Origin of the sequence: Paraburkholderia sp. XV (assembly GCF_020177535.1) — a bacterium.
In the GTDB taxonomy this organism is placed as follows: Bacteria; Pseudomonadota; Gammaproteobacteria; order Burkholderiales; family Burkholderiaceae; genus Paraburkholderia; species Paraburkholderia caribensis.
In genome coordinates this window covers 1-52,178 of sequence record NZ_JAGUUD010000058.1, presented here as the reverse complement: position 1 = coordinate 52,178, position 52,178 = coordinate 1, and the positions used below count along the sequence as shown (strand labels likewise).

Here is a 52,178-nt window from a genome sequence, read left to right as displayed (position 1 = left end):
CAAAGAAAAGTAGGTGCCGCCCCGCACAGGGGCGACGCCTGAAGCGAGCTAACGTCACGCGGATGCCAGCGCAAAGGCCAAAAACACCGAACAACGGCACGAGAACAGCCACACCCAACCAACCCCACCCCCGCGCGCGCAGCGCAAAAAACAACCTCAACCCCGGGTTAATCCCAGCCCAAACCCACATCCACGCCAACCACTTGGCGTTAGACTTCCCGTGCAACATGCAAAAAAAACCACCGCGCGCGGCCAGCGCGATCGCGGCAGCACAACAACGAGGTGACAGTATGAGCATCAGCGTCAAACTTCCCGCGATTTCTGTTGTAGCTTCCATCGCATGCGCAACGCTTGCGCTCGCCGCCGCATTGCCGGCACCCGCGCACGCAGCGACACCCATCACCGTCACTTCGCAGGCGGCCACGGACGGCCCCATCCGCTATACGGTCAAGGTCACGTCGAAGCAGTTCGGCAACTCGCAGGAAACCCGCACCATCCGTTCCGGAGAATCGGACGACTTCACCTGGAAAACCGTGCCGCCCGGCGGCCCCGTCGCAGCCGATAGCGACTGCCCAGGTCTGTCGTCGCTACCGCTCGACACGAACGGCGCCATGATCCGTCAGACGCAGATTCGCTTCGCACCCGTCGTCGCCAGGGACGGCACCGCAACCGTGCAGATGAACTTCCAGGCGCAAACGCCGAAAGGCACGAAGGCCGTGTCGAACAATGGCAAGTCGCTCAAGTGCCCGAACTACGCAAGCGTCAGCCAGGTGCTGCGCTTCACCATGCCGACCAACGGCAGCACGAAGACGCTGACACTCAGCGACGGCTCGCAGGTGAGCGTGTCGGCCAAACGGTGACGTAAGCGTCCTGGTATCCAATCCGGTATCGCAAGCCATGCACATCGGCTGAATTGCATGCGGTGTGCATGCATCGATCACCACGCTCGCCTCGCACACACGTCAGCGCTTCGAGCGCCGCTCGACAAGCCGCGACGCCAGAAACCGGTGCTCCGGCGAAAACAGCCGCCGATACGTAAGCAGCACAGCACCCACCGTCCCCAGCGCCGACGACGCCGCGATCAGGAACATGATCACGATCTGATAGCGCACGGCCTGCAGCGGCGATTGCCCGGCCAGCACCTGGCCCGTCATCATCCCCGGCAGACTCACCACGCCCACCACGGCCATCTGGTTGAGCGTCGGAATCATGCCGGCGCGCACCGCCTGGCGCGCCGGTCCCTGCGCGGCTTCCCAGCGCGTCGCGCCGAGGGCGAGCGCCATGTCGACGCGGTCGCGGCGCGCGGTCAGCTCCTCCGTCATCCGTTCAATGCCCAGCGACACCCCCGTCAGCGTATTGCCGAGAATCATCCCGAGGATCGGAATCGCATATTGCGGTTCGTACCACGGTCGAATGCGGATCACGGCAAAGAGTCCAACGGCCGCGACTAGCCACGCGCTCGCCCAGATCGACAGGATGCTGTCGACGCGCTGCCCGGCATACGTGCGCGAGCCGCGTCCCGCGCCCGCGAAGCCCGCGATCAGCGTCATCGCGATCATCAGCGGCAGCACCACGTACCAGCGCGCGTACGCAAATACCCACGCGAGCACATAGCCGATCGCGAGCAGCTGGACGACGGTGCGCACGGCCGCCCACGCGAGCTTGCGTTCGAGATCGAGCTTGAGCAGAACGGAGACCGCACCGTTCACCACGATCAGCAGCGCTGCCAGCGCGACGTCCCAGAGGCTGAGGTTCTGCAAGGTCATCGCGGCGGCTCCCCGGTGTGCGTGGACGTATCGGGCATAGTGCGCTGCGCATCGTCGAGCACGCCGGCGCGCATCGTCAGATGACGGTTGCTCACGCGGGCCGCTTGCGCCGGATCGTGCGACACCCACAGCCACGCGCGCACCTGCGGCGCGGCATCGAACCACGCGCGCACCAGGCCTTCGATCGCCAGCGCCGATTCGGGATCGAGCGATGCCGTCGGTTCGTCGAGCAGCAGCACGTCCGGCGCGAGCTGCAGCACGCGGATCAACGCGGCGATCTGCGCCTCGCCGCCCGACAGCTCGCTAGCAAAGCGTTCGAGAAAATCGCCTGCACGTCCGGCCTGCGAAGCAAGCGCGGCCGCCTGCCCGCGGTCGAAGCGGACATCGCGATACGCGCGCAGCGTGTACGGATAACGCAGATTGTCTTCGACCGTGCCGTCGAGCAGCGCGGGCCGCTGGCGAATGTAGGCGACGTGGCGCCGGTAAAGCGGAATCGTCGCCCGTGCGATGCGCTTGCCGCGCCACCGCACCTCGCCGCTATCGAGTGGATCGAGCAGCGCAAGGGCACGCATGAACACGCTTTTGCCCGACCCGGACGGGCCCGTGATCGCAATTCGCTCGCCCGCATGAATGGCGATGCTGGTCGCATGCAGTAGCGTCTGGCCGCGCGCCGCGTCGCGCCGAACGAGGCTTTGCGCCTGGACGAGGGGCGCGTCCGTCAGGTTGGTGGGGTGGGGCATGGCATATTGGAATGTGTCGCAGCGCATCATCATAACGAAGCGCGCGCGGGCACAGCACGTGCTGTGCAGACGAATGACGCAAGTATTTTTTCGGAGCGCTCATGGCTGTGCTGCATTCGTCTGGCATGTCCGTCGGCAAGACAATCGGCAAAACCCTCGCGTGGCTGTTCGCGGTGCTGGTGATCCTGATCGTTGCGGTGGCGGTTTTCATTCTGACGTTCGACTGGAATCGCGCGCGTCCCTATGTGAACGACAAGGTCAGCGAAGCCATCGGCAGGCCGTTTGCAATCGAAGGCGATCTGAAGGTGGGGTGGCGGCATCCCGTCGGCGAGGCGGGCTGGCGTTCGTGGGTGCTGTGGCCGCGCTTCTCGGCGCAGAACATCACGATCGCCAATCCCGACTGGGCGAAACAGAAGCACTTCGCGACGCTCGACGAAATCAACTTCCAGGTGAAAGTGCTGCCGCTGCTCGCGCACGACATCGTGATCCCGGCAATCAATGTCGTGAATCCATCCGTCGATCTCGAACGGCTCCTCGACGGACGCAACAACTGGACGTTCAAGCTGAAATCGTCGGCGGGACCGTCGGAATGGAAACTCGATCTGCACGACATCCAGCTGAATAAAGGCAATATCGCGCTGTCGGACGAGCAGAAAAAGATCGACATGCAGGCGGTGGTCGATACGCTCGGCCAGCCGATCCCCATCGGCGAAGCGATGAAGCAACAGGAAGAGGCGTCGCGCAGGTCGTCGGCGGAGGTCGTCGGCAAGCAGGGTGCGAAGCAGCTCGCTGCGCAGGCGAAGGCAGCCGCCGCATCCGAGGCGTCAGGCGCGTCCGCTGCGGCGCCTGGCGTGCCTGTTGCGTCGGGCGCGTCCGTGCCGGCTGGCGTGGGCGCATCGACGGCCGTGGCCGCATCGGGCGCCACGGCGAGCGCGCCAGGCACAGCCGTCGCGCAGAGTGCGAACTCGCCGCAATATGGAATCGGCTGGACGGTGAAGGGCACTTACAACCGCTCGCCGATATCGGGCAGCGGCAAGCTCGGCGGCGTGCTCGCGTTGCAGGACACGTCCCGGCCGTTCCCCGTGCAGGCCGACGTGAAGGCGGGCGATCTGCGCATCGCACTGGTCGGCACCGTCACCGATCCCGCGCATCTCGCCGCCGTCGATCTGCGCCTGTGGCTGCAGGGCTCGAGCCTCGATCATCTGTATGACCTGACGGGCATCACGCTGCCCGAGACGCCGCCCTATGCGACGGAGGGTCATCTGATCGGTAACTTCAGGCAGGGCGGCAGCGTGTTCCGGTATGAAAATTTTACAGGCCGCGTCGGCGGCAGCGATCTGAACGGAACGGTCGTCTATACGCAGCGCGCGACACGTCCGCTGCTCGAAGGCACCCTTGTCTCGAATCTGTTGCAGTTCAAGGACCTCGCGCCGATCATCGGCGCGGATAGCAACGCCAGCAAGGCGAAGCGCGGCGACACCGCACGCCAGCCGTCGAACAAGGCGCTGCCCGCCGAGGAGTTCAAAACCGACCGCTGGAAAGCGATCGACGCGAACGTGAAGTTCACGGGCCGCCGCATTATCAAGGACCCGGCGCTGCCCATCACCGATCTCTACACCCATGTCGTGATGACGGACGGCGTGCTGTCGCTGGCGCCGCTGAAGTTCGGCGTCGCAGGCGGGTCGCTCGCGTCGAACATTCATCTCGACGGCAGCGCGTCGCCGCTCAAGGGCCGTTTCTCGACGGAAGCCCGTCACCTGAAGCTCAAGCAGTTGCTGCCGACCGCGAAGACCATGCAGAACGCGCTCGGCGAGATCAACGGCGACGCCGCGCTGTCGGCGACGGGCAATTCGCCCGCGGCGCTCGCGGCTTCGTCGAACGGCGAGGTCAAACTGCTCGTCACCGATGGCGCGGTGAGCCGTTTGCTGATGGAAGCGGCCGGGTTGAACGTGGCGAATGTGGTCTACGAAAAACTGTTCGGCAATCGCGACGTGCAGATCAATTGCGCGGCAGGCGATTTCGTCGTGACGGACGGCGTGCTCGATTCACGCGTGTTCGCACTCGATACGCAGGACGCCGTGATCAACGTCGACGGCACGGTGAACCTGAAGAACGAGTCGATGGACCTCGGCGTGCATCCGCACACGAAGGGCTTCCGGATCTTTTCGTTGCGCTCGCCGCTCTATGTGAAGGGCACGTTCAAGGACCCTCACGTCGGCGTGAACGCGGCGGCGCTCGCCGTGCGTGGCGGCGCGATGGTCGGCCTCGGTCTGATCAATCCGTTCGCCGCGCTGATCCCGCTGATCGCGCCGAGCAACAACAAGCCCTTGCCGTGTCAGCAACTGATGGCGGCCATGGAGGCGCAGCATCCGAGCGCGCCGCCGCCGGGACAGCGCGAGAAGGCCAAGGCTCTGCCGCTGCCGCCGGGGACGCCGGGCGCGTCGGCCGTCGCGCCGTCGACCGCACCGTCGAAGCAGCCAGCAAAGCCGAACAACGGCGCGGCATTGCCGGGACCGTCGAACGCGGCGGATTACAAGGGAAGCTGAGCGCGGGGCAAGGATGCATCGCCCGCAATGATCGACTCGCAAAAACGCCACGGCCGCGAATCTCGCGGCCGTGTTTTCGTGTGAGTGGCTACGCCTGATCTTCGGGATTCAACGCAGCGAACGCGGTGTCGCGTCGCCCGCCGCATCCTGACGCCGCACGCCGCGCCGCGTACTGGCAGCCGTGCGCGTCGCGCCGAACTCCGGCAGGATGCGCGCTCTCGCGCGGCTCGCGAACACGAGGAAGCCGAAACCATCGGCCTCGTACCAGTAGCCGCCGTTCTCCAGTCCGTCGAGCGGCTGTTCAAGCGCGTTCGCAATGGATTCGATGCAGCGCCGGCGCGATTCGGCGACGGCGGGATACGGTGGATGCGCGCCGCGCACGCTGCAGAGCAGGACATCGAGTCCTGGCAGCACATGCGCGTACAACACCGGCTCATCTTGCGAGCGGGCGCGCGCAATCTTGGTGTCGAGCTGACCGAAGGGCTTGAAGTGTCGCAGCACAGCGAGGAACGACTCGTCGCCGTCCACCTTCGCGCGCCTGCGCTTTTTCGGGAAGGACATAAAAACTCGCCTGAAAAAGAATTGCAAGAAACGCAGCGTCCTCATGCGACCACTCCCGGCTTCGCGCGCCGCACGTCGATCTTTTATAGCATACGAAAATGCCGGATACACGGTGATTCGTCTGTCTCACTCCATCGTTCCGTGCGAACCAGGCCGAATCGCGTCGCCGTGCGCTTTCGCATCCCCTGTGCATCTGGTCTCAATAATAGACTCACCCGCGCTGCGCGTGTTTCCGGCACCGTAAAAAAAGACATTTTTATGTGTGCCAAGCCCTCTTCGGCGCGCATTGAAATATGCGTTGGGCCCGCCCATAATGGCCGCGTCCCAGTTGCGGCGCGGTTTTCACGCCCATTGCACCGGTTCGGCGAGTCGACGGGCGCGGCGCATGAGTGAAAATATCGATAGCGTTCGTCGCGCAGCGACGTTAAGGCCGCGGCGCACAGCCATGATGCATGCGCCCCGCTCATGATTACGCGCGGCGGTTCCACATGCCAGGACGCGGTTGCCTCGCACGTTCATGCCGTATTGCGCCAGCCATCCATGAAACTGTTCACCAAAGGCTTATTGCTGATCGCGTTGCCGAGCGCCATCGAACTGGCGCTGCTCGGCGTCGTCTTCGACATGCAGGCGCAAACCACACGGGCCGTCGAACGCTCGTCGGACAGCAAGCAGATCCTGTATCAGGCGGCCGCGCTCGAAAACCCCGTGCTCCGGCAAGTCGCGCGCGTGCGCACGGGCATCGTCGCGGGCGACCCGTCTTTCATGGACCGCCATGCGGCGTGGGTCGACATCGGCGACCGGCTCGCGCGGCTCGAAACCGCTGTCGCCGATACGCCCGCGCAGGCCGCGCGCGTGCAGCGCATGCGCGACGAAGTGGACAGCTACCGGCAGCAGGCGCTGTCTGTCGCGCAGTCGCTGCGCACGGGCGCGACGATGAAACCCTTCGTCACGCTCGAAGGCGGCGAGTTGCCTGCGCAGGTGATGCGCTTTCGTGCGCAGTTGAAAGAATTCATCGACGAAGCATCGCGGCTCGAAGTCGAGCGCAACGCGACGCTCGCGAAAACGCGCCAGCGCCAGCAATGGACGCTGGTGGGCGCCGTGATCGGCTCGATGCTGCTGTGGGCGGGCACGGCATTGGGATTCGCGCGCAGCATCGGCCGGCGGCTGGACGTGCTCGCGGCAAACGCGCAGCGGCTCGCCGGCGGGCAGCCGCTGCCCGCGCCGCTATCGGGCAACGACGAAATCGCCGCGCTCGATTCCGCGTTGAATCGCACCAGCGCGCTGTTGCGTGAGGCAGACGACAAACAGGCCGCGCTCAAGACATCGCTGCAAGTGCGCGCGGCGGAACTGGCGAGCGTCAACGAAACCCTGCGTCAGGAGACGCAGGACAACGAGATGTTCATTTACAGCGTGTCACACGATCTGCGCTCGCCGCTTGTGAACATGCAGGGTTTCTCGAAGGAACTGCAGGTTTCGTGCGACGAACTGCGCGCGACCATCGACGATGCGCGTCTGCCCGAGCCCGAACACAAACGCGTTGCGCATGTGCTCGACGGCGACATGCAGGAATCGCTGCGCTATGTGCGCTTGTCGGTGACGCGCGCTGCGGCCATTATCGAAGCGCTGTTGCGCATTTCGCGCGCGGGGCGGCTCGAATATCAATGGCAGCGCGTAAGCGTCGGCCGCGCGGTCGCGCGTGCCGTCGACGCGCTGCAAAAGCGCATCGACGAGCGCCGCGTGGTGGTTCTCGTGCGCGATCTGCCCACGGCGTGGGGCGATCCGTCCGCCATCGAACAGGTGTTCAGCCAGTTGCTCTCGAACGCAATCAACTTTCTCGATCCGTCGCGGCCGGGGCGCATCGAAGTCGGCGCGCTGGATGGCGCACCTGCCGAGCGCGCGCTCGCGTCGCCGCCAAGAACCCGCACTTACTTTGTGCGCGACAATGGAATGGGCATTCCCGCTGCCTATATGTCGAAAGTATTTCGCGCGTTCCAGCGGCTGCACGGCGATGTCGCGCAAGGCGACGGCGTCGGCCTTGCGCTCGTGCGGCGCACGGTCGAACGACATGGCGGGCGCGTGTGGGTCGAATCGGCGGAAGGGGCGGGGTCGACGTTCTTCGTCACGCTGCCCGATCAACCGATGCGCTATTGATGCGCTATTGATGCGCCGTCGATGCGCATGACACGCACCGGCCTCATGCGCAAAGGGGCAGCAAGCCGTCAGCCAACGGCCGCATAATAGCGGGCAGCGAGTCGTACCATTCACGCAGTCGCAGCTCACGCACAACGCATCGAACAGATGCGGCGCAAGGGCTTCGGAGGGAACATGTCACACGGGGAAACGGATGGTAAGTCGGTCGGCATCGTGCTGGTCGAGGACGATGACGGGCATGCTACGCTCGTTGAGCGCAATCTGCGGCGCGCGGGGATTTCGAACGGTTTTGTCCGCTTCGGCGACGGTCAGGAAGCGCTCGATTATTTCTTCGGCGAACCGCGCGCGGGCGAGCGCGCCGCCGGCCGGCCGGCGCGCGACGAACTCGCGAATTACGTGGTGCTGCTGGACCTGAAGATGCCGCGTGTCGATGGCTTTGAAGTGTTGCGGCGGCTGAAGGAATCGCCGTCGACGTCGTCGATGCCCGTGATCGTGCTCACGACCACCGACGATCCACGCGAAATCGAACGTTGCTACGAGTTGGGCTGCAACGTCTACATCACGAAACCGGTCGAATACGATGCGTTCATCGAAGCCGTGCGGCGGCTGGGTTTTTTCCTGCAGGTCGTGAAGCTGCCGCCGGGACAGCGCTATGCGCCCGCAGCATGATTGCCGGTGGGCCGAGGCATTCACGCAGCATTCACGCAGCGTTCACGAAGTATTCACGCGGCACCATTGCAGCCTCGTCCGTCCCATTGACCTGAATCATCTGGCATGACAGAAGACGTAACCACGTTACCCACAGCCCGCGTGCTCGTCGTCGACGATGACGAAGGCATCTTGCGCCTTGCGCGCAAGTCGCTGGAGCGCGCTGGCTGCCGGGTCGAACTGAGCAGCAGCGTCGAGGCTGCGCATCGCGCGATCGTCGCGAATTCACCCGATCTGATCGTGCTCGACTATCAGCTCGACGGCGCGGAGACGGGACTCGACTTTTTCCGGCGCCTGCGCAGCGAAGGGGTGCGCATCCCCGCCATTCTCGTCACCGGCTTCACGGATGAATCCCGCGTGATCGAAGCGCTGCGCTCGGGCGTCTCCGACGTCGTGCCGAAAGCGGGCGACTATCTCGACTATCTGCCCGAAGCCGTCGAACGCGTGCTATCGCAGATGCGGATGCAGCGCGCCTCGGCAGAAGCGCTGCTGTTGCGCGAGCGCGAGGCGCATTACCGGATGCTGTCGGAGGCGCTGCCGCACCTGGTATTCACGTGCAATGCCCACGGCGACTGCGATTTCGTGTCGAAGCAATGGGTCGAATACACGGGTCTCGACGGCACGCATGCGCTGGGTCTTGCGTGGATCGATGCCGTGCATCCCGACGACCGCGAAGAGACGCGCCGCAGCTGGCTTGGAACGGTGCGCGGCGACGGCGCCGACTATCGCAGCGAATTCCGCATTCGCCGGCACGATGGCGTGTATCGCTGGTTCGACGCGCGCATTGCCGCGATGCGCGATGCGGGCGGGGTCGTCAGCAAATGGTTCGGCAGTTGCACTGACATCCATTCGCAACGCGAAGCCATCGAGGAGCGCGAGCGACTGCTTGCATCCGAGCAGGCCGCGCGCCAGGCGGCGGAAGAGGCGAACCGCGCGAAGGACCGCTTTCTGGCGATGCTGTCGCACGAATTGCGCACACCGCTCACGCCCGTGCTGGCGGGCGCGCGCATGCTCGAAATGATGCAGGACCTGCCCGACGCCGTGCGCGCGGGCGTCATGATGATTCGCCGCAACGTCGAACTGGAGGCGCGCCTGATCGACGATCTGCTCGATCTGACGCGGGTTGCGAACGGCAAGCTGCGGCTGTCGCTGGAAACGGTCGACGTGCATGAGGTGATCGACAGCGTGCTCGAACTGTTCCGCAGCGAGATCCAGACCAAGCAGCAGGACGTGCACATCAGCACCGATGCGCACCATCATTTCGTGCTCGCCGACCGCGCGCGTCTGCAGCAGATGCTGTGGAACCTGATCCGCAATGCCGCGAAGTTCACGCCGGATGGCGGCCATATCTACGTGCGCACACGTGACGAACGGATGCACGTGCAGATATCCGTGGAAGACACGGGCGTCGGCATCGAGCCCGAGCAGATCGGCAAGCTCTTCAATGCGTTCGAGCAGGGCAGCCAGAACATGTCGCGGCAGTTCGGCGGGCTGGGTCTTGGACTCGCAATCACCAAGGCGCTGACGGACGCGCATGGCGGCACGGTGACGGCGCAAAGTCCGGGCGCGCACTGCGGCGCGACCTTCACGATCACGCTGCCGACGGCCGCCGAGCCGCACGCCGAGCCGGTCGTGCCGGAGGCGGCGAGCGTGCAGCCGGCGGGCGGATTGGGCATTCTGCTGATCGAGGACCACGCGGACACAGCCGAAGTGATGGCGCAACTGATGCGCACGCTCGGCCATGACGTGACGGTGGTCGGGCGTGTGGCCGATGCGCTCGCCGCCACGCAAACCGCCACGTTCGATCTGATCGTCAGCGACGTGGGCTTGCCCGACGGTACGGGCCTTGATTTCGTCAAGGCGTTCCGCGAGCGCGACGATGCGCCGGCCGTTGCATTGACGGGCTTCGGCAGCGACGAGGATATCCGGCGCTGCCTCGAAGCGGGCTTCACGTCGCATCTGACCAAGCCCGTCAATTTCTCGCAGCTCGAGCAGGTGATCGAGAGCGCCGCAGCCGCGAAGACGCAGAAGAACGCAGGCGAGGCCAGAGCGGATTAAGCCCGCGCGTGTGGCGAAAAAAGAAGGACGTGTTGCGCGCAAAGCGCAACACGTCCTTCGAATTTATATGGGCGCCGCTTTCGTGGCGCTTCGATGAGGCGTGGTCAGATACGCGGCGAATGCTTCAACGAATCGCGGATTTCACGCAGCAGCAGCACGTCTTCGGGCGTGGGCGGCGGCGCTTCAGGCGCGGCCGGGGCGGGCGCGCGCAGCTTGTTGATGAATTTGACCATCATGAAAATGATGAACGCGAGAATCACGAAGTTGATTGCGACCGTGATGAACGAGCCATAGCCGAACGCCGCGACGCCTGCCGTCTGCAAGTCCTTGTAAGACTCCGGATTGCCCTTGAAATTCGCGGGGATGTGTCCGAGCAGGATGAACTTGTTGGAGAAATCGAGGCCGCCCGTCGCGACGCCGACGACAGGCATGATCAGATCCTTCACGACGGAGTTGACGATAGTCGAAAATGCTCCGCCGATGATCACACCGACCGCGAGGTCCATCACGTTGCCTTTGAGGGCAAATTCCTTGAATTCAGTAATCATGCTCATCGGGCAGTTCTCCTTGAAGTCGATGGCGACATGATAGCCAACGATCGGCACTGCGTGAAATGATTTGGCGCCTGATCGTGTTGCGCTCTGGCCGATATGTCGCGGAAGTGACGAAGAGCCGTCGATGCTTGCAAACGGTGCGCCTGCCATCACCCGGGTCGAATCGGGCGGCGGCAAGGCGCGTGAAAAGTACGTGAAGCGAACCGCTTAAACTTCTGCCGCCCGCGCCTGTTCGATGTGCGCGGCGAACGTGACAGGATCGGTATTCGTCCCGCATAGCAGCACGCCGACGCGCTTGCCTTGCAGTTGCTCGCGCAACGGGCCGAGCAGGGCGGCCGTGGCGGCGGCGCACGCAGGTTCGACGGCCAGCTTCAGTTGCATGAACAGGGTGAGCATGGCGGCGCGCAAGGCGTCGTCGGTGACGGTGACGAGACGGTCGACATGCCGGCGGCACAGCTCGTAGCTGTATTGCTCGGTGTGCGGCGCCATCAGCGAATCGGCGATCGAATGCATGTGGGTCATCTTGACGGTGTGATTCGCGGCGAAGCTGCGGTTCATCACGTCCGCGCCTTCCGGCTCGACGCCGTACACATGCACACGCGGATTGGCGAGGCGCAGCGCCGTCGAAATGCCCGCCGCAAGCCCGCCGCCGCCGATCGGCACGATCACGGCATCGAGATCGGGTGTCTGCGTCGCCCATTCGTAGCCGAGCGTCGCGGTGCCGAGCACCGTGCGGTAACCGTTGAACGGATGCACGAAATAACGGCCTTCCTCGGCCTCGATGCGCCGCACGATCTCGAACGCTTCTTCCACGTTGTCGGCCATCACGACTTCCGCGCGATATTGCCGGCACAGCGCGATGCGTGCCGGATTCGCCGCGTGCATCACGACGACTTTCGCGCTGATGCCCATACGCATGGCGGCATAAGCGACGGCCACGGCATGATTGCCACCCGACACGCAGGTCACGCCGGAACTGCGTTGCGCTTCGTCGAGTGCGAGCAGGTTCGAGAACGCGCCGCGCGCCTTGAAGCTGCCGCCCGCCTGCAGCAGCTCGAACTTGAAGTTGACGAGCGTGCCTTCGAGCGTCGGAAAATCCATCCGGTCGAACACAGGCGTTCGCACGACCCACGGCGTTAGCGCGAAGTGCTGCGAGGCGATGTCGTCGAGCGTCGGGATCGGCTCACCGTCGATCGTACGGTCAGTGTGCTGCGGCGTGGCGGTGGACATGGCGTGCGTCGTCTTGTGGGTGAGGTCCGCGTTTTATGCCTTGTTCCTGTTTGTGCTTGTTGTTATGTGCTGCTCGAGTCAGTGCGCGTGCGCATCGACCGACATGCTGTGAATGAACTTGCCGAGAAACCGCTCGCACTGCGCCAGTTGATCGAGCGTGACGAATTCGTTTGCCTTGTGCGCCTGGACGATGTCGCCGGGCCCGCACACGATGCTCGGAATGCCCGCCAGCGAGAACAGGCCCGCTTCCGTGCCGTACGCGACCTTGCGCTTGTCCTGATCGCCGGTGAGCGCGCGCACGAGTTGCGTGATGGCCGCCTGCTCCGTCGAGTCGAGGCCGGGCGCCGCGGCGATTTTCGTAAACTCGATCGCGGCCGCTTCGTGCTCGCGCTTCATCTTCGGCAACAGCGTTTCACGCGCGTACTGGTCGATGCGCGCGAAGATCGGCTCGGGATCGAGTGTGGGCAGATTGCGGAACTCGAACTCGAAGCTGCACTCGGCGGGTACGGTGTTGATCGCGTTGCCGCCCTTGATCGTGCTGGTCTGCGCCGTCGTGAACGGCACGTCGTAAAGCTGGTCGAACGGGCCTTGCTCGCGGAACTGGTCGGCCATGTCGCGGATGTAGCAGATCAGGCGCGCCGCGTATTCGATTGCGTTCAGGCCTTTGGGCGTGAGCGACGAATGCGCCGCGAAGCCGCGCACGCAGCACTGGTAAGCGTTGATGCCCTTGTGCGCAATGATGGGGCGCATGCTGGTCGGCTCGCCGACGATGCAGCCGTCCGGTTTGACGCCGCGCTTCATCAGGTCGGCGATCATCAGCGGCGCGCCGACGCATCCCACTTCTTCATCGAATGAAAACGCCAGATGGATCGGCTTGGCGAGCCTCGTCTGCTGCATCTGCGGCACGAGCGTGAGCGCCGCGCCGATAAAGCCTTTCATGTCGCAGGTGCCGCGGCCGTAGAGCTTGTCGCCGCGCACTTCGGGCTTGAACGGATCGCTGTCCCATTTCTGGCCGTCGACAGGCACCACGTCCGTGTGCCCCGATAGCACGATCCCGCCATTGGTCTCGCCGTCATGCGCCGGAATCGTCGCGAACAGGTTGGCCCATTTGCCGCTTTCGTCGTGCGTGAGGGTGGCGTCGACACCGCGTTCGCGCAGCGCGTCGCGCACCGTTTCGATCAGGCCGAGGTTCGGATTGCGGCTGACCGTGTCCATCGACACGAGGCGCGTGACCCAGGGGAGCGAAGCGGGGGAAGAAGACTCGGCGGAAGCAGCGGAAGAAGACGACGTTTGGGCGGACAGCGCTTTGTCAGCGACCTGTGACATGACTTGAGCTCCAGCTTGGGTGTGTTTTGATGATACCCAAAAACCGCTTAATTAGCCAAAGCTCATAAAGCGCGGTCGCTTGCCGGACGGGGCTTTGCGCGACGCAGCAATTGATGGCGCGCGTTGAAAATGTTCCCGGGTGATGGGTCAGGCGCGTTGCTCGTCGGGCGCGAGCAGGCTGAGCAACGCGCTTTCGTACACGCGATAGACGGGCGCGATGCTGGCGAGTTCGATGCGCTCGTTCGCCGCGTGGATGCCTTCGCATTGCACGCCAAAGCCGCACAATGCAGGCACGCCGAGCGACGCGAGGTAGTTGCCGATGTTCGACGGTCCCGCGACGGCCAGCGGCAGGTCGGCGCCAAGTTCGCGGCGTGCTGCGCGATGCAGCGCGCGCGTCATGGGATGCGAATCGGGCACGCGGTAGGCGGGCCAGCCCGCGATCCATTCGATCGACGTCGCAAGCGATGAATCGTGTTGCGCGTCCCGATCCCGAACGATGTCTTCGATCACACGTCGCGCTTCAGAAGCATCGAAACCTGGCGTGAGGCGGCAATCGACGGTGAGTTCGCAACGATCCGGCACGCTGGTGAATGTGCCGTCGCCTGCGCGGATACCGGTGACGGTCAATTGCGCGGGGCGATCGAACGCTCGGTCCACGGGCAGCGTGGCCTCGTTCAAGGCAGCGGCCAGGTGTGCGCCGCGTATCGCCGCATTGAGTCCGCGCGTGTGGCTCGCGCCGGAATGCGCGGCGACGCCGTGCACGACGAGCTTCGCGCGAACGAACCCGCGCGCGCCGACGACGATACGGTCGATGCCCGGATAGCCGATGAACACACCATCGGGCTTCACCGCATCCGGCACGTCGAAGAACGCGCGGGCGCCGCCGAAACGGCCCGTATGTTCGTCGAGATCGAACAGCACGCCGAGCGTGCCCGCAAGCGTGTTAATGCGCTTCGCGAACGCGGCGGCGAGATGCGCGAAGATCGCGACGGCCGCCTTGCTGTCCGCGCTGCCGCGTCCGTGGAGCCAGCCGTTTTCGACCCGTGCGGCGAGCGGCGGACAGGTCCACGTCGATTCGTCGCCAAAGCTCGCGGTGTCCAGCGTCGCGTTCAGCAGGTAATGCGGGCCTGGGGCCGCGCCGCGTATTGCCGCGTGAAGCGCGAGCGGTTGTCCGTCGGCGGAAGCGAGCCGGCGCGTGTCTACGTCATGCGCGCCGAGCCACGCTTCGATACATTCGAGCACGGGTGCGCGCGCATCGATGCCGCCGCGGCTCGGCACGCGCACGAGCGCCGTCAGCAGTTCGACGATCGATGCCGTGTCGACAGCGCCCGTCATCTGGCGGGCTTATGAAGCGACGCGCCGGTCCGCCGCGCCTTTGGTCGGTGCGCCGAGCGCACGCAGCGTTTCCTTGACGGTCGCGACGCGCACGGTGAAATCGGGACTACGGCTCTCGATGCGCAGCTTGTCCTGACCCGCGAGCTTGATGTGCTTGTGCTTCTGCACCATCTCGATGATCCGCATCGCGTCGATGGGCGGATTCGGAATGAACTGCAGGCCGATCACTGCTTCGCCCGCGTCGATCTTCGAGATGCCGAGCGGCTTCGCGGCGAGGCGCAAGCGGTGCGTTTCGACCAGCGCATGCGCCTGCGGCGGCATCTTGCCAAAGCGGTCGATCAGCTCTTCCTGAATGCCGTCGATGGAATCGTTGTGCTCGCAGTTCGCCAGCCGCTTGTACAGCGACAAACGCTCCTGCACGTCGCCGCAATAGTCGGCGGGCAGGATGGCGGGCGTGTGCAGATTGATCTCGGTCGTGGCCGCCAGCGGTGCCGTGAGGTCCGGCTCCTTGCCGTTCTTCAGCGCCTTGACGGCGTCGTTGAGCATGTCCGTGTAGAGCTGGAAGCCGATCTCGTGAATCTCGCCCGACTGCTTGTCGCCGAGCACTTCGCCCGTGCCGCGAATTTCGAGGTCGTGCATCGCGAGATAGAAGCCCGCGCCGAGTTCTTCCATCTGCTGAATCGCTTCGAGACGCCGTTGTGCCTGCTTCGTCAACCCTTGCGGATCGTGCACCAGCAGATACGAATACGCCTGGTGATGCGAGCGGCCGACGCGGCCACGCAGCTGATGCAACTGCGCGAGACCGAATTTGTCCGCGCGGTGAATCAGGATCGTGTTCGCGCTCGGCACGTCGATGCCCGTTTCGATGATGGTCGTGCATAGCAGCACGTTCGCGCGCTGCGCGACGAAATCGCGCATCACGCGTTCCAGTTCGCGCTCGTGCATCTGTCCGTGCGCCACCGCGATACGCGCTTCGGGCACCAGCGCTTCGAGCATCTGCCGGCGGTTTTCGATCGTCTCGACTTCGTTGTGCAGGAAGTACACCTGGCCGCCGCGCTTCAGTTCGCGCAGCATTGCTTCGCGGATCACGCCGTCTTCCTCGCGGCGCACGAAGGTCTTGATCGCGAGGCGCTTTTGCGGCGCCGTCGCGATCACCGAGAAATCGCGCAAGCCTTCCAGCGCCATGCCGAGCGTGCGCGGAATCGGCGTTGCGGTCAGCGTGAGCACGTCGACTTCGGCGCGCAGCGCTTTCAGCGCTTCCTTCTGGCGCACGCCAAAACGGTGTTCCTCGTCGATGATGACCAGCCCCAGCCGCTTGAACTGCACATCCGACGACAGCAGCTTGTGCGTGCCGATCACGATATCGACGCTGCCTTCGTTGATCTGCTGGATCGACGCGCTCACTTCCTTCGTGCTCTTGAAGCGCGACAGTTCGGCAATCCGCACGGGCCAGTCGGAGAAGCGGTCGGTGAAGGTCTGCGTGTGCTGCTCGGCGAGCAGTGTGGTGGGCGAGAGCAGCGCTACCTGTTTGCCGCCCATCACTGCAATGAACGCCGCGCGCAACGCGACTTCCGTCTTGCCGAAACCGACGTCGCCGCACACGAGGCGGTCCATCGGCTTGCCGCTCGTCATGTCGCCGATCACGGCGGCAATGGCGGCCGCCTGGTCGGGGGTTTCCTCGAAGCCGAAGCTCTCGGCGAACTTCACGTAGTCGCGCGGTTCGAGCGCGAACGCATGACCTTCGCGCGCGGCGCGGCGTGCATAGAGGTTCAGCAGTTCGGCCGCCGTGTCGCGGATCTGCTGCGCGGCCTTGCGCTTGGCCTTTTCCCACTGGCCCGAACCGAGCGCGTGCAGCGGCGCGCTTTCCGGGTCCGCGCCGCTGTAACGCGAGATCACGTGCAACTGCGCGACGGGCACGTACAGTTTGCTGTCGCCCTGGTATTCGAGGTGCAGGAATTCGGTTTCGCCTTCGCCGAGGTCCATCGTCACGAGGCCCATGTAGCGGCCAATACCGTGCTGCGAATGCACGACCGGGTCGCCCACCTTCAGCTCCGACAGATCGCGCACCATCGAATCGACATTGCTCGCCTGTTCCTGGCGGCGGCGTCCCGTGCGTCTTGCGAGCGGGCCGTACAGTTCCGTCTCGGTGAGGATCGCGACGCCTTCGCCCGGAATCGCGAAGCCGTTCGCGAGCGGCGCGACGCCTAGCGCGAAGCGCGCGTCGGAGGTCAGCCAGTCACCGTAGCTGTCGACGGAAGCGGGGCGCAGCGCGTTGTCCGCGAGCAGTTGCGCAATCGTCTCGCGCCGGCCCGCCGATTCCGCCGCGAACAGCACGCGGTTCGGCGTCGTCGCGAGCCACGCGCGCAAGGCGGCGACGGGATCGTCGGCGTGGCGGTCGATCGCGAGATTGGGCAGCGGCACGGCCCAGCCGCCGCCCGCGTTGCCGGGCAACGACAGGCGCGCGAACGGCTTGGCGAACGTGAAGAAATCTTCGTCCGACAGGAACAGGCGCTGCGGCTCCAGGATTGGCCGGTCGCGGTCGTGCGACAGGAAGTTGTAGCGCTGCCTGGTATCGGCGGTGAAGCGCCGGATGGCGGCGTCCAGATCGCCGACGAACGCGAGTTGCGCGCCGTCGGGCAGGTAGTGGAAGAGCGTCGCCGTCTCTTCGAAGAACAGCGGCAGATAGTATTCGATACCCGCCGACGGCACGCCGTTGCCGATGTCCTTGTAGATCGACGCGCGGCTCGGATCGCCTTCGAACACCTCGCGCCAGCGGCTGCGAAAGGCGGTGCGCGCGGCTTCGTCGAACGGAAACTCGCGGCCGGGCAGCAGGCGCACGTCCTTCACGGGGTAGAGGCTGCGCTGCGAATCGGGATCGAACGCGCGGATCGAATCGACCTGGTCGTCGAACAGGTCGATCCGGTACGGCAGCGGCGAGCCCATTGGAAAGAGGTCGATCAGCGAGCCGCGCACACAGTATTCGCCGGGCCGCACGACCTGGCTCACGTGCTCGTAGCCGGCCAGCGTCAGCTGCGCTTTCAGCTTTGCTTCGTCGAGACGCTCGCCCTGCGAGAACGAGAACGTGTAGGCGGCCATGAAGGAGGCGGGCGGCATCCGGTACAGGGCGGTCGTCGCCGGCACGAGCAGGATGTCGCAGCGTGCTTCGCCGAGATCGTGCAGCGTCGCGAGACGCTCGGAGACGAGATCCTGGTGCGGCGAGAACGAGTCGTACGGCAGCGTTTCCCAATCGGGCAGCAGGCGCACCCGGGCCTCAGGCGCGAAGAACGCGAGTTCCTGCGACAGCCGCTGTGCATCGACGGCGCTCGCGCAGACGACGGCCAGCAGCGGCACCTGCGCCTTGTACGCGAGGTGGTAGCGCGCGATCAGCAGCGCGTCGGACGAGCCGTGCGTGCCGTCGAACACGAAACGCTGGCCGGCCTTGACCAGCGCGACGGGCGTTGAGGAGGAGGACTGCGTGGATGCGGCGATGTCGGGCATAAAAGGGAAACGGCCTTTGGGTGACGCCAATGAACAGCGGTTCAACGATCGACTGCAAACGAATGACGGTAAATGGTGCTGCAACTCATGCTGGGCGGTGCTGCAAGCGGCTGACAACCCCGCCTGCCCGCAACACGGGAATCAATGCAAACGCCCAGCGGGCGCCTCGTGGGCGCGTCGCTGACGGTGCGTGACCGGCAAGTTTACGCGTGCCGGGGCATGCGTGCCGAAGACCTATTATAAAATCCGTCCTTCACTTTCACCTGCAACGCGTCCGTTCCGTGACTTCCCGCCTCTTTGCCCTGATTCCTTGCGCCGGTACCGGCAGCCGTTCGGGCGCGCCGATGCCCAAGCAATATCGAACCGTCGCGGGACGCGACATGCTGTATTACTCGCTCGCCGCGTTCGACGCATGCAGCGAGTTCGCGCAGACGCTCGTCGTGATCGCGCCCGACGACCAGCATTTCGACGCGCGCCGCTTCGCGGGCCTGCGCTTCGCCGTGCGGCGCTGCGGCGGGGCATCGCGGCAGGCTTCCGTGCTCAACGGGCTGCATGCGCTGGCCGAGTTCGGCGCGCGCGACGACGACTGGGTGCTGGTGCACGACGCGGCCCGCCCCGGCATCACGCCTGCGCTGATCCGCGCGCTGGTCGGCACGCTGAAGGACGACGCCGTGGGCGGCATCATGGCGCTGCCCGTCGCGGACACGCTCAAGCGCGTGACGCCCGATACCGACAACCGCATCGATCACACCGAACCGCGTGACGGCCTGTGGCAGGCGCAGACACCGCAGATGTTCCGCATCGGCATGTTGCGCGAAGCGATTCTGCGCGCTCAAGGCGACGGCCACGATCTCACCGACGAAGCGAGCGCGATCGAATGGTCGGGTCACGCGCCTAAACTGGTTCAAGGCAGCTTGCGCAATTTCAAGGTCACGTACCCGGAAGATTTCGATCTGGCCGAAGCGATACTCGGGCGCGGCACGCCGGGCTGACGGGCGCCTCGCCTGCGTCCTCGGGGCGGGCGCGCGGCCGTCATGGCTTCAGCATCATCACAACGCTTTCACGAAACAACGGAACCCCACGCATATGGATTTGAGAATCGGACAAGGCTACGACGTTCACGCACTGGTGCCGGGACGCCCGCTCATCATCGGCGGCGTGACGATTCCTTACGAGCGCGGGCTGCTCGGCCACTCGGATGCCGACGTGCTGCTGCACGCGATCACCGACGCGCTGTTCGGCGCGGCCGCGCTCGGCGATATCGGCCGTCATTTCCCGGATACGGCAACCGAGTTCAAAGGCGCGAACAGCCGCGTGCTGCTGCGCGAATGCGCGGCGCGCATCGCGAAGGCGGGCTTCACGATTCAGAACGTCGACAGCACGGTGATTGCACAGGCGCCGAAACTCGCGCCGCATATCGACGGGATGCGCGCGAATATCGCCGAAGATCTGAATCTGCCCATCGAGCGCGTCAACGTGAAGGCGAAGACCAACGAAAAGCTCGGCTATCTGGGGCGCGGCGAGGGCATCGAAGCGCAAGCAGCCGCGCTGTTGCTGCGCGCCTGAGCGTTGCGGCGTCGTTCTGTGGAGCGGGTCAGATTTGCCTGATCCGCGTATGCGTCTTAGTGTGAATCTGCATCATTTGCCGGTTTCGGACGACAACGTGCATTAAAAAAATCGAAACGCGCGGTCGCGCATTTTTGTCGATATTTGTCCGCTTACAGTGGTTCGCATGAAGTCAAGCGGACGGACAATGACGGCGGTCGACACGCGCGTCAAACATGCGGGGCACGCGAAGGAACATGTGCGCGGGCTCAACGGGCTGAGAGCGCTGGCTGTCGTGCTGGTGTTCCTGTCGCACAAGGCGCACGTCGAAACCGTCGACGTCGGCAAGCTCGGCGTCTGGATCTTCTTTCTCATCAGCGGTTTTCTGATCATCGGAGAACTGCATCGCAATCGCGCGCGTGTCGAAGCGGGCAGTGCGCGCCGCGAAGCCGTGATGTGCGTGTTCTTCATGAAGCGCGCATTGCGCATCTTCCCGATCTACTACTTGCTGTTGCTCGCACTGACGATCGCGCACGCGCTGTTCTATCAGCGCGATGTCGATCTCGGTCTCGCGTGGCATTACTTCTTTCTGTCCGACTACTGGATCGGCGTGGTGAAGGACGGCTGGCCCGGGACGGTGTCGCACTTCTGGAGTCTCGCCGTCGAGCAGCAGTTCTATCTGGTCGCGCCATTTCTGCTGGTGCTGACGCCGGCGTCGCGGCATCGAGCAGTGTGCGCGCTCGTCGTGCTGACAGGCGTGGCCGGTCATCTCGCGATGCATGCCGCCGACGCCAGCGAACCGCTGATCTACGCATGCTCGCCGTTGAACTTCGCGCTGCTCGCGCTCGGCGGGCTGTGTGGGGTGTTGGGGCGCGAGCGTGGTCTTGCGCGAGCCGCGGGGCATTGTTCAACAGGCATCATCGGCGCGCTCGGCGTGCTGGTGTTCGCAACGCAGCCGGTGTGGAGCACCTTGGCCTTACCGTTTTCAGCCGCCGGTTCCGCGTGGATCGACATTGGCCTTGCGCTCTCGCTTTGCGTGCTGTTCGCGTGGATCGCAAACAGCCCTGGCAGCATCGTCGTGTCGGCGCTCGAAATCAAACCGCTCGACTATCTCGGCACGATCAGCTACGGCTTCTATCTGTTTCACAACCTCATTCCGTCGAAGCTCGGCTTCGCTCCCGCCTGGTTCGCCGCACCGACGTGGGTTCACACGCTGTGCGCGCTTACGCTGCAATTCGCGCTTGCCGTGCTGCTCGCGCATCTGTCGTGGCATCTGGTCGAGAAGCGGCTGCTCGAACTGAAGAAGCCTTTCGAGGCGGCGATCGCGCGGCGCTTGCCTGCGCGCCGCCTGCACAGCCAGACGCAACCGCGCTGACTTTTGCCCCGGTCAAGCAAAAACGCCACGCACTAAGCGTGGCGTTTTGCTTCAGGCGCGGCGTGCGCGCGGCTTACTTGCCTTCGGCCACGATCACTTGAGCGGCTGCATTGACGACCGCCGCGATACGGCCGACGTCGCGCAGTTGCGTCGAGCTCATGCCTTCGTTGATCAGCGTGTCGAAGTGCGATTTCACGCAGAAATGGCACTTGCCGATGATCGACGCGGCGAGCGCATACATTTCGAAGCGGCGCTTGTCGACGCCGCCATGCGACGCGTACGCGTTCATCCGCAAGCCAGCCGGCTGCGACTTCAGATCGGCGTTTTCCGTCATCTCGACGTACGGATACCAGACGTTGTTCATGCCCATCAGCGCAGCGGCCGTCAGCGCGCCATTGACTTCTTCCGGCGACAGCACGCCTGCGTCGCGGATCGCGGCGATGATCTTCGGGCTCTTCGCGGCGAACGCGGCGGCCAGCGCGACGCCGACGGCATCGGTGCCTTGCAGCGACGAGCGCGCAATCGTGCCGTCGAGATTGAGGCGAATGTCTTTGGCGTAATCAGGAATAAGTTCTTTAATCGCTGAGATGAATTCCATTGATATCTCCTATCAAATTGCCGATAAAAAAGCCCGCTGGCCTTTTCAAGCTTAGCGGGCTTTCAGCTGCGAGTCCTTACAGCGTCGCGCCGCCGACTGCGCGGTTGCACGGGCAGAGCTCATCCGTTTGCAGGCCGTCCAGAATGCGCAGGACTTCTTCCGGGTTACGGCCGACGTTCAGGTTGTTCACCGAAACGTGCTGGATCGTGTTGTCCGGATCGACGATGAACGTGGCGCGCAGTGCGACGCCGGCTTCCTTGTCGCGCACGCCGAGCTGGTCGATCAGCTCGCCCTTGACGTCGCCGAACGCGTAGTGGTTCAGCTTGTTCAGGTCCTTGTGTTCACGGCGCCATGCGAGCTTGACGAATTCGTTGTCGACGCTGCCGCCCAGCAGGACGGCGTCGCGCTCTTCGAAGTCCTTGGCCAGCTTGCCGAACTCGACGATTTCCGTCGGGCAGACGAACGTGAAGTCCTTCGGGTAGAAATAGATGATCTTCCACTTGCCCGGGAACGACGATTCCGTGATTTCCTCGAACGCCGATACGCCGTTTTCTTCGTGGTTGTTGAAACCCGGCTTCGCAGCCGTCACGGTAAAGGCTTCGACTTTATCGCCCACAGTTTTCATGCGCTGACTCCTTGAGAATTGGCAAATGAGATTCAAAACAACCCGCTCAAACTACCTGCTGGCTGTAACGAACACGTTACACGCTTGAGACTATAACTCTATTAATCAATCGCATCAATAGTTTTTTTCTAAATATGTAGATAGATTTTCTCAAATATGGCAATAGAGCAGTTCGGAATTAGGTTGTCTCGCACGAAATTCGGGAAAATATTGCACAAGAATGCAGCAATCTGAAACGGAAGCCGGTAATTCCGGCCGGCTTCCTGTCCGCTTCAGACGCTCTTGGCGAGCGGGAACTCGATCGTCACTTCGAGCCCCGGCAATGGCGTGCGGTTGCGTAGCCTCAGCGCGCCCCGATAGCGTCCCACGAGCCGCTGCACGATCGCCATGCCGAGCCCCGTGCCGTTGGCCTGCGTGCGCGCCGAGTTCACGCGGTAGAAGGGGCGTGTGACAAGCGCCAACTGGTCCTCGGGAATGCCTGGACCTTCGTCGACCACCGACAACTCGACCCGCGAATGCGACACCCGCGTCTCAAGAATCACGTGCGGGATGCCATCGGACTCGGACAGCCCGTACTTGCGCGCATTCTCGATCAGATTGCCCACGACTCTTCGGATATCCGTCTCGTCCGCCTCGATCACGGCAGATGGCGCCAGCCGCGTCACCAGCCGCATGCCATCTTCGCTCGACATGCGCGCAGCCAGTTCCCCTGCGATCACGGAAAGGTCGACGGGTTCCGGCATCCGCTGCACGGGGCGCGCGTAATCCAGGAAGCGGCCAATGATCATGTCCATCTGCTCGATGTCGTCGATCATCGCGTCCTTGGTCGCCTGGTCGGACGGGCTCATTTCCGTTTCCAGACGCAGACGCGCAAGCGGCGTGCGCAGGTCGTGCGAGATGCCCGCCAGCATCAGCGCGCGGTCCGCTTCAAGTTGCTCCAGGTCCTGCACCATCTGGTTGAAGCTTCGGTTGGTTTCGGCCGCCACGCCCATGCCGCGTTCGGGCAGCTTCTCCGGCGCCTGGCCGGAGCCGACCTTGCGTGCCGCCATCGCGAGCCGCGCGAATGGCCGGTTCACGAGACTGGTAATGAACGCCGCGCCGAACAGCGACAGCGCGAGCGCGAAAATACCCCAGCCGGCCCATTGCAGGCCCGTCACGCTATCGAGCTGATCGCGATCGAGCGCCACCCAGTAATCGTCGTCGTCGATCTTGAAACTGATCCAGACGCCGGGAATGTCGTTCACCGACTGCGCGATGATCGTGTCGTCGCCGAGGCGCCCGCGAATGTCATGCTCGATCAGGCGGTTGAGCGATTCGTCGGGCTGGAGCTTGTACTTGTCGGTGGTTTCGCGCGGATACACGCGCACGCCTTCATTGCTTTCCAGATCCTGCAGCAGTGCGCGCCGCAGATCGGGATCGGAATAGAGGAGTGCGGTGCGCGTGAGCTTGACGATTGCGACGAGCTGCAGCGCGACGCGTTGTGCGCGCGGCTCGCGCTCGATCACGCGGAAGCTCTGGAACCAGGCGGCGAGGCTGACCGCGATCAACAGCGCGATCAGCAGGAACGTTCGCCAGAACAGGCCGCCGAACGCGAGCGTCAGGAGGCGCCGGTCGATCCGCATGCGGCCTTCTTATGGCAGAAGAGAGACAACTGGAACGGCAAATTCAGGCTGCGCCGTCGGGGATGAACACGTATCCGAGACCCCAGACCGTCTGGATGAAGCGCGGGCTGCCCGGGTCCGGCTCGATCAGCTTGCGCAGACGCGAAATCTGCACGTCCAGGCTGCGGTCGAACACTTCGTATTCACGGCCCCGCGCGAGTTCCATCAGCTTTTCGCGCGACAGGGGCTGGCGCGGATGACGCGCGAACACCTTGAGCACCGAGAACTCGCCCGTGGTCAGCGGGATTTCCTGGCCGGCCTTGGTGAGCGTGCGCGTTGCGAGGTTCAGCGCGAACTCGCCGAACTCGAAGACTTCCGATGTCTCCGACGGCGCGCCTGGCAATTCAGATGGCGACTGTCGGCGCAGTACCGCGTGAATGCGCGCGACCAGCTCGCGCGGATTGAACGGCTTGGGCAAGTAGTCGTCAGCGCCCATTTCGAGCCCGACGATGCGATCGACATCCTCACCCTTGGCGGTGAGCATGATGATCGGCGTGCGATCGTTGCTGCCGCGCAGGCGCCGGCAGATGGAAAGGCCGTCTTCGCCCGGCAGCATCAGGTCGAGCACCAGAAGGTCGAAACGTTCGCGCACCCACAGCTTGTTCATCGAGGGCGCGTTCTCGGCAACGTAGACGTTGAAGCCCTGCTCGCCGAGGTAGCGGCGCAACAGATCGCGCAGACGCGGGTCGTCATCGACGACGAGGATTTTCGAAGGGTTTTTGGTTTCCATGGTCGGCATCTTAGCGCGATTAGAGAGAGGTGCACGTTTGCACCAATTATCACGTAACAGTCAGTTACAAAATTTACCCGGCCTGTGGCACGACGTAAAGCCTTGGCGCTTACACTCCTTTACTGTTTGCGCCAGTTCGGTAGATACTTCACTCGAATAAAGCTCTCGCACCCGGTTTCAAGCCGGAGTCAATACACGTATCTGAGGTTGCCGGTTGCCGCGCCACGAAGGGAAAAAGATGAAGGGAGGGGTCTGGCCGAACATGCGCCTGAGCGTGATCGCTGTAGCTGTTGCGATCGTGTTCGCGAGCGCGTTGAGCCCGGTTCCTGCCCATGCCGATTCCTCGACGGAACGCAACACCGACACACGCCCGCCACCGCGCCCGCATACCCGCTCGGGCCGCCAGCCGCACAATCCCGACGCGGATCGTCCCGCATCCGACACGATCATGCGCGCTACTGCCGTGCCGCCCGATCTGGATCAACGTCGGCGCGACGGGCACATGACGCCTGAAGAACGGCGTTTGCTACGACAGCATATCGAAGATGCCGTTCGCGAGTTGTACAAGCGCTGACGCCTGATTTTCATGCACCGTCACCGACGGGCGACGCTTCGGCGCGACGGCCGCGTGTTTGCCGTTCGTGTCGAATAAGGTCATTCATCCAGTGAGGCATCGATGAAGCGGCGCGAGTTTCTGACGATGGCGGCGGCAGCAAGTGCGTCGCTATCCATGCCACGCGTCTTCGCCGCGCCACACACGAGCAGCGGCATATCGACGCAACTGGATGCAGGCGCAACGGGCCGCGCGCCGGGCAAGCTGATTGTTCTGATCGAACTGAAAGGCGGAAACGATGGTCTGAACACCGTCATTCCTTTCGCCGATTCCACTTACTACGCGTTGCGTGAGCACATTGCGATACCGCGCGAGCGCGTGCTGCCGCTGGACGAGCGTGTCGCGCTGCATCCCGCGATGCGTGCGCTGCTGCCATTCTGGCGCGATGGAGAAGTGGCCGTCGTGCAGGGTGTCGGTTGCGCGCAGGATCATGCATCGCATTTCCGCTCGACGGAGATCTGGGACACGGCATCATCGGCCGATGTGTATCGACACGACGGCTGGCTGACGCGTGCAATCGGGCAATGGCCCGCGAGCCAGCGAGAGGTGGCGGCGGCCTCGTTCGGCAGTGCGGAGCCGGGGCCGTTCGCGGGCTGCGCAGCGCGCGTCGAGGCGGATGACGCCTGGGCGCGTGTCGATGATCCCGACGCCGCGCCGCACGCCGGTTGGCTCGACGCGTATCGAGGCGAGGGCGATCGCGTTTCCGGCGTCGCGCAAGCACTCCGGGTGAGCGCGCCGACGCTTCGGGATTCGATCGATGCCGCGCTGCGCACGGTCGTCGACCGGTTTGCGCCGCATATGTGCGGCGCGATCCGGCTAACGCTCGATGGTTTCGACACGCACAGCAATCAGCCGGCGCAGCACGCGGCTTTGCTCCGGCAACTCGCCGAAGGCTGCGCGACCCTTCGCACGGAACTGACGCGACGCGGCAGGTGGCGTGACACGCTCGTCGTGACGTACTCGGAGTTCGGCCGCTCCGCGCGCGAAAACGTTCATCGCGGCACGGGGCATGGCGGCGGCGCCGCGCATTTCGTGCTGGGTGGTCAGGTGCGTGGAGGTGTGTACGGTCGCGCGGCCGATCTGGCGCGGCTCGATACGGACGGCAATCTACCCGTCGACATCGACTTCAGACAGATCTACGCGACCGTGCTCGGCCCGTTCCTGAAACTGGATGCAAACGCGGTCCTTCAGGACGACGTCCCGCCGCTGCCGTTGCTGCGCACCTGAACGTCAGTGCTTGCGCGCCGCTCGCCATGCAACCCACAGCTTGCGGATCGGCGTGAGCGCGATACGTTGATGAAGCACGCGGTAGCCGTCGCGCTCGATCTCGTCGAGCAACGCCAGCGCCAGTGCAGCCAACGCGCGCAGCGTGCGCTGCGAGTGACGCTCGCCGACGGGTAGCGCATCGAGCGCCTTGCGGATCGAGTCGCGGGCACGCGCTGTCTGGAAACGCATCAATTCGGTGAACGCGTCCGTGTACTTGCGGTTGATCAGATCCGCCGCCGTCACGTTGTAGCGCTGCATCTCGTCGATGGGAATATAGATGCGGCCATGCCGCGCGTCGTTACCGAGTTCGACGACGATCTGCGCGAGCATCAAGGCCTCGCCGAGCGGTGCGGCCCAGACTTGAGCCTGCGACGGATCGCGCGCCGTCGCGCGCGCAACGACGCACGCGAAGTTGCCGCCGACCCCGGCCATATAGCGGCGCAGGTTCGGATAGTCGAGATAGCGCGCCTGATCGAGGTCCATTTCGAAGCCCGCGATCAACGCCTGCAACGCGGGATATTCCGCCTGCACATCGGGCAGATGCGCAGCGAGCGCCTGCGACACGGGGTGCGTCGGTTCGCCCGCTGCGAGCGCGGCCGCTTCTTTTTGCCACCACGCGAGCTTCGTGCGTCCGATCGTCGGATCGGTCGTTTCCTTCACGGTTTCTTCGAACTCGCGACGCAGCGCGAACAGCGCAGTCAGCAATGGCTGCCGGGCGACGGGCGCCTGGCGCAGTGCGTAGTAGGTGCTCGAGCCGGGAGGCGCTGCTTTCTGCAGGCAGTATTCGTCGAAATTCACGGGAATTGGCTTGTGGGGAGGCAGTCGCGCACGGCTGTGCACGAGGGACCGAAAATTGTAGCATCGACCGTATTCGACAGATGCAGACAAGCGCAGATCAATCGGTTAGAATCTCGCGCTTACGCTTTTGGCGGTGCCGCGATCGGACGTGTTTTTCAGGCGCGTTCGTTCGTGGAGATGGCGGGTCTGAGCCCACAGGTTCGGATTTGTCCACGCGAACGACATGGCGATGACATCGCGACGTCCATCGCCAGTGAGACATCGGGTGCTGCACCTCACGCATCGCCCGGCTGCGAGGATGGCGAAATTGGTAGACGCACCAGGTTTAGGTCCTGACGCCCGCAAGGGTGTAGGGGTTCGAGTCCCCTTCCTCGCACCACTTTTTTCTCATTGATTGACACAGAACCCCGCCTGTTTCGACGCGCGGGGTTTTTTGTTTTTGCATCCCGACGCGACGATCGCGCAGACTCGCGGCCAATCAATCGACCCGCACAAAAAACCCCGCACGAAGGCGGGGCTGGCTCATCACATCGAAGATTCGCGGCTACTCTTAGTGGCAGCGCTTTTCCCAGTGATGATGCACCTTCACCTTATGGCACTCGTGATGGTGGTCGTATGCGAATGCCGAGGACATGCTCACAAAACCTGCGGCCGCAGCGACCAGTGCCAGAACAACCTTCTTCATTTTCGATCCTTAAAATCAGTGAGATAGAGCGAAGCGCGATCGTAGCAAGTCCGGTTTACGATCCGCTTGGACTCAGTCGTTCTCTGTGTCTTGTACGCTGTCTCTCGCGACGCACGACATCGACCCTCTGGTTGCACGCACAACCAGATTCTCCTGTTCTGCGATCAGCGATCCTTTAGCTCGTCAACGCGTAAGAAGAGGGGCGTGCAAATGGCACCAGCCGATGTTCGACCACCCTCAGACATCGACGCGCAATGCATGCTGCGCGTGACACTTGCAGGCACGTACCGCGTGTTCGCGATGCCCGGCTGGACCAAGCTGATCTACAACCACATCACCGTGCGCGTGCCCGGCACGCACAGCCATATTCTGATCAACCCGTTCGGCCTGCACTACACCGAAGCGACGGCGTCGCATCTGATGAAGGTCTATGTAGACGGGAATGTGCTCGATGGTTCGCCGCATCGTGTGAACCCGGCGGGCTTTGTCATGCATGCCGCGATTCATCGCGCGATGCCCGACGCGCATTGCGTGATGCACGATCCGTTGTATCGCGACCAGAAAGGCGAACGCCGCCTTGCGAGACGCATAGGCGGGCCGACTTGTGAATGAGTGTTTAAGGAATTCGGCAACGACGGGTTCGCCGGCGCCAGGCAAGCGCCGATGAACGTTCGCCCCGGACTTCGTCTGACCTGACTACGCTGCGTTGCGCGCGATCGCGGTTTCGATCACCTTGTCGAGTGCTTCGCTGAGCGCGACTTTCTCGCGGTCGTCGAGGCAATCGAACAGATCAGTGTTCCACTTGCGTGCGATGGGCATCACTTTGCGATAGAGCGCACGGCCTTCTGCGGTCAACGATACGAGCACCACGCGGCCGTCGTCCGCGCTCGCTTCGCGTTGCACGAGGCCTTGTCTGATCAACGCTTCGGCTGCGCGGCTCGCCTGACTTTTGTCGAGGTTCGCGTGGCGCGCGAGGTCCATGATCGAGAATGGTCCGAACGATCCAACCGATGCAATCACGCGCGCCTCGGGTAGCGTCACGTCCAGCTTGGCCATATACCGTTCGCTGATGCCCCGCTCGGAAAGTTTATTCAGCACGTGCAGACGATACGTCAGAAACTGTTCGAGTCCGGCTTTATCGGAGGCCTTCATGGTCTTCCCGTTGTGAGTGGATGCAGTCCGGTGATGTGATTGTTGCTGCATCCGCTCGCGCGGTCAACGCGGGCCAAACCTGAGTCGCGTCATCTGTTCGGCTTCGTTCGCAAGCAAGGTCGCTGCGTCGCGAATCGCGACTTCTAGCGTGATCGGGCCGGGGGCCGGCGAGAAGCATCCGCTGAAATGCTCGGCGAGTTTTGGCAGCGCCGACGGGTCGACAGCGCCCGACAGCAACGTGGCGGGCACGCCCGCGGCGCGCGCGTGCCGGCAGGCGATGAAGGGCGCCTTGCCGTGCAGCGTTTGCACGTCGGAGCGGCCTTCGCCCGTGATGAGCCAGTTGGCGCCTTCGAGTGCCGCGTCGAGTCCGATCTGTCGCGCGACCACTTCCGCGCCCGGCTCGAATTCGGCGCCCAGCATATGCAATGCGAACCCGAGTCCGCCCGCCGCGCCCGCACCCGGCTGGTTGCGCGCGACGCGATTCATGGCCGGCTCGACGAGGTCGGCGAAGCGGGTGAGGGCGGCGTCGATGGCCGCGACCTGCTCCGGCTTTACGCCTTTTTGCGGGCCGAAGACTGCCGTTGCGCCGTGATCGCCCGTCAACGGGTTGTCTACATCCGACATGCCGACGAACGTTGCCTCTTGCAGACGGACATCCAGTCCCGATGCGTCGACACGCGCCAGTTGAGCAAGCTGCTCGGGCGTCGCGTCGAGTTCATGCCCTTGCGCATCGAATAGCTTGAGGCCGAGACCGACGAGCAAACCCGCGCCGCCGTCGTTCGTGCTGCTGCCGCCGAGCGCGACGAAGAAGCGCCGCACACCCGCGTCCAGCAGCGAGCGGATGGCTTCGCCCATGCCGCGCGTGCTGCGCTTTTCCACGGGAACGCCCATGCCGACAGGGTCCGTGATGCCGACGACCTCCGCGGTTTCGATGATCGCGCTGCCGTCGGCGAGAAGCCCTGTTGCGCCTTCACGCGCAGGTCCCGCCGCGCCCTGCACTGTGAGCGTGCGCCGTTCGCCACCGCTGGTGAGCATGGCGTCGAGTGTGCCTTCGCCGCCGTCGGCCATTGCGCAGACACGGATCGTCGCGTCGGGCCGCGCGCGCAGAATGCCCGTCGCGATGGATTGCGCGACCTGCTCCGCGGAGAGCGAACCTTTGAACGAGTCAGGAGCGATGACGACGATGGGCGCGGACGGCGTATTCGGCATGGTGTCTCTGATGATTTGCTTTGAGTAGGCATCGCTGTGCTCGCCGCGATGCGATGAAGCGCCCGGAACGCCTATGCGCGCGGCAGCGGCGTATCAGGATGTGGTGAAGCTTATCAGCATGCGGCGCGCGACTGAATATACCGGAAGGTATAGGCAGAATTGACTTTGATTCACAGCTGGCGCGGACCGTGGTGGATCGCGAGCGGCTTTGGAATCGCCCGAAAGGCGGCCGGAATCGGGCTTCGCAAGCCACAAAAGATCGCGAAACAGCGAATCCGGCTAGGCGCGCAAATAGTTTGCTAAAATATTTGGCTCTCTGACCCAAACTGTGCCGCCGGCGGCCTCACAGCCCGCGGCGAGAGGCACGCGATCGATGTCACACGTGACTGAGCGAAGCGTAGCGGCGACCCGCGCAACAGCGAATGCAACGCGCAGTGTCGAACGCACGACGCAAAGCGGACATCGACAGGCGGCGCACACAAGATAACTGATTCGCTCGAATAATTTTAGGACGATTGAAGCCATGGCTAACGTTGTTGAAAACCTCGGCAAGCTCGAACGCCGCGTGACGATTTCCTTGCCGAAAGACACGGTGCAGAAGGAAGTGGATGCGCGCATCCGTCAACTCGCGAAAAACGTGCGCATGCCGGGTTTCCGCCCGGGCAAAGTGCCGCTCAAGATGGTGACGCAGCAGTACGCGGGTCAGGTCGAAGCCGAAGTGCTGAGCGACAAGGTTGGCAAGGAATTCTTCGACATCAGCCGCGCGGAAAACCTGCGCGTCGCTGGCCAGCCGAGCTTCAGCCCGAAGACGGATGCGACGGAAGGCGCATACGCATTCGACGCGACCTTCGAGGTTTACCCGGAAGTGAAGCTGGGCGACGTCGCGACGGCTGAAATCGAACGCACCAAGACCACCATCAGCGACGCCGAAATCGACCGCACGCTGGACATCCTGCGCAAGCAGCGCGTGCACTACCACGCTCGCGGCGAAGCCGGCGAGCACGGCGACGGCGGCGCGGACACGGCTGCGAAGGACGGCGACCGCGTCACGGTCGACTTCATCGGCAAGATCGACGGTGAAGCGTTCCAGGGCGGCAGCGCGGACGACTTCGCGTTTGTCCTGGGTGAAGGCCGCATGCTGCCGGAATTCGAAAAGGCCGCGCTTGGCCTGAAGGTCGGCGAGTCGAAGGAATTCGACCTTGCGTTCCCCGAGGACTATCACGGCAAGGAAGTCGCCGGCAAGACCGCGCAGTTCACCATCACGATGAAGAAGATCGAATGGCCGCATCTGCCCGAAATCGACGGCGAGTTCGCGAAGTCGCTTGGCATCGAAGACGGCGACCTGACGAAGATGCGCGCCGAGATTCGTGACAACCTCGAGCGCGAAGCGAAGCGCCGCACGCAGGCTGTCGTGAAGAACCAGGTGATGGACGCGCTGCTCAAGATCTCCGAACTCGACGTGCCGAAGGCGCTGATCGAGCAGGATCAGGAACGTCTCGTCGAAATGGCGCGTCAGGATCTGACGCAACGCGGCGTGCCGAACGCGAAGGACGCACCCATCCCCGCAGAAATGTTCGCCGAGCAGGCAGAGCGCCGCGTCAAGCTGGGCCTCGTGCTGGCCGAGCTGGTCAAGGCCAACGAGCTGCAGGCCAAGCCGGAACAGATCCGCGCGGAAGTCGACGAGTTCGCGAAGAGCTACGAAGACCCGAAGGAAGTCGTCCGCTGGTATTATTCGAACCAGCAGCGCCTTGCCGAGATGGAAGCGTATGTCGTTGAGTCCAACGTCGTCGATTTCGTGCTGAGCAAGGCGAAGGTGACGGACAAGGAAGTGAGCTTCGAAGAGCTGGCAAGCGCAACGGCGCAAGCGTAATAGCATCGCTGTAACGGCGTGCTGGCTGTCCGAGCGACGGCCCGCACGCCGTTTTTACATATGAGCGCAGCCGATTATGCTAAAAGAACGCTTGTCGGCCGTTTTGGCTCTTGAAGAAACGCGCGGCCGCACCTACTTGTCCTGAACCATTATCAGAACATTTCCTGACAAGGATCCATTGCATGACCTTTCGCGCTCAAATGCTGGACACGTTGACCTCGCAGTCGTCGCGGGATCGGGATCTCGAAGCGCAAGCGCTCGGCCTCGTGCCGATCGTCGTCGAAACGAGCGGCCGCGGTGAACGTTCGTATGACATCTATTCGCGCCTGCTGAAGGAGCGCGTGGTGTTCCTGGTTGGCGAAGTGAACGATCAGACTGCGAACCTCGTGATCGCACAATTGCTGTTCCTGGAAAGCGAAAATCCGGACAAGGACATCAGCTTCTACATCAACAGCCCGGGCGGTTCGGTGTCGGCGGGGATGGCGATTTACGACACAATGCAGTTCATCAAGCCGGATGTCTCGACGCTATGCATGGGCCTCGCGGCCAGCATGGGCGCGTTCCTGCTGGCGGCGGGCGCGAAGGGCAAGCGTTTCGCGCTGCCGAACGCTCGCGTGATGATTCACCAGCCGCTGGGCGGCGCGCGCGGCCAGGCATCGGACATCGAAATTCAGGCACGCGAAATCCTGTACCTGAAGGAGCGCCTGAACCAGTTGCTGTCGCACCACACTGGGCAACCGGTTGAGCGCATCCAGCGCGACACGGACCGCGACAACTTCATGTCGGGCGACGATGCACAGGCTTACGGCCTCGTCGACCAGGTGTTGCATAAGCGTCCGTAAACAATCGTTGAAACATGGCTCATCCGGAGCGCTTTTTCTCCAAATTGGGGGAAGAGCGCCGGCGCGAAACCTTGTGAAATAATAAGACCCGTCTGAACGCCTGCGGCAAACGCCGTCACAGCTTTTGCGCGTCCGTCCCGCCCCGAACTGAACGAGGTGGGCAAACGGCGTATCATGTCATTCGAGTGTCCGGAGGCTCACACATCTATGGCGGACAAAAAAGGTTCTAACAGCGAGAAGCTGTTGTATTGCTCGTTCTGCGGCAAGAGCCAGCACGAAGTTAAAAAACTGATTGCTGGCCCGTCGGTATTCATCTGCGATGAATGTATCGACCTGTGCAACGAAATCATTCGCGACGAAGCAGCGGGCGCGGGTCTGGAAACGGGCCTGTCCAAGTCCGACCTGCCGAGTCCTCAGGAAATCCGTGACATTCTCGATCAATACGTGATCGGGCAAGAACGCGCGAAGAAAATTCTCGCGGTCGCGGTCTACAACCACTACAAGCGCCTGAAGCATCTCGACAAGAAGGACGACGTCGAATTGTCGAAGAGCAACATCCTGCTGATCGGGCCGACCGGCTCCGGCAAGACGCTGCTCGCGCAGACCCTTGCACGCCTGCTGAACGTGCCGTTCGTGATCGCCGACGCGACCACGCTGACGGAAGCCGGCTATGTCGGCGAAGATGTCGAAAACATCATTCAGAAGCTGCTGCAAAACTGCAATTACGAAGTCGACAAGGCGCAGCGTGGCATTGTCTATATCGACGAAATCGACAAGATCAGCCGCAAGTCGGACAACCCGTCGATTACCCGTGACGTATCGGGTGAAGGCGTGCAGCAGGCGCTGCTGAAGCTGGTCGAAGGTACGATGGCGTCGGTGCCGCCGCAAGGCGGGCGTAAGCATCCGAACCAGGATTTCATCCAGGTCGACACCACCAACATCCTGTTTATCTGTGGCGGCGCATTCGACGGCCTCGAAAAAGTGATCGTCGACCGTACGGAAAAAACGGGGATCGGTTTCGGTGCGAGCGTCAAGAGCAAGCAGGATCGTGATGCCGGCGAAGTGCTGCGCGAAGTCGAGCCGGAAGATCTCATCAAATTCGGCCTGATTCCAGAACTGATCGGACGTCTGCCCGTGGTGGCGACGCTCGGCAAGCTGGACGAAGCCGCGCTGATGAAGATTCTGGTCGAACCCAAGAACGCGCTCATCAAGCAGTATCACAAGCTGTTCAATATGGAACGCGTCGAGCTGGAGATCCGTCCCGCCGCGCTGCAGGCCGTCGCCCGCAAGGCGATCCGCCGCAAGACGGGGGCACGTGGCTTGCGTTCGATCCTCGAACAGGCGTTGCTCGACGTCATGTATGAACTGCCGGCCATGAAGGGCGTCAGCAAAGTCATTATTGACGACAATGTTATTGATGGTGACGGAAAGCCGCTACTGATCTACGAAGACGCGCCGAAGGTGGCGGGTTCGAATTGATCGGCTTCCCGATTTTTGAAAAAAAGCCGTTCATGGCAACGTGAACGGCTTTTTTCGTTTATCGTGTCGTCAGGATGGACCGTTTTTCTGGAGTCACTGAACTTTTCCCACACGCGAAGGCTTGCAATCTTTTTTGTCGGCCTCAACTATCGAACAAACTGATTCCACTCATGGGGAAATGAAATGTCAGGAACCCAACTCCTCCCGCCGGAACGCGTCACACTCCCGCTGCTCCCGCTGCGCGACGTAGTCGTTTTCCCACACATGGTGATCCCGCTCTTCGTGGGTCGCCCGAAGTCGATCAAGGCGTTGGAAGCCGCAATGGAAGGTGGCAAGCACATCATGCTTGTTGCCCAGAAAACGGCGGCCAAAGACGAGCCGACCGAAAAGGACATGTACGAGGTTGGCTGTATCGCCAACATCCTGCAGATGCTCAAGCTGCCCGACGGCACCGTGAAGGTGCTGGTCGAAGGTCTGCAGCGTGCCAAGACGCTGTCGATCGAAGAGCAGGAAACGCAATTCTCGTGCGAAGTGATGCCGCTCGAACCCGACCACGCCGATAGCGCTGAAACGGAAGCGCTGCGTCGCGCGATCGTGTCGCAGTTCGATCAGTACGTGAAGCTGAACAAGAAGATCCCGCCGGAGATTCTGACGTCGCTGTCGGGCATCGATGAAGCAGGGCGTCTTGCCGACACGATCGCTGCGCATCTGCCGCTCAAGCTCGACCAGAAGCAACAGATTCTCGAAATGTTCCCGGTCATCGAGCGCCTCGAGCATCTGCTCGCGCAGCTCGAAGCCGAGATCGACATTCTGCAGGTCGAAAAGCGCATCCGTGGACGCGTCAAGCGTCAGATGGAGAAGAGCCAGCGCGAGTACTACCTGAACGAGCAAGTCAAGGCAATCCAGAAGGAACTGGGCGAAGGCGAAGAGGGTGCGGATCTCGAAGAACTCGAGAAGCGCATCACGGCTGCGCGCATGCCGAAGGAAGCCAAGAAGAAGGCCGACGCCGAGCTGAAGAAGCTCAAGCTGATGTCGCCGATGTCGGCGGAAGCGACGGTCGTGCGCAACTACATCGACACGCTGATCGGCCTGCCGTGGCGCAAGAAGAGCAAGGTCAACAACGACCTCTCGAATGCCGAACGCGTGCTGGACGAAGACCACTTCGGTCTCGAGAAGGTGAAGGAACGCATTCTCGAGTACCTCGCGGTTCAACAGCGCGTGGACAAGGTGAAGGCGCCGATCCTGTGCCTCGTCGGGCCGCCGGGCGTGGGCAAGACGTCGCTGGGCCAGTCGATTGCGCGCGCAACGAACCGCAAGTTCGTGCGCATGGCACTGGGTGGTGTACGTGACGAAGCCGAGATTCGCGGCCATCGTCGTACGTACATCGGTTCGATGCCGGGCAAGATCCTGCAGAGCCTGACCAAGGTCGGCGTGCGCAATCCGCTCTTCCTGCTCGACGAAGTCGACAAGATGGGCATGGATTTCCGCGGCGATCCGTCGTCGGCGTTGCTCGAAGTGCTCGACCCGGAACAGAACCACACGTTCGCCGACCACTACGTCGAAGTGGACTTCGACCTGTCGGACGTGATGTTCGTCGCGACGTCGAACTCGCTGAACATCCCGCCGCCGCTGCTCGACCGGATGGAAGTGATCCGTCTGTCGGGCTACACGGAAGACGAGAAGGTCAGCATCGCGCAACGTTATCTGCTGCCGAAGCAGAAGAAGAACAACGGCCTGAAGCCGGGTGAGATCGAAGTCACGGAAGCAGCCATCCGCGACATCATTCGCTATTACACGCGTGAAGCGGGCGTGCGTTCGCTCGAGCGTGAAATTTCGAAGATCTGCCGCAAGGTCGTGAAGATGCTTCTGCTGAAGAAGGCGGACAAGGCAGTCACCGTCGACGGCAAGAACCTCGACACGTTCCTCGGCGTACGTAAGTACGACTTCGGTCTGGCCGCGAAGGAAAACCAGACCGGCCAGGTCACGGGCCTCGCGTGGACGGAAGTGGGCGGCGATCTGCTGACGATCGAAGCGGCCGTGATGCCGGGCAAGGGCAATGTGATCCGCACGGGTTCGCTCGGTGACGTGATGAAGGAATCCGTCGAAGCCGCGCGCTCGGTGGTGCGTTCGCGTTCGCGCCGTCTCGGTGTCAAGGACGAAGCGTTCGAGAAGCAGGACATCCACATTCACGTGCCGGAAGGCGCGACGCCGAAGGACGGTCCGTCTGCCGGTATCGCGATGACGACGGCGCTGGTGTCGGTGCTCACGGGCATCCCCGTGCGCGCGGATGTCGCGATGACGGGCGAAATCACGCTGCGCGGCGAAGTGCTGCCGATCGGCGGGTTGAAGGAGAAGCTGCTGGCAGCGCATCGCGGCGGCATCAAGCTCGTGCTGATTCCGGAAGAAAACGTCAAGGATCTGACGGAGATTCCGGACAATGTGAAGAACGCGATCGAGATCGTGCCCGTGCGCTGGATCGACAAGGTACTGGAACTGGCGCTGGAACATGGGCCGGCTCCGCTGCCGGAAGAAGAGCCGAAGGCGGCTGCGCCCGTTGGTGAGTCGAAAGACTCGGGCGCAAGCGATGTCGTGAAGCACTAAGCCAGACTCGCGATGCACTGAGCGCCGTATTGGTTAGCTCAGTCAACAGCGATCAAAAAAACCCGCGGCCGCGTCCGCGGGTTTTTTATTGCCTGCACAAAGCAAACGTTTGGCCGACGAGACGACCAGCCGCGCCATTTGCTGTTATCCAGGAGACCTTGCAGCGCGCGGTAAACTGGTTGCATCCGCATCCATCGCTTGCAAGATCCGGTCATCGAAAGCCCCTCGGCGAGCCCCTCGAATCAGGCTCAATCCCGCTTGACACAAGGGTTTCGGCCCATTCTAATGAGTGGCCGGCAAATCTGCCGTGCCGTATATAACCGGGCGCATAAGCGCTTTCATGATTGCCCAACTACATTCTCGGGGGCCTGGAATGAATAAAACGGAATTGATCGATCACATCGCGCAGCAAGCCGACATTTCGAAAGCGGCAGCAGGTCGCGCGTTGGATGCCGTGATCGGTGGCGTCAAGGGTACGTTGAAAAAGGGTGGTTCGGTCACGCTGGTCGGCTTCGGCACCTTCGCCGTCGGCAAGCGCACGGCACGCACGGGTCGCAATCCGCGCACGGGCGCAGCAATCAAGATCAAGGCAGCCAAGGTTCCTAAATTTAGGCCTGGCAAAGCGCTAAAGGATGCGTTAAACTAATGGGCTCGCTGCTTGATGAATGTGTCGACGCAAGTCGGCATCGAGAGTCAGGCAGCGGCGATCTCGGAGCGGGTGCTTAGCTCAGTTGGTAGAGCGGCGCCCTTACAAGGCGTAGGTCGGGAGTTCGAGCCTCTCAGCACCCACCAGTTCCAGATCGAAGTGACACGCTGCAGTGTATGCAGCATAAGGAGTGGTAGTTCAGTCGGTTAGAATACCGGCCTGTCACGCCGGGGGTCGCGGGTTCGAGTCCCGTCCACTCCGCCAGTATCCTAGAAAGGCGAACTCCGGTTCGCCTTTTTTATTGCCCGCTGATGTACTATCGGGCGTTCCGTTTTTGGCATCCGACTTTTGCCTCCTCAAGCATGCTCGATTTCTTTCGCAATCACCAACGTCTGATGATGTTCATGCTCATCCTGGTTATTCTGCCGGGTTTGGGTTTTGTCGGTATCCAGGGCTTCCGTGGCTTCTTTGACGAGAGCGCGAATGTCGCGAGCGTCAACGGGCACAAGATCACGCGCGGCGAATATGACAACGCGTGGCGTCAGCAGATGGACCGCGCGCGTCAGATGCTCGGCGCACAGTTCGACTCGAAGATGTTCGATACGCCGGAGCGCCGCAAGGAGATGCTCGACGGGCTGATCCAGCAGCGCGTGCTCGCCGACGAGACGCAACGTCTGCACCTGACGGTGTCCGACGATGCACTGCGTCGCGCGCTGATGGCCGATCCCGTGATCGGCTCGCTGAAGAATCCCGACGGCTCGATCGACCTGAACAAATACAAAGAACTCCTTGCGATGCAGGGCATCACGCCCGATCAATACCAGGAGCAGGTTCGCTACAGCATGGCGATGCAACAGTTGCCCGCAGCCATCACGCAAACCTCGTTCACGCCGAAGACGCTCGCACAGCATCTGACCGAACTGGCCGAGCAGCAGCGCGAAGTGCAGGGCCTCGCGTTCCGCGCAAAGGAGTACGAGTCGAAGGTGCAGCCGACTGACGCGCAAATTCAGGCGTACTACGACGCGCATCGCAACGACTTCGCGACGCCGGCCACGGCCACGATCCAGTATCTCGTGATGTCGCCCGCAACGATCGCGGCATCGGCGAACCCGAGCGACGCGGATCTCAAGAAGTACTACGACGACAACATCGCTCACTACCGCACGGTGGGTGAAGTGCGCGCGAGCCACATCCTGATCTCGGCGCCGAAAGACGCGAGCGCCGCCGACAAGGACAAGGCAAAGCAGAAAGCACAGGAAATCCTCACGCAGATCAAGGCGCATCCCGACCAGTTCGCGCAGCTCGCGCAGCAGGATTCGCAGGACCCGGGTTCGGCGTCGAAGGGCGGCGATCTGGGCTACTTCAGCCCGGGCATGATCGCGGGCGGCAAGGCTTTCGACGACGCCGTCTTCAAGATGAAGAAGGATGAGATCAGCGATCTGATCCAGTCGGACTTCGGCTATCACATCGTCAAGGTGACGGACGTGAAGCCGTCGGTGACGAAGCCGTTCGACGAAGTGAAAGATTCGATCGCCAAAGATCTCAAGGCGCAACTCGCCACGAAGGCATTCGGCGACGATTCGGAAGGCTTCACGTCGATCGTCTACGAACAGGCGAAGAGCCTGCAACCGGCCGCGGACAAGTACAAGCTGCAGATCCAGACGGCTACGGTGACGCCGCAGCCGAACAGCGCGTTGCCGCCGGATAGTCCGCTCAATAATCCGAAATTCCTCGCGGCCGTGTTCGCGAACGACTCGGCGAAGGACCGCAACAACACGCAGGCAATCGACGTCGGCAACAACACGCTGATCGCGGCACACGTGACCGACTTCAAGCCGGCCGCCGTGCCGGCGCTCGCTGCCGTCAAGGATGCCGTGCGTCAGAAGGTGGTCGCGCAGCAGGCTGCCGATCTCGCGCGCAAGGAAGGCGAGGCCAGGTTGGCGGATCTGCAGAAGTCGAAGTCGACGCAGGGCTTCTCGTCTGCGCTGAAGGTGTCGCGCAGCGACGCGCAAGGTGTGCCTCCCGCTGCATTGGGCGCAATTTACAAGGTCGATGCGCAAAAGTTGCCGGCCTACGTCGGCGTCGACCTCGGGGCGGACGGCTATGCGATCTATCGCGTGAACGCTGTCGTGCAGCCCGCGCCGACCGATGCGCAGCGTCTCGCCTCGGCGCAGCAGCAGATCGCCTCGGTGAATGCGCAGGCTGAAGCCGAGTCGTATCTGGATGCGGTGCGCGCGCGGTCCAAGGTGAAGATGTACGGTTCGCTCGATAACCCGCAGTCAGGCGAATAAGCCAGTCAGAGGCCGCCTGCGTGCAGCCTCTCGATACGCCACAAAAAAAGCCCCGCACACTGCGGGGCTTTTGCTTTGCGAGAAGCGTTGGGAAGGATTACAGGCAGGCGCTGATATCGCCCGTTGCGTCGCTGCCGGCACCGCCTGCGGCGCGGAAGCCGACCCACGTGCCGGAGCCCTGATAGTTCGGGCGCACGACGGCCGCCGCGCCGTTCGGCGGCTGCTGGCCGGGGACGTAGACGTCCATCGCTGCGTCGTTGGCCAGGGTATCTTGTGCGACGACCTGCTGCTGGGTCTTGTCAGCCCACTTCTTGGCAATGCACTGGCCGACGACCTTCGGCGGCTGCTGGCTGGTGCCAACCGACTGCACGCCGGCGGGCGGTTGTGCGGCACAAGCGGAAATGGCGACGGCCATAGCGATAATCGGTAAGTATTTCACGTTATCTCCTTCCAGAAATCGCTCACATGGAGCCGGTTGTCGAATTCAGACGAATTTGTCTGATCGACCATGGGTGATCACGTTCCCCTCATTCGGAAACAAGTTGTTAGCGCGCTGTAACACTCAACGGCGCTTCACTTTCACTGAGACGAAGTGCGGAGCAGCGGCTTCAGCGCTGACCACACGTTGTCCAGTAGCAGGGGCTGTGCCCGTTGGGTCGGATGAATCTGATCGGACTGAAACATGTCCGGCTTGTCTTCAATTCCGGCGAGGAGAAAAGGGACGAGCGGCACGCGCAACTGCTTTGAGAGCTGCCCGTAAAGCCCGTGGAACTTTTGCGTGTAGTCAGGGCCGTAATTAGGCGGCACGTACATGCCGACGAGCAGGACCTTCGCGTGGCCTTGCTGCGCCTGTTCGATGATCGTGCGGAGATTGTCTTCCGTGGTGTCGAGCGGGACGCCGCGCAGCGCGTCGTTGGCGCCGAGTTCCACAATCACCACGGCGGGCTTGAGCCGCTGCATCAACGCAGGCAGGCGGGCGCGCCCGCCGCTCGTCGTGTCTCCGCTGATGCTCGCATTCGCAACGTTATAATCGATCCGCTCACTCGACAAACGCTGACGCATCAGCGAAACCCAGCCGGTGTCGCGAGGCAGGCCGTACTCGGCGGAGAGACTGTCGCCGAGCACGATGATCGTCGGCTTCGCCTGTTGCGTATTGCTGCCAGTGGGGTTCGTCATGGCAGCGGCTGCGGTGGTGTTGCCGGTGGCCTGAGCGGACGCAGAAAAAGTCGCGGCGATCACGATGGAAAGACACGCCGCAGTCAGCGCCGCGATCGACGCAACGGCGCGCACTTTCAACCTACGCTTCACCATGCAAAAGAAAACCGGTCCAGTCATCGAAGTGCGGGGTTTATGCAAGAGGGTTAAGGATGCGACGGGTGAGCTGACGATCCTCGACAACATCGACCTGTCGATTCAGGCGAGCAGCCGCGTGGCGATCGTCGGCGCGTCGGGCTCCGGCAAGTCTACGCTGCTCGGACTGCTTGCCGGATTGGACAGCGCGACCTCGGGGTCGGTTCGTCTGCTTGGCCGCGAACTGACGGAACTCGATGAAGACGGCCGCGCCGCGCTACGCAATGGCTCCGTCGGCTTTGTGTTTCAGTCCTTCCAGTTGATGCCGCATCTCACCGCGCTCGAGAACGTCACGCTTCCGCTCGAGCTGCAGGGCGAGCTGCCGGCACGCGACATCCACGCGCGCGCGCGAACACTGCTGACCCAGGTTGGCCTCGGCGAGCGCATGCGGCATTACCCGAAGCTGCTGTCGGGCGGAGAGCAGCAGCGTGTGGCGCTTGCCCGCGCGTTCGCCACGCATCCCGCCGTCCTGTTCGCCGACGAGCCGACGGGCAGCCTCGATGCCGCAACAGGCCATGCCGTCATCGATCTGATGTTCGAGATGAACCGCGCAAACGGTGCGACGCTGGTGCTCGTCACGCACGACGTCGAGCTTGCTCGCCGCTGCGATACGACCGTGACGATCGAAGCAGGGCGCCTGATCTGATCGGATAGTGCGGGCAAAAAAACGGGCCTTCTGGATGAAGGCCCGTTTGCATTCAAGCCGCTGAACGAAGGGTCAGCGCTTCAGTGCCGCTCGCGCCCGTGCGATCAGCGCCGACGTCGACGAGTCGTGCTTCTTTTCATCGGTGCTGGCGCTGGTGAGATCCGCCTCGACGACCTTGCCGAGGATCTTGCCCAGCTCGACGCCCCACTGGTCGAAGGAGTTGATGTTCCAGACCGTGCCTTGCACGAGCACCTTGTGTTCGTACAGCGCGATCAGCGCGCCGAGCGAGCGGGCAGTGAGGGCATCGACGAGCAGCGTGGTGGTAGGACGATTGCCCGGGAACATGATGTGAGGCACGAGTTCCGGCTTGTTCGGGCCGGCCACTTTTTCGGCCTCTTCACGCGTGCGGCCGAGCATCAGCGCCTCGCTTTGCGCGAAGCAGTTTGCCAGCAGCTTCGGATGATGCGACACGAGCGGGTGCTCGGGCGTCAGCACTGCGACGAAATCGATCGGGACGATGGTCGGCCCCTGGTGCAGCATCTGGAAGAATGCGTGCTGACCGTTCGTGCCCGGCTCGCCCCATGTGACAGCGGATGTATCGTAGGTAACGAACGAGCCGTCCAGACACGCCTGCTTGCCGTTGCTTTCCATTTCGAGCTGCTGCAGGTATGACGGCAGGAAATGCAGCGCTTCCGAGTACGGCGCGACCAGATAGCTTTGCGAGCCGAAGAAGTTTCGATACCAGATGCCGATCATGCCCATCAGCACGGGCAGGTTGCGATCGAGCGGCGCGCTGCGGAAATGCTCGTCCATCTCGTTTGCGCCCGCGAGCAGTTCGTCGAACTGTTTCGGACCGACGGCGATCATGATCGACAGGCCCACGGCCGACCACAGCGAATAGCGGCCGCCAACCCAGTCCCACATCTCGAACACGTTTTCCTGCGCAATGCCGAATTTGACGACTTCGGCGGGATTCGCCGAAACGCCGACGAAGTGCTTCGCGAGTTCGTTTTGAGGGCAGCCTTTCTCGACGAACCAGTCGCGCAGCGAATTGGCGTTGGTCATCGTTTCGAGCGTGGTGAACGTCTTCGAGACGATGATGGCCAGCGTTTCTTCCGGATCGATCTCGGTCAGCACGCGATACAGGTCCGCGCCGTCGACGTTCGAGACGAAGTGCGTGGTGATGTCGGGTGTGGCGAGGTGATGCAGCGCATGCACGACCATCTTCGGCCCGAGGTCCGAGCCGCCGATGCCGATGTTCACGACATAGCGAATGCGCTTGCCCGTATAGCCCTTCCATTCGCCGCTGCGGACCTTGTCGGCGAACGCGGCCATCTTTGCACGCTCGGCTTGAATCTTGCCGTAGAACGGCGCGTTCGGATTGCTGGCGCGCAGCGCCGTATGCAGCACCGCGCGGCCTTCCGTGGGATTGACGATGTCGCCCGCGAACATCGCGTCGCGACGTTTTTCAACATTGGCTTCACGCGCGAGCTGCACGAGCAGCTTCAGCGTTTCGTCGGTGATGCGGTTCTTCGAGAAGTCGGCCGCGAGACCGCCGCCGGCAAGCGTGAACCGTTCGGCGCGCGTCGGCGCGGGATCGTTCTCGGGTGCAAACCAGTCGCGCAGGCGCGCATCGCGAATCTGATCGTAGTGTGTTTGCAGCGAGTTCCAGGCGGGGAGCGAGTTGAGAGTCATAACCGTCCGTCTAACGAAGGAAAACGAATGGCCGGCCGCGCATCGGGCGTGCCGGGGGTGATCTGCAGACGCGCGGTTGGCTGAGCGGTACGGTCGCCGGATGCGCGGCGGCGTGTCTCGTGCCCCGTCAGCGGGCGTCTGCATTCGCGTCGCGGCCGATGGACGGCCGTGCGACGCAGTCAACCAGTATAGCGGGCCAGGATGACAGCCGGGATAGATGGGACGCGCCGCCATATAGCGGGACACGGCCGCCGGCATGCGCAGGCCGTCAATCGCGCAACGGATACACCAGCCGGTTCAACAACTTGCGTACCATCGGCGCGAGTTCGCCCGCCGTGAGACCGGCCGGGCCTTTGCCGCGCGTTGTTAGCATGTCGGCGGCGAAACCGTGCAGAAAGACGCCCGCAAGCGCTGCCTCGTAGCGCGGAAGACCTTGCCCGAGGAAGGCGCCGATCAGGCCGCCGAGCACGTCGCCCGTGCCGCCCGTCGCGAGCGCCGCGTTGCCCGTCGGGTTGACGGCAACGCGCCCGTCCGGCGCTGCGATCACCGTGCCCGTGCCTTTCAGCACGACGACGCTTGCATAACGCGCGGCCAGTGCGCGCGCCGCTTCCAGCCGGTCGCGCTGCACGCTCTTTGCGTCGGTGCCGAGCAGGCGCGCCGCTTCGAGCGGATGAGGCGTCAGCACGCACGGATCGTTCGCCGACGCGCCACGCTGCTTCACGGCAGCGGCGAGATCGGCGTTAGCGGCGATGAGATTCAACGCATCGGCGTCCAGCAGTTTCGGCACGTCTAGCGGCAGCACGTCGCGCAGCACGCCGACGGCGCGCTCGCGCTTGCCCATTCCGCAGCCGATCGACAACGCGTCCATCTCCGCGAGCGGCAGTTCGTCAAGCGGATGCAGCATCAGTTCAGGATGAGGCGGATCGTAAGGCGGGCTGCCCGCGCCGAGAAACGCGACGTGGACCTTGCCCGCGCCCGCGTACAACGCGGCGCGCGCCGCGAGAATCGGCGCGCCGCACATGCCCGTATCGCCGCCCACGACGGCCACGCTGCCGAACGTGCCTTTGTGCGTGGAGTAATCGCGCGGCGGGAAATACGGAACGAAAAGGGCGGGCCCGTTGAGCCGCACGTGCGGTTCGGGAGGCCATTCGAGCCCGATGGACGCGATGGTCACATCGCCCGCAAGGTCGCGTCCCGAACCCATGTAAAGACCCGGCTTCGCGCCAATGAACGTGACCGTGTGCGTGGCGCGAACGGCCGCGCCCCCTTCGACGACATTGCCCGTATCGCTGTCCAGGCCGCTCGGCACGTCGAGCGCCAGCACGCGCCCGCGTGTCTTCGCGCGCGCGGACAAACGGCCGGCAATCGACGCGAAGACGCCGTCCAGAGGTCGGGCCAAGCCGATGCCGAACATGCCGTCGACGACCCAGCTGTATTCGTCGAACGAGTCGGGCACGGCATTCGAGATCGGCACGCCCGCCGCGCGCGCTTCGGCCAGCGCCCAACGGGCGTCGTCGGGCTTCACTTCGACGGGCATGCAGACGTGGACCGTGATACCGGCGCGATGCAGTTCAGCCGCCACGACGAGCGCGTCGCCGCCGTTGTTGCCAGGGCCGGCTACGAGCCATACCGGCTCGTGCGGACTACTCGTACCGTCAAGGTTGATATGGTCGAGCAGAAAGCGCGCGCCCGCACGTCCGGCGCGGCCCATCAGTGTGTGGGCGGGCAGCGTCGCCCCGGCGTCTGTTTCGAGCGCGCGCAGTTCGGCGACGCCCAGCAGCGGCAATGGCCGGTCATACGGCTTGACGAGCGCGTCGTGAAGGAAAGGCAAGGAGGTATCGGTCATGGCAGCGTACGAGAGCAACAGGGTACGCCCATGGTAGTGGCAATGCGCGTGCTGTCGCCAGCACGCGCAATGGCATAGGACGAATAACCGTCCCCTGCCGGAACGGGTTATCCGTTGAAGCGTTCGGGTCGAAGCGCCGCGATCGTGTCAGGCGGCAATTCCGACGGCACGCCGGACACGAGGCTCGCAATCAGCTTGCCCGAACCGCATGCGAGGCCCCAGCCGACGGGACCGTGCGCCGCGTTCACAAAAAGCCGCGGATGCAGCGCATTGCCCGTCACGGGCAGACCGTCGGGCGACAGCAGCTTTACGCCTTCCCACGGCAGGGCGGCGGAAATGCGCGCCGAGCCCGGCACCCAGTCGTGGGTCGCCTGGCTGAGCAGCGCGAGCGCTTCCTTCGTCAGCGGCTCGGGCAGCGGCAGCCGGGTCTGGCTCGCGCTTTGCAGCACCGCGCCGCCCGCAATGCGCAGCCGGTGGTTGCTGCGCGTGATCGTGATGCGCTTGACGGCATCGATCACCGTCGTATGGGGCGCGAACTCCTCGCGAGCGATCGGCGCGACGAGGTTATGCAGGCGCAGCGGGTGCAGCGGCAGGTTCAGCCCGAGCTTCTCCAGCAACGCAAGACTGCCCACGCCCGCAGCGACGACCACCGCGTCCGCGCTGATCACGTCGACTTCGCGCGAGCGCGTCGATTCGCCGTTGGCGGGCGCCAGTTCGACGGCCGCACGCTGGTTGTCGAGGCGGATACCCGTCACTTCGCGGCCGCACTGAAACTGCACGCCGCCTTGCGTATCGAGCGTCTGCTTGAGCAACTTCGCGAACAGCGGACAGTTCGCCGTGCCTTCGTCGCCGAACAGCACGCCGCCCGCGAAATGCGGCTCGAGGGGAATCGAATGCTCGATGGTCTGGCATTCCTGCGGGCTCAGCACGTGATGCGGCACTTCGAACTGGCGCAGCAGGTCGAGCGCGGGCTGCGTGTGCTCCCAGTCCTGCTGGCTGCGCACCAGGTAGAGCTGTCCGTTCGACTGCTCGAATTCCAGATTGAAGTGGTGTTCGATGTCGGCAAGCGACTGGCGCGCCGATTCGATCAGCGGACGCAGCAGCGAAAACTGCTTCTTGAACGCTTCGGGCCCGGCGAGCGCCGAGAGCGTGCGGACGAAGTCGCGCACCTGCCCGTTGAAGCCCGTCTTCTTGATCACGCCGCTTTTGGCGGCCTGACGGTGCTGCATGAAGGTCGGGCCGAACCACACGTCGAGCGGCGTGGGCAGCAAGGTGCCGCCGTGACCGTAGGTCGCGCCTTGCGCGACGGTGGCGTGCCGTTCGACGACGCACACCCGATGACCGGCCGCGCGAAGCTGATAGGCGGTGGCGACGCCGACGATCCCGCCGCCAATGACAATGACATCCATGGTTAATTCGTGTTGCCGGCGGCACGCGTGGGGCCAGGCGTATGACGTGACATGCGGCGCAGCGCGACAAGCCGATGCTGCACCGATCTGATGAAAGGCCGAATGATATCAGTCAAACGGCCCGTCCGGCACGCTGCCGTTCGGCGCGGGAAGGGCGCTCGACGGGCGCGCGCTATGGGGCAGGCGGCGAGAGGGAACGCGCAATCCGCCTACCACGAACGGCGGGAAACACGTCTCAAAATGACGCGGCGCATTGCCGGCGGGGCATGCCGCCGCCGGGGACACGCTGCCAAAGCGCGCGGAGCGTCATGTGAGGCAGGTCTGCCGGGCCTTCCCGGGTTATAATCCTGGACTTCCTTACGCCTCACGTCGCCTCCACGCGCGACTGTCCGAGCGATTGCCACGGGTAATCGCGCGCGGCACCCAGCGACGCAACCGATCGACGCAACGTCAAGTCCATGGCTCACTTCTCGTGTTTCCCCGGCGCTTCGGCCCTCTCCGATTTCCGTCAAACCCGCCTGCTCGACACGTTGTCGCGCATCGACGCCAGCATCGTCGGCGTGCGCGGCCAGTATCTGCATTTCGTGAACTCGCAGACGCCGCTCGCCGCGGAAGACAGCGCGAAGATCGAAGCGCTGATGCACTACGGCGATCCGTTCGACGCCGGCAAGGACAAGGGTGCCGTCGAAACCTTCCTCGTCGTGCCGCGCTTCGGCACCGTGTCGCCGTGGGCGAGCAAGGCCACGGACATCGCGCTTCACTGCGGCTTGACGCATGTCCGGCGCATCGAGCGCGGCATCGAGTACACGGTCGTGCTGAAAAGCGGGCTGCTCGGCGGCAAGAAGGCGCTGTCGGACGAGGCGCGCGCCGCCGTGGCGGCGGCGCTGCATGACCGGATGACGGAAAGCGTCGCGCCGTCGCGCGATCACGCGATGCACCTGTTCGACGAGCTGCCCGCCAAGCCGCTGCAGACGGTCGCCGTACTGACGGACGGCCGCAAGGCGCTGGAGCAGGCGAACATGGAACTGGGCCTGGCGCTCGCCGAGGACGAAATCGACTATCTCGTCGACGCCTTCACGAAGCTCGGCCGCAATCCGACCGACGTCGAACTGATGATGTTCGCGCAGGCCAACAGCGAGCACTGCCGCCACAAGATCTTCAACGCAAGCTGGACGATCGACGGCGAGGCGCAGGACATCTCGCTGTTCAACATGATTCGCAACACCGAAAAGCTCAACCCGCAAGGGACGATCGTCGCGTACTCGGACAACTCGTCGATCATGGCAGGCGGCCCAGCCGAGCGCTGGTTCCCGCGCAAGCCGGCGAATGCAGGCGAGCCGGGCGAGCGCTACGGCCGTCACACCGAATTGACGCACACGCTGATGAAGGTGGAAACGCACAACCACCCCACAGCGATTTCCCCATTCCCGGGCGCTGCGACGGGCGCGGGCGGCGAAATCCGCGACGAAGGCGCGACGGGCCGCGGCGCGCGTCCGAAGGCGGGTCTCACGGGCTTTACCGTGTCGAACCTCGACTTGCCCGACGCGCGCGAGCCGTGGGAAAACGCTCGCGACGCCACGCAGCCCATCGGCCACCGCAATGCCGCCGACCAGTTCGACACGTACGGCCGCCCGGACCGCATCGCGTCGCCGTTGCAGATCATGATCGACGGGCCGCTCGGCGGCGCCGCCTTCAACAACGAATTCGGCCGTCCGAACCTCGGCGGCTATTTCCGCACGTACGAGCAGAATGTCGCGGGCCGCGTGCGCGGCTATCACAAGCCGATCATGATCGCGGGCGGCCTCGGCAATATCTCCGACCAGCACACGCACAAGCACGATCTGCCTGCCGGCTCGCTGCTGATCCAGATCGGCGGTCCCGGCATGCGCATCGGCATGGGTGGCGGCGCGGCGAGTTCGATGGCGACGGGCACCAACACGGCCGAACTCGACTTCGATTCCGTCCAGCGCGGCAACCCCGAAATCGAGCGGCGCGCGCAGGAAGTGATCAACTCGTGCTGGCAGCTGGGCGCGGGCAATCCGATTCTGAGCATCCACGACGTCGGCGCGGGCGGTCTGTCGAACGCCTTCCCGGAACTGGTCGACGGCGCGGACAAGGGCGCGGTGTTCGAGTTGCGCAAGGTCCAGCTGGAAGAAAGCGGGCTGTCGCCGCGCGAAATCTGGTCGAACGAAGCGCAAGAGCGTTACGTGCTGGCCATTCCGCCGTCGCGGCTCGAAGAATTCGCGGCGATCTGCGAGCGCGAGCGTTGCCCGTTCGCGGTGGTCGGCACGGCTACTGAAGAGCGTCAGCTGAAACTGATCGACGCCGACCTGAAGGACGCGAGCGCGCACCAGCCCGTCGACATGCCGATGGAAGTCCTGCTCGGCAAGCCGCCGCGCATGCATCGCGACGTGACGCGCGTGTCGACGCCGCTGCAGCCTGTCGACGTCACGCACGTCGCATTGCACGAGGCAGCCGTCGACGTGCTGCGTCATCCGACCGTGGCGAGCAAGTCATTCCTGATCACGATCGGCGACCGCTCGGTGGGCGGCACGACGGCGCGCGACCAGATGGTCGGCCCGTGGCAGGTGCCCGTCGCCGACTGCGCGATCACCACGGTCGATTACGCGGGCTTCCGTGGTGAAGCCATGGCGATGGCCGAGCGCACGCCGCTCGCCGTGATCGACGCGCCCGCGTCGGGACGCATGGCAGTCGGCGAAGTGGTGACGAATATCGCCGCGGCGCCGATTGCGTCGCTGGACAAACTGAAGCTGTCGGCGAACTGGATGGCGGCATGCGGCAGCCCGGGCGAAGACGCGGCGCTGTACGACACGGTGAAGGCGATCGGCATGGAACTGTGCCCGGCGCTCGGCATCGGCATTCCTGTCGGCAAGGATTCGCTGTCGATGCGCACGAAGTGGGCGGACGGCGACGTCGAGAAAGAGGTGGTCGCGCCCGTGTCGCTGATCATCTCGGCATTTGCGCCCGTCGAAGACGTGCGCCGCCATCTCACGCCGCAACTGCTGAGTCTGAAGGAAGCGGGCGAAACGGTGCTGATCGCAATCGATCTTGGCCGCGGCAAGCAGCGTCTGGGCGGCAGTATTCTCGCGCAGGTGACGCAGCAGGTCGGCGACACGGTGCCTGACGTCGACGATCCCGAAGACCTGAAGCGTTTCTTTGCGGCGATCCAGGCGCTCAACGCGGACGGCAAGCTGCTCGCGTACCACGACCGCTCGGACGGCGGGCTGTGGGCGACGGTTTGCGAAATGGCGTTTGCGGGCCACGTGGGTGTGTCGCTGAACGTCGACATGCTGACGCTCGACCCGAATCACGAGTTCGACTACGGCGACGCGAAGGACTGGGCGAAGCAGACGAGCGGCCGCCGCGAAGACCGCACGATCCGCGCGCTCTTCAACGAAGAGCTCGGCGCGGTGGTCCAGGTGCGTGCCGGCGATCGCGACGCGGTGCTTGCGGTGCTGCGCGAACATGGCTTGTCGGCGTGCTCGCATGTGGTCGGCAAGCCGAACGAGCGCGACATGGTTGAAATCTACCGCGACGCGAAAAAGATTTTCGACGCGCCGCGTACCGAGCTGCATCGCACGTGGAGCGAAGTGAGCTGGCGCATCTCGCGTCTGCGCGACAACCCCGCGTGCGCCGATGCGGAATTCGATGCGTTGCTCGATGCGTCGGACCCTGGCATCCAGCCGCACCTGTCGTTCGATCCCGTTGAGGATGTCGCCGCGCCGTTCATCGGCAAGGGCGCGCGTCCGCGTGTCGCGGTGCTGCGGGAGCAGGGCGTGAACTCTCACCTCGAAACGGCCTACGCATTCGACCGCGCGGGATTCGATGCGCACGACGTTCACATGAGTGATTTGCTGTCGGGCCGCGCGACGCTTGCTGATTTTGCGGGTGCTGTTGCGTGTGGCGGCTTCTCGTATGGTGACGTGCTGGGCGCGGGCGAGGGCTGGGCGAAAACGATCCGTTTCAACGCGCAGCTTGCGGATATGTTTGCAGCGTTCTTTGGTCGCAATGACACGTTCGCGCTTGGTATCTGCAATGGCTGTCAGATGATGAGCAGCCTTGCGTCGATGATTCCTGGCGCGGATGCATGGCCGAAGTTCACGCGCAACAAGTCGGAGAAATTCGAAGCGCGCTTCTCGCTGGTGGAGGTGCAGTCGTCGCCGTCGATTTTCTTTGCTGGTATGGAAGGATCGCGGATTCCGGTTGCCGTTGCACACGGCGAGGGGTTTGCGGACTTCTCGCAGCAGGGTGATATGGCGCGTGTCGCGGTTGCGATGCGGTATGTCGATCATCGCGGACAGTTGACTGAACAGTATCCGTTCAATCCGAATGGGTCGCCGGCTGGGATTACTTCTGTCACTACGCCTGACGGGCGGTTTACTGTGCTGATGCCGCATACCGAGCGCGTTCATCGCAATGTGCAGATGAGCTGGCATCCCGATGCCTGGAAGAACAGCGCTACGGATGGCAGTCCGTGGATGCGCGTGTTTCAGAATGCGAGGAAGTGGGTTGGGTGAGGTTTTGCTCTGGGCGGGCGGGGTTGGTTGGCTTGAGTTTGCGCTGGCATCCGCGTTACGTTAGCTCGCTTCAGGCGTCGCCGTTTGGTGTTGCCGGCCTTTGCGGTGGCATCCGCGTTACGTTAGCGTGCTTCACGCGTCGCGGTTCGGGTTTTCGGCCTTTGCGCTGGCATCCGCGTTACGTTAGCTCGCTTCAGGCGTCGCCCCTGTGCGGGGCGGCACCTACTTTTCTTTG

The 52,178-nt window shown here is 63.5% G+C and carries 39 protein-coding genes, 3 tRNA genes and 1 pseudogene; 22 read left to right on the top strand and 21 right to left on the bottom strand.

The genetic code is table 11. The features are described 5' to 3' along the window. The first annotated feature begins 290 nt into the window (after positions 1–290). Complete coding sequence (locus KFO72_RS24605; protein ID WP_176054133.1) at positions 291–860, top strand: DUF6013 family protein; 570 nt, start codon at positions 291–293, stop codon at positions 858–860. Positions 861–962: 102 nt separating this feature from the next. Here the strand turns inward: KFO72_RS24605 and KFO72_RS24600 are convergent, their stop codons facing one another. Both KFO72_RS24600 and KFO72_RS24595 read right to left on the bottom strand, forming a co-directional pair. After that, complete coding sequence (locus tag KFO72_RS24600; RefSeq protein WP_007585855.1) at positions 963–1,766, bottom strand: ABC transporter permease; 804 nt, start codon at positions 1,764–1,766, stop codon at positions 963–965. Next, positions 1,763–2,506, bottom strand: a complete 744-nt coding sequence (locus KFO72_RS24595) for an ATP-binding cassette domain-containing protein (RefSeq protein ID WP_224102583.1) — start codon at positions 2,504–2,506, stop codon at positions 1,763–1,765. The genes KFO72_RS24600 and KFO72_RS24595 overlap by 4 nt, the downstream gene beginning before the upstream one ends. Positions 2,507–2,607: 101 nt before the next feature. On the opposite strand from KFO72_RS24595, the gene KFO72_RS24590 reads away from it, so the two are divergent. Further along, entirely contained in the window at positions 2,608–5,052 is a 2,445-nt protein-coding gene (locus tag KFO72_RS24590) for an AsmA family protein (protein ID WP_225033243.1), read from the top strand. Between the two features lie 108 nt (positions 5,053–5,160). On the opposite strand, the gene KFO72_RS24585 is transcribed toward KFO72_RS24590, so the two are convergent. After that, a complete protein-coding gene (locus KFO72_RS24585) occupies positions 5,161–5,658 on the bottom strand; it encodes a hypothetical protein (protein ID WP_225033242.1) in 498 nt (165 codons plus the stop codon). Between the two features lie 495 nt (positions 5,659–6,153). Between KFO72_RS24585 and KFO72_RS24580 the strand changes: the two genes are divergently transcribed. From KFO72_RS24580 to KFO72_RS24570, 3 genes are all read left to right on the top strand, one after another. Further along, positions 6,154–7,764: a sensor histidine kinase gene (locus KFO72_RS24580; protein WP_225033241.1), complete on the top strand. Its 1,611-nt coding sequence runs from the start codon at positions 6,154–6,156 to the stop codon at positions 7,762–7,764. Positions 7,765–7,938: 174 nt separating this feature from the next. Beyond that, positions 7,939–8,433: a response regulator gene (locus KFO72_RS24575; RefSeq protein ID WP_054930463.1), complete on the top strand. Its 495-nt coding sequence runs from the start codon at positions 7,939–7,941 to the stop codon at positions 8,431–8,433. Between the two features lie 105 nt (positions 8,434–8,538). After that, positions 8,539–10,530 (top strand): response regulator, encoded by a 1,992-nt coding sequence (locus KFO72_RS24570; RefSeq protein ID WP_225033240.1) that lies wholly within the window; start codon positions 8,539–8,541, stop codon positions 10,528–10,530. A gap of 104 nt (positions 10,531–10,634) precedes the next feature. On the opposite strand, the gene mscL is transcribed toward KFO72_RS24570, so the two are convergent. The 5 genes from mscL to mfd all read right to left on the bottom strand — a co-directional run bounded on the left by mscL (position 10,635) and on the right by mfd (position 18,473). Beyond that, complete coding sequence (mscL, locus tag KFO72_RS24565; protein ID WP_054930464.1) at positions 10,635–11,084, bottom strand: large conductance mechanosensitive channel protein MscL; 450 nt, start codon at positions 11,082–11,084, stop codon at positions 10,635–10,637. Between the two features lie 207 nt (positions 11,085–11,291). Next, entirely contained in the window at positions 11,292–12,314 is a 1,023-nt protein-coding gene (locus KFO72_RS24560) for a threonine/serine dehydratase (protein WP_054930445.1), read from the bottom strand. A 78-nt stretch (positions 12,315–12,392) separates the two neighbouring features. After that, on the bottom strand, positions 12,393–13,640 hold the full coding sequence (argE, locus tag KFO72_RS24555) for an acetylornithine deacetylase (RefSeq protein ID WP_054930446.1): 1,248 nt from the start codon (positions 13,638–13,640) through the stop codon (positions 12,393–12,395). A gap of 147 nt (positions 13,641–13,787) precedes the next feature. After that, a complete protein-coding gene (locus tag KFO72_RS24550; protein ID WP_225033239.1) occupies positions 13,788–14,975 on the bottom strand; it encodes a M20 family metallopeptidase in 1,188 nt (395 codons plus the stop codon). Positions 14,976–14,984: 9 nt separating this feature from the next. Continuing rightward, positions 14,985–18,473, bottom strand: a complete 3,489-nt coding sequence (gene mfd / locus KFO72_RS24545) for a transcription-repair coupling factor (RefSeq protein WP_054930448.1) — start codon at positions 18,471–18,473, stop codon at positions 14,985–14,987. A 281-nt stretch (positions 18,474–18,754) separates the two neighbouring features. Between mfd and ispD the strand changes: the two genes are divergently transcribed. The 3 genes from ispD to KFO72_RS24530 all read left to right on the top strand — a co-directional run bounded on the left by ispD (position 18,755) and on the right by KFO72_RS24530 (position 21,393). Then, a complete protein-coding gene (gene ispD, locus KFO72_RS24540) occupies positions 18,755–19,465 on the top strand; it encodes a 2-C-methyl-D-erythritol 4-phosphate cytidylyltransferase (RefSeq protein WP_054930449.1) in 711 nt (236 codons plus the stop codon). 94 nt (positions 19,466–19,559) lie between these two features. Beyond that, on the top strand, positions 19,560–20,039 hold the full coding sequence (gene ispF / locus KFO72_RS24535) for a 2-C-methyl-D-erythritol 2,4-cyclodiphosphate synthase (protein ID WP_036005177.1): 480 nt from the start codon (positions 19,560–19,562) through the stop codon (positions 20,037–20,039). 187 nt (positions 20,040–20,226) lie between these two features. Next, complete coding sequence (locus KFO72_RS24530) at positions 20,227–21,393, top strand: acyltransferase family protein (RefSeq protein WP_225033238.1); 1,167 nt, start codon at positions 20,227–20,229, stop codon at positions 21,391–21,393. 73 nt (positions 21,394–21,466) lie between these two features. Here KFO72_RS24530 and KFO72_RS24525 read toward each other — a convergent pair whose 3' ends face one another. The 4 genes from KFO72_RS24525 to ompR form a co-directional block, all read right to left on the bottom strand. Beyond that, positions 21,467–21,991: a carboxymuconolactone decarboxylase family protein gene (locus tag KFO72_RS24525; RefSeq protein WP_054930452.1), complete on the bottom strand. Its 525-nt coding sequence runs from the start codon at positions 21,989–21,991 to the stop codon at positions 21,467–21,469. 76 nt (positions 21,992–22,067) lie between these two features. Then, positions 22,068–22,616 (bottom strand): peroxiredoxin, encoded by a 549-nt coding sequence (locus tag KFO72_RS24520; RefSeq protein WP_007585877.1) that lies wholly within the window; start codon positions 22,614–22,616, stop codon positions 22,068–22,070. Positions 22,617–22,888: 272 nt separating this feature from the next. Further along, positions 22,889–24,238, bottom strand: a complete 1,350-nt coding sequence (locus KFO72_RS24515) for an ATP-binding protein (protein ID WP_007585878.1) — start codon at positions 24,236–24,238, stop codon at positions 22,889–22,891. Positions 24,239–24,281: 43 nt separating this feature from the next. Continuing rightward, positions 24,282–25,016 (bottom strand): two-component system response regulator OmpR, encoded by a 735-nt coding sequence (gene ompR / locus KFO72_RS24510; protein ID WP_007585880.1) that lies wholly within the window; start codon positions 25,014–25,016, stop codon positions 24,282–24,284. Between the two features lie 229 nt (positions 25,017–25,245). Here ompR and KFO72_RS24505 point away from each other — a divergent pair, with 229 nt between their 5' ends. Together KFO72_RS24505 and KFO72_RS24500 are read left to right on the top strand one after the other, a co-directional pair. Beyond that, positions 25,246–25,581 (top strand): hypothetical protein, encoded by a 336-nt coding sequence (locus KFO72_RS24505; RefSeq protein WP_054930465.1) that lies wholly within the window; start codon positions 25,246–25,248, stop codon positions 25,579–25,581. Between the two features lie 102 nt (positions 25,582–25,683). Next, positions 25,684–26,847: a DUF1501 domain-containing protein gene (locus KFO72_RS24500; protein WP_225033237.1), complete on the top strand. Its 1,164-nt coding sequence runs from the start codon at positions 25,684–25,686 to the stop codon at positions 26,845–26,847. Between the two features lie 3 nt (positions 26,848–26,850). Here the strand turns inward: KFO72_RS24500 and KFO72_RS24495 are convergent, their stop codons facing one another. After that, on the bottom strand, positions 26,851–27,684 hold the full coding sequence (locus tag KFO72_RS24495) for a squalene/phytoene synthase family protein (RefSeq protein WP_054930454.1): 834 nt from the start codon (positions 27,682–27,684) through the stop codon (positions 26,851–26,853). Between the two features lie 292 nt (positions 27,685–27,976). On the opposite strand from KFO72_RS24495, the gene KFO72_RS24490 reads away from it, so the two are divergent. Continuing rightward, a tRNA-Leu gene (locus KFO72_RS24490) sits at positions 27,977–28,063 on the top strand. A 171-nt stretch (positions 28,064–28,234) separates the two neighbouring features. Here the strand turns inward: KFO72_RS24490 and KFO72_RS42130 are convergent. Continuing rightward, a complete protein-coding gene (locus KFO72_RS42130) occupies positions 28,235–28,369 on the bottom strand; it encodes a hypothetical protein (protein WP_257722135.1) in 135 nt (44 codons plus the stop codon). Positions 28,370–28,579: 210 nt separating this feature from the next. Between KFO72_RS42130 and KFO72_RS24485 the strand changes: the two are divergent. Then, positions 28,580–28,909 (top strand): annotated as a pseudogene (locus tag KFO72_RS24485) (class II aldolase/adducin family protein); the annotation flags it as partial. 156 nt (positions 28,910–29,065) lie between these two features. Here KFO72_RS24485 and KFO72_RS24480 read toward each other — a convergent pair. Beyond that, positions 29,066–29,521 (bottom strand): MarR family winged helix-turn-helix transcriptional regulator, encoded by a 456-nt coding sequence (locus KFO72_RS24480; RefSeq protein WP_007585886.1) that lies wholly within the window; start codon positions 29,519–29,521, stop codon positions 29,066–29,068. Between the two features lie 63 nt (positions 29,522–29,584). Continuing rightward, complete coding sequence (locus tag KFO72_RS24475; RefSeq protein WP_054930455.1) at positions 29,585–30,730, bottom strand: glycerate kinase; 1,146 nt, start codon at positions 30,728–30,730, stop codon at positions 29,585–29,587. Between the two features lie 523 nt (positions 30,731–31,253). On the opposite strand from KFO72_RS24475, the gene tig reads away from it, so the two are divergent. The 8 genes from tig (at position 31,254) to KFO72_RS24435 (ending at position 40,459) form a co-directional block, all read left to right on the top strand. Beyond that, positions 31,254–32,600 carry a trigger factor gene (gene tig, locus KFO72_RS24470; protein WP_054930456.1) on the top strand — a complete coding sequence of 449 codons (1,347 nt, stop codon included), beginning with the start codon at positions 31,254–31,256 and terminating at the stop codon, positions 32,598–32,600. Between the two features lie 182 nt (positions 32,601–32,782). After that, positions 32,783–33,442, top strand: a complete 660-nt coding sequence (gene clpP / locus KFO72_RS24465) for an ATP-dependent Clp endopeptidase proteolytic subunit ClpP (RefSeq protein ID WP_007585897.1) — start codon at positions 32,783–32,785, stop codon at positions 33,440–33,442. A gap of 207 nt (positions 33,443–33,649) precedes the next feature. Further along, positions 33,650–34,921, top strand: coding sequence for an ATP-dependent Clp protease ATP-binding subunit ClpX (clpX, locus tag KFO72_RS24460; protein WP_036005206.1), 1,272 nt, complete (start codon positions 33,650–33,652; stop codon positions 34,919–34,921). Positions 34,922–35,104: 183 nt separating this feature from the next. Then, entirely contained in the window at positions 35,105–37,522 is a 2,418-nt protein-coding gene (lon, locus tag KFO72_RS24455; protein ID WP_036005209.1) for an endopeptidase La, read from the top strand. A 373-nt stretch (positions 37,523–37,895) separates the two neighbouring features. Beyond that, entirely contained in the window at positions 37,896–38,168 is a 273-nt protein-coding gene (locus KFO72_RS24450; RefSeq protein WP_007585907.1) for an HU family DNA-binding protein, read from the top strand. A 70-nt stretch (positions 38,169–38,238) separates the two neighbouring features. Further along, a tRNA-Val gene (locus tag KFO72_RS24445) sits at positions 38,239–38,314 on the top strand. Positions 38,315–38,355: 41 nt separating this feature from the next. Further along, positions 38,356–38,432: transfer RNA gene (locus KFO72_RS24440), tRNA-Asp, on the top strand. Between the two features lie 98 nt (positions 38,433–38,530). Then, a complete protein-coding gene (locus tag KFO72_RS24435) occupies positions 38,531–40,459 on the top strand; it encodes a SurA N-terminal domain-containing protein (protein ID WP_060600805.1) in 1,929 nt (642 codons plus the stop codon). A gap of 97 nt (positions 40,460–40,556) precedes the next feature. Here KFO72_RS24435 and KFO72_RS24430 read toward each other — a convergent pair whose 3' ends face one another. After that, on the bottom strand, positions 40,557–40,898 hold the full coding sequence (locus KFO72_RS24430; protein WP_007585909.1) for a hypothetical protein: 342 nt from the start codon (positions 40,896–40,898) through the stop codon (positions 40,557–40,559). A gap of 140 nt (positions 40,899–41,038) precedes the next feature. Further along, positions 41,039–41,767, bottom strand: coding sequence for an arylesterase (locus tag KFO72_RS24425; RefSeq protein WP_225033244.1), 729 nt, complete (start codon positions 41,765–41,767; stop codon positions 41,039–41,041). Position 41,768: 1 nt separating this feature from the next. Between KFO72_RS24425 and KFO72_RS24420 the strand changes: the two genes are divergently transcribed. Continuing rightward, positions 41,769–42,455 (top strand): ABC transporter ATP-binding protein, encoded by a 687-nt coding sequence (locus tag KFO72_RS24420; protein ID WP_060600816.1) that lies wholly within the window; start codon positions 41,769–41,771, stop codon positions 42,453–42,455. Between the two features lie 72 nt (positions 42,456–42,527). Here KFO72_RS24420 and pgi read toward each other — a convergent pair whose 3' ends face one another. The 3 genes from pgi to KFO72_RS24405 all read right to left on the bottom strand — a co-directional run bounded on the left by pgi (position 42,528) and on the right by KFO72_RS24405 (position 47,405). Beyond that, on the bottom strand, positions 42,528–44,150 hold the full coding sequence (gene pgi, locus KFO72_RS24415; RefSeq protein WP_054930460.1) for a glucose-6-phosphate isomerase: 1,623 nt from the start codon (positions 44,148–44,150) through the stop codon (positions 42,528–42,530). A gap of 268 nt (positions 44,151–44,418) precedes the next feature. Then, positions 44,419–45,996: an NAD(P)H-hydrate dehydratase gene (locus tag KFO72_RS24410; protein WP_225033236.1), complete on the bottom strand. Its 1,578-nt coding sequence runs from the start codon at positions 45,994–45,996 to the stop codon at positions 44,419–44,421. A 107-nt stretch (positions 45,997–46,103) separates the two neighbouring features. Continuing rightward, the gene (locus KFO72_RS24405; protein ID WP_225033235.1) at positions 46,104–47,405 is read right to left on the bottom strand and encodes an FAD-dependent oxidoreductase; all 1,302 of its coding nucleotides are present in this window, start codon (positions 47,403–47,405) and stop codon (positions 46,104–46,106) included. Positions 47,406–47,863: 458 nt separating this feature from the next. Between KFO72_RS24405 and purL the strand changes: the two genes are divergently transcribed. Further along, on the top strand, positions 47,864–51,943 hold the full coding sequence (purL, locus tag KFO72_RS24400) for a phosphoribosylformylglycinamidine synthase (RefSeq protein WP_225033234.1): 4,080 nt from the start codon (positions 47,864–47,866) through the stop codon (positions 51,941–51,943). Positions 51,944–52,178 lie beyond the last annotated feature (235 nt).

What these genes read in the sequence shown, in the direction of transcription:
- clpX (WP_036005206.1), top strand. Translation starts at nt 33,650, where the DNA reads ATGGCGGACAAAAAAGGTTCTAACAGCGAGAAGCTGTTGTATTGCTCG.
- ispF (WP_036005177.1), top strand. Translation starts at nt 19,560, where the DNA reads ATGGATTTGAGAATCGGACAAGGCTACGACGTTCACGCACTGGTGCCG.
- KFO72_RS24590 (WP_225033243.1), top strand. Translation starts at nt 2,608, where the DNA reads ATGGCTGTGCTGCATTCGTCTGGCATGTCCGTCGGCAAGACAATCGGC.
- KFO72_RS42130 (WP_257722135.1), bottom strand. Translation starts at nt 28,369, where the DNA reads ATGAAGAAGGTTGTTCTGGCACTGGTCGCTGCGGCCGCAGGTTTTGTG.
- KFO72_RS24405 (WP_225033235.1), bottom strand. Translation starts at nt 47,405, where the DNA reads ATGGATGTCATTGTCATTGGCGGCGGGATCGTCGGCGTCGCCACCGCC.
- KFO72_RS24550 (WP_225033239.1), bottom strand. Translation starts at nt 14,975, where the DNA reads ATGACGGGCGCTGTCGACACGGCATCGATCGTCGAACTGCTGACGGCG.
- KFO72_RS24515 (WP_007585878.1), bottom strand. Translation starts at nt 24,238, where the DNA reads ATGCGGATCGACCGGCGCCTCCTGACGCTCGCGTTCGGCGGCCTGTTC.
- purL (WP_225033234.1), top strand. Translation starts at nt 47,864, where the DNA reads ATGGCTCACTTCTCGTGTTTCCCCGGCGCTTCGGCCCTCTCCGATTTC.
- KFO72_RS24605 (WP_176054133.1), top strand. Translation starts at nt 291, where the DNA reads ATGAGCATCAGCGTCAAACTTCCCGCGATTTCTGTTGTAGCTTCCATC.
- KFO72_RS24580 (WP_225033241.1), top strand. Translation starts at nt 6,154, where the DNA reads ATGAAACTGTTCACCAAAGGCTTATTGCTGATCGCGTTGCCGAGCGCC.
- KFO72_RS24410 (WP_225033236.1), bottom strand. Translation starts at nt 45,996, where the DNA reads ATGACCGATACCTCCTTGCCTTTCCTTCACGACGCGCTCGTCAAGCCG.
- KFO72_RS24570 (WP_225033240.1), top strand. Translation starts at nt 8,539, where the DNA reads ATGACAGAAGACGTAACCACGTTACCCACAGCCCGCGTGCTCGTCGTC.
- KFO72_RS24600 (WP_007585855.1), bottom strand. Translation starts at nt 1,766, where the DNA reads ATGACCTTGCAGAACCTCAGCCTCTGGGACGTCGCGCTGGCAGCGCTG.
- KFO72_RS24420 (WP_060600816.1), top strand. Translation starts at nt 41,769, where the DNA reads ATGCAAAAGAAAACCGGTCCAGTCATCGAAGTGCGGGGTTTATGCAAG.
- mfd (WP_054930448.1), bottom strand. Translation starts at nt 18,473, where the DNA reads ATGCCCGACATCGCCGCATCCACGCAGTCCTCCTCCTCAACGCCCGTC.
- mscL (WP_054930464.1), bottom strand. Translation starts at nt 11,084, where the DNA reads ATGAGCATGATTACTGAATTCAAGGAATTTGCCCTCAAAGGCAACGTG.
- tig (WP_054930456.1), top strand. Translation starts at nt 31,254, where the DNA reads ATGGCTAACGTTGTTGAAAACCTCGGCAAGCTCGAACGCCGCGTGACG.
- KFO72_RS24475 (WP_054930455.1), bottom strand. Translation starts at nt 30,730, where the DNA reads ATGCCGAATACGCCGTCCGCGCCCATCGTCGTCATCGCTCCTGACTCG.
- argE (WP_054930446.1), bottom strand. Translation starts at nt 13,640, where the DNA reads ATGTCACAGGTCGCTGACAAAGCGCTGTCCGCCCAAACGTCGTCTTCT.
- pgi (WP_054930460.1), bottom strand. Translation starts at nt 44,150, where the DNA reads ATGACTCTCAACTCGCTCCCCGCCTGGAACTCGCTGCAAACACACTAC.
- KFO72_RS24505 (WP_054930465.1), top strand. Translation starts at nt 25,246, where the DNA reads ATGAAGGGAGGGGTCTGGCCGAACATGCGCCTGAGCGTGATCGCTGTA.
- KFO72_RS24575 (WP_054930463.1), top strand. Translation starts at nt 7,939, where the DNA reads ATGTCACACGGGGAAACGGATGGTAAGTCGGTCGGCATCGTGCTGGTC.
- lon (WP_036005209.1), top strand. Translation starts at nt 35,105, where the DNA reads ATGTCAGGAACCCAACTCCTCCCGCCGGAACGCGTCACACTCCCGCTG.
- KFO72_RS24435 (WP_060600805.1), top strand. Translation starts at nt 38,531, where the DNA reads ATGCTCGATTTCTTTCGCAATCACCAACGTCTGATGATGTTCATGCTC.
- KFO72_RS24595 (WP_224102583.1), bottom strand. Translation starts at nt 2,506, where the DNA reads ATGCCCCACCCCACCAACCTGACGGACGCGCCCCTCGTCCAGGCGCAA.
- clpP (WP_007585897.1), top strand. Translation starts at nt 32,783, where the DNA reads ATGACCTTTCGCGCTCAAATGCTGGACACGTTGACCTCGCAGTCGTCG.
- KFO72_RS24530 (WP_225033238.1), top strand. Translation starts at nt 20,227, where the DNA reads ATGACGGCGGTCGACACGCGCGTCAAACATGCGGGGCACGCGAAGGAA.
- KFO72_RS24520 (WP_007585877.1), bottom strand. Translation starts at nt 22,616, where the DNA reads ATGAAAACTGTGGGCGATAAAGTCGAAGCCTTTACCGTGACGGCTGCG.
- KFO72_RS24500 (WP_225033237.1), top strand. Translation starts at nt 25,684, where the DNA reads ATGAAGCGGCGCGAGTTTCTGACGATGGCGGCGGCAGCAAGTGCGTCG.
- KFO72_RS24585 (WP_225033242.1), bottom strand. Translation starts at nt 5,658, where the DNA reads ATGAGGACGCTGCGTTTCTTGCAATTCTTTTTCAGGCGAGTTTTTATG.
- KFO72_RS24480 (WP_007585886.1), bottom strand. Translation starts at nt 29,521, where the DNA reads ATGAAGGCCTCCGATAAAGCCGGACTCGAACAGTTTCTGACGTATCGT.
- KFO72_RS24525 (WP_054930452.1), bottom strand. Translation starts at nt 21,991, where the DNA reads ATGGAATTCATCTCAGCGATTAAAGAACTTATTCCTGATTACGCCAAA.
- KFO72_RS24450 (WP_007585907.1), top strand. Translation starts at nt 37,896, where the DNA reads ATGAATAAAACGGAATTGATCGATCACATCGCGCAGCAAGCCGACATT.
- ompR (WP_007585880.1), bottom strand. Translation starts at nt 25,016, where the DNA reads ATGCCGACCATGGAAACCAAAAACCCTTCGAAAATCCTCGTCGTCGAT.
- KFO72_RS24560 (WP_054930445.1), bottom strand. Translation starts at nt 12,314, where the DNA reads ATGTCCACCGCCACGCCGCAGCACACTGACCGTACGATCGACGGTGAG.